55 protein-coding genes and 1 pseudogene are annotated in these 57,671 nt (G+C 55.7%); 27 read left to right on the plus strand and 29 right to left on the minus strand.

Annotation, left to right across the window (positions count from 1 at the left end):
• Positions 1-22 precede the first annotated feature (22 nt).
• Positions 23-1,012: a DUF4367 domain-containing protein gene (locus tag RJ53_RS09000; RefSeq protein ID WP_211531294.1), complete on the minus strand. Its 990-nt coding sequence runs from the start codon at positions 1,010-1,012 to the stop codon at positions 23-25.
• A gap of 202 nt (positions 1,013-1,214) precedes the next feature.
• Here RJ53_RS09000 and RJ53_RS09005 point away from each other — a divergent pair, with 202 nt between their 5' ends.
• The 4 genes from RJ53_RS09005 to RJ53_RS09020 all read left to right on the plus strand — a co-directional run bounded on the left by RJ53_RS09005 (position 1,215) and on the right by RJ53_RS09020 (position 4,019).
• A complete protein-coding gene (locus RJ53_RS09005) occupies positions 1,215-1,487 on the plus strand; it encodes a hypothetical protein (protein ID WP_343221873.1) in 273 nt (90 codons plus the stop codon).
• Positions 1,488-1,790: 303 nt separating this feature from the next.
• The gene (locus tag RJ53_RS09010; protein WP_211531295.1) at positions 1,791-2,231 is read left to right on the plus strand and encodes an ArsR family transcriptional regulator; all 441 of its coding nucleotides are present in this window, start codon (positions 1,791-1,793) and stop codon (positions 2,229-2,231) included.
• Positions 2,232-2,410: 179 nt separating this feature from the next.
• A complete protein-coding gene (locus RJ53_RS09015; RefSeq protein WP_211531296.1) occupies positions 2,411-3,382 on the plus strand; it encodes a Panacea domain-containing protein in 972 nt (323 codons plus the stop codon).
• An 82-nt stretch (positions 3,383-3,464) separates the two neighbouring features.
• Positions 3,465-4,019, plus strand: a complete 555-nt coding sequence (locus tag RJ53_RS09020) for a hypothetical protein (RefSeq protein WP_211531297.1) — start codon at positions 3,465-3,467, stop codon at positions 4,017-4,019.
• Between the two features lie 249 nt (positions 4,020-4,268).
• Here the strand turns inward: RJ53_RS09020 and RJ53_RS09025 are convergent, their stop codons facing one another.
• The 6 genes from RJ53_RS09025 to RJ53_RS09050 all read right to left on the minus strand — a co-directional run bounded on the left by RJ53_RS09025 (position 4,269) and on the right by RJ53_RS09050 (position 8,700).
• Complete coding sequence (locus RJ53_RS09025; RefSeq protein WP_211531298.1) at positions 4,269-6,074, minus strand: dipeptidase; 1,806 nt, start codon at positions 6,072-6,074, stop codon at positions 4,269-4,271.
• A 53-nt stretch (positions 6,075-6,127) separates the two neighbouring features.
• Positions 6,128-6,301 (minus strand): ISAzo13-like element transposase-related protein, encoded by a 174-nt coding sequence (locus RJ53_RS11925; protein ID WP_211531299.1) that lies wholly within the window; start codon positions 6,299-6,301, stop codon positions 6,128-6,130.
• A gap of 9 nt (positions 6,302-6,310) precedes the next feature.
• Complete coding sequence (locus RJ53_RS09035) at positions 6,311-6,685, minus strand: hypothetical protein (protein ID WP_211531300.1); 375 nt, start codon at positions 6,683-6,685, stop codon at positions 6,311-6,313.
• A gap of 2 nt (positions 6,686-6,687) precedes the next feature.
• Complete coding sequence (locus RJ53_RS09040) at positions 6,688-7,254, minus strand: hypothetical protein (RefSeq protein ID WP_211531301.1); 567 nt, start codon at positions 7,252-7,254, stop codon at positions 6,688-6,690.
• A 1-nt stretch (position 7,255) separates the two neighbouring features.
• A complete protein-coding gene (locus RJ53_RS09045; RefSeq protein WP_211531302.1) occupies positions 7,256-7,993 on the minus strand; it encodes a TIGR04255 family protein in 738 nt (245 codons plus the stop codon).
• 245 nt (positions 7,994-8,238) lie between these two features.
• Positions 8,239-8,700, minus strand: a complete 462-nt coding sequence (locus tag RJ53_RS09050) for a hypothetical protein (RefSeq protein WP_211531303.1) — start codon at positions 8,698-8,700, stop codon at positions 8,239-8,241.
• A gap of 136 nt (positions 8,701-8,836) precedes the next feature.
• On the opposite strand from RJ53_RS09050, the gene RJ53_RS09055 reads away from it, so the two are divergent.
• Positions 8,837-9,745, plus strand: coding sequence for a tetratricopeptide repeat protein (locus RJ53_RS09055; protein WP_211531304.1), 909 nt, complete (start codon positions 8,837-8,839; stop codon positions 9,743-9,745).
• A 2-nt stretch (positions 9,746-9,747) separates the two neighbouring features.
• Here RJ53_RS09055 and RJ53_RS09060 read toward each other — a convergent pair whose 3' ends face one another.
• Together RJ53_RS09060 and RJ53_RS09065 are read right to left on the minus strand one after the other, a co-directional pair.
• Complete coding sequence (locus tag RJ53_RS09060) at positions 9,748-10,161, minus strand: rhodanese-like domain-containing protein (protein WP_211531305.1); 414 nt, start codon at positions 10,159-10,161, stop codon at positions 9,748-9,750.
• Between the two features lie 6 nt (positions 10,162-10,167).
• Positions 10,168-10,854 (minus strand): glycerophosphodiester phosphodiesterase, encoded by a 687-nt coding sequence (locus RJ53_RS09065; RefSeq protein ID WP_211531306.1) that lies wholly within the window; start codon positions 10,852-10,854, stop codon positions 10,168-10,170.
• Between the two features lie 132 nt (positions 10,855-10,986).
• Here RJ53_RS09065 and RJ53_RS09070 point away from each other — a divergent pair, with 132 nt between their 5' ends.
• The gene (locus RJ53_RS09070; RefSeq protein ID WP_211531307.1) at positions 10,987-12,921 is read left to right on the plus strand and encodes a response regulator; all 1,935 of its coding nucleotides are present in this window, start codon (positions 10,987-10,989) and stop codon (positions 12,919-12,921) included.
• Here RJ53_RS09070 and RJ53_RS09075 read toward each other — a convergent pair.
• Positions 12,908-14,473, minus strand: coding sequence for a beta-ribofuranosylaminobenzene 5'-phosphate synthase (locus tag RJ53_RS09075; protein ID WP_211531308.1), 1,566 nt, complete (start codon positions 14,471-14,473; stop codon positions 12,908-12,910). The genes RJ53_RS09070 and RJ53_RS09075 overlap by 14 nt on opposite strands.
• 84 nt (positions 14,474-14,557) lie before the next feature.
• On the opposite strand from RJ53_RS09075, the gene RJ53_RS09080 reads away from it, so the two are divergent.
• The 10 genes from RJ53_RS09080 (at position 14,558) to RJ53_RS09125 (ending at position 22,574) form a co-directional block, all read left to right on the plus strand.
• On the plus strand, positions 14,558-15,007 hold the full coding sequence (locus RJ53_RS09080) for a PPC domain-containing DNA-binding protein (RefSeq protein ID WP_211531309.1): 450 nt from the start codon (positions 14,558-14,560) through the stop codon (positions 15,005-15,007).
• Positions 15,008-15,126: 119 nt separating this feature from the next.
• The gene (locus RJ53_RS09085; RefSeq protein WP_211531310.1) at positions 15,127-15,693 is read left to right on the plus strand and encodes an SAM-dependent methyltransferase; all 567 of its coding nucleotides are present in this window, start codon (positions 15,127-15,129) and stop codon (positions 15,691-15,693) included.
• Entirely contained in the window at positions 15,690-16,598 is a 909-nt protein-coding gene (locus RJ53_RS09090; RefSeq protein ID WP_211531311.1) for a FeoA domain-containing protein, read from the plus strand. Before RJ53_RS09085 ends, RJ53_RS09090 begins: the two co-directional genes overlap by 4 nt.
• Complete coding sequence (locus tag RJ53_RS09095; RefSeq protein WP_211531312.1) at positions 16,562-18,292, plus strand: FeoB small GTPase domain-containing protein; 1,731 nt, start codon at positions 16,562-16,564, stop codon at positions 18,290-18,292. The genes RJ53_RS09090 and RJ53_RS09095 overlap by 37 nt, the downstream gene beginning before the upstream one ends.
• On the plus strand, positions 18,292-19,293 hold the full coding sequence (locus tag RJ53_RS09100; protein ID WP_211531313.1) for a lysylphosphatidylglycerol synthase transmembrane domain-containing protein: 1,002 nt from the start codon (positions 18,292-18,294) through the stop codon (positions 19,291-19,293). Before RJ53_RS09095 ends, RJ53_RS09100 begins: the two co-directional genes overlap by 1 nt.
• 84 nt (positions 19,294-19,377) lie before the next feature.
• Positions 19,378-19,632 carry a FeoA family protein gene (locus RJ53_RS09105; RefSeq protein WP_211531314.1) on the plus strand — a complete coding sequence of 85 codons (255 nt, stop codon included), beginning with the start codon at positions 19,378-19,380 and terminating at the stop codon, positions 19,630-19,632.
• 1 nt (position 19,633) lies between these two features.
• Entirely contained in the window at positions 19,634-19,873 is a 240-nt protein-coding gene (locus tag RJ53_RS09110) for a FeoA family protein (protein WP_211531315.1), read from the plus strand.
• Complete coding sequence (feoB, locus tag RJ53_RS09115; protein ID WP_211531316.1) at positions 19,870-21,870, plus strand: ferrous iron transport protein B; 2,001 nt, start codon at positions 19,870-19,872, stop codon at positions 21,868-21,870. The genes RJ53_RS09110 and feoB overlap by 4 nt, the downstream gene beginning before the upstream one ends.
• Before the next feature lie 3 nt (positions 21,871-21,873).
• The gene (locus tag RJ53_RS09120) at positions 21,874-22,314 is read left to right on the plus strand and encodes a hypothetical protein (protein WP_211531317.1); all 441 of its coding nucleotides are present in this window, start codon (positions 21,874-21,876) and stop codon (positions 22,312-22,314) included.
• A gap of 2 nt (positions 22,315-22,316) precedes the next feature.
• Positions 22,317-22,574, plus strand: a complete 258-nt coding sequence (locus tag RJ53_RS09125) for a hypothetical protein (RefSeq protein WP_211531318.1) — start codon at positions 22,317-22,319, stop codon at positions 22,572-22,574.
• On the opposite strand, the gene RJ53_RS09130 is transcribed toward RJ53_RS09125, so the two are convergent.
• Both RJ53_RS09130 and RJ53_RS09135 read right to left on the minus strand, forming a co-directional pair.
• On the minus strand, positions 22,558-24,243 hold the full coding sequence (locus tag RJ53_RS09130) for a serine hydrolase domain-containing protein (RefSeq protein ID WP_211531319.1): 1,686 nt from the start codon (positions 24,241-24,243) through the stop codon (positions 22,558-22,560). The two genes, RJ53_RS09125 and RJ53_RS09130, sit on opposite strands and share 17 nt — an antisense overlap.
• Positions 24,240-24,932: a SagB/ThcOx family dehydrogenase gene (locus RJ53_RS09135; protein ID WP_211531320.1), complete on the minus strand. Its 693-nt coding sequence runs from the start codon at positions 24,930-24,932 to the stop codon at positions 24,240-24,242. The genes RJ53_RS09130 and RJ53_RS09135 overlap by 4 nt, the downstream gene beginning before the upstream one ends.
• Before the next feature lie 82 nt (positions 24,933-25,014).
• Here RJ53_RS09135 and RJ53_RS09140 point away from each other — a divergent pair, with 82 nt between their 5' ends.
• Positions 25,015-25,485: a peptidylprolyl isomerase gene (locus RJ53_RS09140; protein WP_211531321.1), complete on the plus strand. Its 471-nt coding sequence runs from the start codon at positions 25,015-25,017 to the stop codon at positions 25,483-25,485.
• Here the strand turns inward: RJ53_RS09140 and RJ53_RS09145 are convergent.
• Entirely contained in the window at positions 25,482-26,252 is a 771-nt protein-coding gene (locus tag RJ53_RS09145) for an ATP-binding protein (protein ID WP_211531322.1), read from the minus strand. The two genes, RJ53_RS09140 and RJ53_RS09145, sit on opposite strands and share 4 nt — an antisense overlap.
• Positions 26,242-28,209 carry an anaerobic carbon-monoxide dehydrogenase catalytic subunit gene (cooS, locus tag RJ53_RS09150; RefSeq protein WP_343221875.1) on the minus strand — a complete coding sequence of 656 codons (1,968 nt, stop codon included), beginning with the start codon at positions 28,207-28,209 and terminating at the stop codon, positions 26,242-26,244. Before cooS ends, RJ53_RS09145 begins: the two co-directional genes overlap by 11 nt.
• A gap of 192 nt (positions 28,210-28,401) precedes the next feature.
• On the opposite strand from cooS, the gene RJ53_RS09155 reads away from it, so the two are divergent.
• Positions 28,402-30,111 carry a histidine kinase N-terminal 7TM domain-containing protein gene (locus RJ53_RS09155; RefSeq protein ID WP_211531324.1) on the plus strand — a complete coding sequence of 570 codons (1,710 nt, stop codon included), beginning with the start codon at positions 28,402-28,404 and terminating at the stop codon, positions 30,109-30,111.
• 24 nt (positions 30,112-30,135) lie between these two features.
• Here RJ53_RS09155 and RJ53_RS09160 read toward each other — a convergent pair whose 3' ends face one another.
• A complete protein-coding gene (locus RJ53_RS09160; RefSeq protein ID WP_246496065.1) occupies positions 30,136-30,771 on the minus strand; it encodes a flavodoxin family protein in 636 nt (211 codons plus the stop codon).
• Positions 30,768-32,408: a sensor histidine kinase gene (locus RJ53_RS09165; protein WP_211531325.1), complete on the minus strand. Its 1,641-nt coding sequence runs from the start codon at positions 32,406-32,408 to the stop codon at positions 30,768-30,770. The genes RJ53_RS09160 and RJ53_RS09165 overlap by 4 nt, the downstream gene beginning before the upstream one ends.
• 62 nt (positions 32,409-32,470) lie before the next feature.
• Between RJ53_RS09165 and RJ53_RS09170 the strand changes: the two genes are divergently transcribed.
• On the plus strand, positions 32,471-32,941 hold the full coding sequence (locus RJ53_RS09170; protein WP_211531326.1) for a hypothetical protein: 471 nt from the start codon (positions 32,471-32,473) through the stop codon (positions 32,939-32,941).
• Here RJ53_RS09170 and RJ53_RS09175 read toward each other — a convergent pair.
• The 4 genes from RJ53_RS09175 to RJ53_RS09190 all read right to left on the minus strand — a co-directional run bounded on the left by RJ53_RS09175 (position 32,932) and on the right by RJ53_RS09190 (position 37,837).
• Positions 32,932-34,179 carry a hypothetical protein gene (locus RJ53_RS09175; protein ID WP_211531327.1) on the minus strand — a complete coding sequence of 416 codons (1,248 nt, stop codon included), beginning with the start codon at positions 34,177-34,179 and terminating at the stop codon, positions 32,932-32,934. The genes RJ53_RS09170 and RJ53_RS09175 overlap by 10 nt on opposite strands.
• 58 nt (positions 34,180-34,237) lie before the next feature.
• Positions 34,238-34,711 carry a redoxin domain-containing protein gene (locus RJ53_RS09180; protein ID WP_246496066.1) on the minus strand — a complete coding sequence of 158 codons (474 nt, stop codon included), beginning with the start codon at positions 34,709-34,711 and terminating at the stop codon, positions 34,238-34,240.
• A gap of 75 nt (positions 34,712-34,786) precedes the next feature.
• Positions 34,787-36,445 carry a thermosome subunit alpha gene (gene thsA / locus RJ53_RS09185; protein WP_211531328.1) on the minus strand — a complete coding sequence of 553 codons (1,659 nt, stop codon included), beginning with the start codon at positions 36,443-36,445 and terminating at the stop codon, positions 34,787-34,789.
• A 228-nt stretch (positions 36,446-36,673) separates the two neighbouring features.
• Positions 36,674-37,837 (minus strand): tubulin/FtsZ family protein, encoded by a 1,164-nt coding sequence (locus tag RJ53_RS09190; RefSeq protein WP_211531329.1) that lies wholly within the window; start codon positions 37,835-37,837, stop codon positions 36,674-36,676.
• 349 nt (positions 37,838-38,186) lie between these two features.
• Here RJ53_RS09190 and RJ53_RS09195 point away from each other — a divergent pair, with 349 nt between their 5' ends.
• From RJ53_RS09195 to RJ53_RS09205, 3 genes are all read left to right on the plus strand, one after another.
• Entirely contained in the window at positions 38,187-44,396 is a 6,210-nt protein-coding gene (locus RJ53_RS09195) for a PAS domain S-box protein (RefSeq protein ID WP_211531330.1), read from the plus strand.
• A 3-nt stretch (positions 44,397-44,399) separates the two neighbouring features.
• Positions 44,400-45,020, plus strand: a complete 621-nt coding sequence (locus tag RJ53_RS09200; RefSeq protein WP_211531331.1) for a 3'-5' exonuclease — start codon at positions 44,400-44,402, stop codon at positions 45,018-45,020.
• A 468-nt stretch (positions 45,021-45,488) separates the two neighbouring features.
• Positions 45,489-45,956 carry an AAA family ATPase gene (locus tag RJ53_RS09205; protein ID WP_211531332.1) on the plus strand — a complete coding sequence of 156 codons (468 nt, stop codon included), beginning with the start codon at positions 45,489-45,491 and terminating at the stop codon, positions 45,954-45,956.
• Between the two features lie 999 nt (positions 45,957-46,955).
• Here RJ53_RS09205 and RJ53_RS09210 read toward each other — a convergent pair.
• Positions 46,956-48,554: a B12-binding domain-containing radical SAM protein gene (locus tag RJ53_RS09210; protein ID WP_211531333.1), complete on the minus strand. Its 1,599-nt coding sequence runs from the start codon at positions 48,552-48,554 to the stop codon at positions 46,956-46,958.
• A 176-nt stretch (positions 48,555-48,730) separates the two neighbouring features.
• On the opposite strand from RJ53_RS09210, the gene RJ53_RS09215 reads away from it, so the two are divergent.
• Complete coding sequence (locus RJ53_RS09215; RefSeq protein WP_211531334.1) at positions 48,731-49,471, plus strand: YkgJ family cysteine cluster protein; 741 nt, start codon at positions 48,731-48,733, stop codon at positions 49,469-49,471.
• A 112-nt stretch (positions 49,472-49,583) separates the two neighbouring features.
• Here the strand turns inward: RJ53_RS09215 and RJ53_RS11795 are convergent, their stop codons facing one another.
• Entirely contained in the window at positions 49,584-49,709 is a 126-nt protein-coding gene (locus RJ53_RS11795) for a hypothetical protein (protein WP_281412443.1), read from the minus strand.
• A 126-nt stretch (positions 49,710-49,835) separates the two neighbouring features.
• Here RJ53_RS11795 and RJ53_RS09220 point away from each other — a divergent pair, with 126 nt between their 5' ends.
• The 4 genes from RJ53_RS09220 (at position 49,836) to RJ53_RS09235 (ending at position 52,238) form a co-directional block, all read left to right on the plus strand.
• Complete coding sequence (locus tag RJ53_RS09220; protein ID WP_211531335.1) at positions 49,836-50,621, plus strand: 4Fe-4S binding protein; 786 nt, start codon at positions 49,836-49,838, stop codon at positions 50,619-50,621.
• 6 nt (positions 50,622-50,627) lie between these two features.
• Positions 50,628-51,425: an esterase/lipase family protein gene (locus RJ53_RS09225; protein WP_211531336.1), complete on the plus strand. Its 798-nt coding sequence runs from the start codon at positions 50,628-50,630 to the stop codon at positions 51,423-51,425.
• 131 nt (positions 51,426-51,556) lie between these two features.
• Complete coding sequence (locus RJ53_RS09230) at positions 51,557-51,946, plus strand: DUF883 family protein (protein WP_211531337.1); 390 nt, start codon at positions 51,557-51,559, stop codon at positions 51,944-51,946.
• Positions 51,947-51,962: 16 nt separating this feature from the next.
• On the plus strand, positions 51,963-52,238 hold the full coding sequence (locus tag RJ53_RS09235; RefSeq protein ID WP_211531338.1) for a hypothetical protein: 276 nt from the start codon (positions 51,963-51,965) through the stop codon (positions 52,236-52,238).
• A 123-nt stretch (positions 52,239-52,361) separates the two neighbouring features.
• On the opposite strand, the gene RJ53_RS09240 is transcribed toward RJ53_RS09235, so the two are convergent.
• The 7 genes and pseudogenes from RJ53_RS09240 to RJ53_RS09265 form a co-directional block, all read right to left on the minus strand.
• Positions 52,362-54,005, minus strand: a complete 1,644-nt coding sequence (locus tag RJ53_RS09240; RefSeq protein ID WP_211531339.1) for a sensor histidine kinase — start codon at positions 54,003-54,005, stop codon at positions 52,362-52,364.
• Positions 54,002-55,033, minus strand: coding sequence for a uroporphyrinogen decarboxylase family protein (locus RJ53_RS09245; RefSeq protein ID WP_211531340.1), 1,032 nt, complete (start codon positions 55,031-55,033; stop codon positions 54,002-54,004). Before RJ53_RS09245 ends, RJ53_RS09240 begins: the two co-directional genes overlap by 4 nt.
• A complete protein-coding gene (locus RJ53_RS09250) occupies positions 55,030-55,671 on the minus strand; it encodes a cobalamin B12-binding domain-containing protein (protein ID WP_211531341.1) in 642 nt (213 codons plus the stop codon). The genes RJ53_RS09245 and RJ53_RS09250 overlap by 4 nt, the downstream gene beginning before the upstream one ends.
• 126 nt (positions 55,672-55,797) lie before the next feature.
• Positions 55,798-56,139, minus strand: a complete 342-nt coding sequence (locus RJ53_RS09255) for a hypothetical protein (protein ID WP_211531342.1) — start codon at positions 56,137-56,139, stop codon at positions 55,798-55,800.
• Between the two features lie 232 nt (positions 56,140-56,371).
• A complete protein-coding gene (locus RJ53_RS09260; RefSeq protein WP_246496067.1) occupies positions 56,372-56,845 on the minus strand; it encodes a Fic family protein in 474 nt (157 codons plus the stop codon).
• 54 nt (positions 56,846-56,899) lie between these two features.
• A pseudogene (locus RJ53_RS11930) lies at positions 56,900-57,058 on the minus strand (Fic family protein); the annotation flags it as partial.
• Positions 57,059-57,065: 7 nt separating this feature from the next.
• Entirely contained in the window at positions 57,066-57,584 is a 519-nt protein-coding gene (locus RJ53_RS09265; RefSeq protein ID WP_211531343.1) for a Fic family protein, read from the minus strand.
• Positions 57,585-57,671 lie beyond the last annotated feature (87 nt).

Below are 57,671 nucleotides of genomic sequence, written 5' to 3' on the forward strand. Positions count from 1 at the left end.
TTTCTACACCGCCATTGCCACCCTACAGGCTTACGGAAAACTCCCAGAGACCAATCTGATCCCTGAACTGCGTAAAGGTTGCATGAAATACCTTTGTGCCGGAGGGGATGGGATCGGTCCTCCAGAAGATGAGGGTCCCATCCCCCTCGGCACGGTAGCTGTATGATCCCGTTGTCCGGAGGGGAGTGCCGTTATCCACCCGGAACACGGCAACCGGATCAGGGGAGCGGGGCGGGCTGGTTCCACGGGGAGGCGGATCGATGGTGGGAGAGGCGACCAGATCCACCAGGAAGACCGCCTCGCACCCATCCGGGGTGCATTCCAGCGAGACGAAGGTGACGGTGCGGTTGTCTGCCGAGTGCGTCTGGCCGATCTCAAATCTCTTCTCCATGGGATTTGCCGGAGGCAGGTACTCGTAGGGAGGGGTTGTATCCGGATCATAGGGGGCAGGATGAACAGACTCTGCGATTCTGATCATCTCCTCTGCCGGGAGGGTTCCCGTCAGCCGGAGTGTCAGGTTATCCCTGCTCCAGAAGAGCTCAGTCACCTTTCCTACAACCAGGGTGGCCGGTTCGCCAGCGATTGTTGTATCAGCCGGAGCCATGGAAGCCACGGCGCTTCCAATCGGAAATGTTCCCTTATCAAGGTGCTGCTGGTACAGCACGACCCTCTCGCTGCCCCGCTGGTACCCCACGCTGCGCCAACCCGTCTCTGATGCAGGAGCATAGGAACCGTCAGTAAAGAGATATCCCTCCGGGAGATAGCCGGGGAGGGCAAGCGTCATGTCCGGGTGGAGGAGCTTTTGCATGGAATGCAGGGAGGTGAAATAGAGCGGTGTTGTCCGGAAGGCGGGGCCGGTGGGGGTGGGGGAGATGTCGGTAATGGTATCATTATCCGGATTGCTGGCCCCATCCGCAGGTGTGAGGAGGTCTGATGGCATGGTGCATCCCGCACAGAGGAGGCAGGCAGCTGTCAGGAGGAGGATGAATGGAGTGAGGAGATTTCGGATCATTTTCTTATGTATCGGGTTCTTCTCGCTTCTCTTTCAACTGATACCGGATGTTGGACTATTTATTCAGGATATGATAGTTCTTTCTGTGAAGAGGAGCCGAAAGAGGCAACTATCAGGACCGGCATCACCACGTTCCTATTCTCATGCAGAATGTCAGCTAATCGAGATGACCTTATCTATAGATTATACCCCATCATTGTCTGTGCTACCATACAATGCCTCGGAAGACCCCCTTCCACCTGATACGATACGCATGGTCGAGGAGTTTGTTCAGGAGCATAGTGGCGAATATCGACGGCGAGCCCTCTGGTCGTCTCTTCCTCTCAAAATGATGTATCAGACATACAAAGCAGTCATAGAGTATCTTTTAGAGTCGGGGAAGATCGCAATCGATGCCAACGGGAACGTCTGCTGGATCTTTGATCCCGACCGTGTCCGGCATTATATTGCACGTGAAGATCTGCGAATTCGATGAAAGCAACACTTTTCTATGCTGATGAAAAGGTTAGCAATGCTTACAATACATTGAAGATGTCTTCAAAAACCAGCGAGCAAGAGCTACTGGTTCTCCTTGAGCATGCATTTAATGCCTTATCTGAGCTATATCAAATATTAACGAGGTTTTTTTATTTTACGGAACCACGGCTGCTTCTCCGATGACGCCTTATTGCAACCTTTCGTGCGTGTGCAAAATATTTTTATCACATATGATAAAATTTATTATCACACCTCTCCAGTGTCCTAAATCAGGAGCAACAATTCAGAAAACGTGATGCATATGCCCCGTCCGTTTGAAGGAATCTTTGGAAATACCTGCGAATTACGACTTCTCGAATTCCTCCTACCGCTTGAGGGGATGGAATTCAATATCACCGAACTCTCGGAAGAAGTTGGTGTCAGCCGGGTGACGGTTGGCAGGGTGGCGAAGAAGTTTGTTGCATGGAAAATCCTCAATGTCAATAATCGGAAGATTCCCCGGTACTCGATCAACCCCTCCTCTTCGGTTGTCAAGGCACTTGAGACCATGAACAACGCATTGATCGCCCGGATTATCGGCGAGGAAAAGACGAAGGAGATCCAGGATCATCTTCGCAAGGATGCAATCAAATCTCATGCAGATGAACCAGAAGCATTCTATCCACCATCCCGGCAAGAGGATTCGATTATTGCAGAGATACCGGAGATGACAACAGGCCGGCATCGGAGTGCCAGCCGGTGATCCCCAAAAAAAGGACTCTTCTCCCCCTTACAACAACCCGATAATCAACTCAAACAGACTCCCCTTCGGGACCTCCACCGCACCCGTAGAAAGGGTTATCTTTTTGTATCCATCATATGAGTTCTATAGATACAATGCGAGTGGGAAACGAAGCGTTCATTAACAGTCCGGGTGAGGGTATGAAAAAACTCAAAAAAATCCATGCAATGCTCTATGCGATGGAGCAGAATCCCGCCATCATCAAGACAGTTCTGATGAAATATATCTTTTTCATCGATCTCATCCACTATAACCAGCAGGGCTGTCTGCTCTTTGACAGTACCTACATCAGGATGCCAAACGGTCCTGTTGACAGCGAAGCTCTGACTTTTACAAGTGAGACCAACCAACATTTCCATGTAGAGAAAACGAAGCAAAGGTATGGTTTCCGCTCAAAGACCTATAAACCGTCTACTTTTCGTGCAAAGATTCCCTGTGATCTCTCTTTGTTCTCTCCCTATGAGCGGACCTTAATGACCATGGTTTTGTCAGCCCTGAAAGGACGCCAGGCACGGAAAGTCAGCAGTCTTACTCACGAACTGAGACTCTGGAAAGAATTCTCGGATGGCGACACGATCCCACCTGATTACTTTGACGTAAATGGCAATGAAATCGCACTGCTGGAAAAGAACGGCTTCTATGTAGATGGATTTCAGCGGACTTTCTGCCGGACAATGAAGGAGGTCGCAGATGAGATTGCCAGCTCCATCTCTCCTCTGAATGCTGCACGGGTGGAAGCGGTGGAACAGATACTCGATGATCTGATCCGGTCGTTTCCTCTTCCTGCTCTCGAAGTATTCTATGACGCATACCTTGCATGGGACGATACGTTCCGTTCCGCCATCAGGAATGATCCCTCTCTGGCGCCTGCACTGACGAAAGCCTGTTGCGATGCCGTCTGTTATGTTTCCTTTGCAGTACATGCCAGCAAAGGTCAAAGCGCAGAGTTACTGGCATACTGCGCAAGGATTGAGGACGAATTCAATGCTGTGAGTGATGCTCCCGCCCGCAAACACTCCACTGAACCCACAACCACGACCAGCAGTCTCCTTGATCAGACAATGCACCTCTCCCGAACCCTGGCACTTGAGATGCCGCGAGGGAGGCGTTAAGCTGCCCTATTTTCATGACAGCAATGTCCTGATAGGCTACTATTTTCATTCCGCAGATAATTGGGGATGGGCAGCGACTTCTGTGTTTGACGATCCTGAACGGAATTATTCGAGCACGTTTGTCTGGGCAGAATGTTTCGGCATCGAGAAGGGCGGCCGGTGCGCCACGATCAGGAAAAATATCGTGCGAGAGTTTCGTCGGGCTATTGCCACCATAAAAAGAGTCCCTTCAGTTGATGTTCTGGAGGCTGAAGTGGTGAGGTGGAGAATCCGGGATGTTATAGTTGAAGCGGTCGATGAAGCCGGAAGGGATGCAATGGCGACAATCAGGTTGCTGGAGCAGGTAAAGACCTGCTATGAGCAGGAGTGCGGCCGGCGCCTTGCCCGACTGGAGAATCCGTTGGTGCTCTCCCTACACCACCGGCAGACTGCCTATACCGGACTCTATCATGGGTTAGATGCTATCGGGGACCCGGATGATATCGAGGTGGTACTCGACGCCCACGATCTTGCCCTCTCTGTGTCCGGGCTGGTGTTCTGGACCGGAGATGGTACCCATATCATGCAGAACCGGGACTTGGTGCTTACGATGACAGAGGTTGGTGATGTACGGTATCTGGGGGATGTCAGTAGGTGAGCATTTTTATTCCGCCACTTTTTGGCATGTTGATCCCGCCATTGACATTGGAGATGATCACCCGGTTATGCCCCCATGGGATCTGTGTCAACAGTGGCACAGCCTGTGCCACTTTTTGGTCTAAGGCAGCGGCAGGCAGAACACCCGGACAGGACAGATAGGGATGAAAGGATCCCCTTCCCTCAGGACCGGGTAGTTGACTGCCCGATATGACAACGCACAAAACAGATCAAAAAAAGAACATTCCCCTCACAGCAACCCGATAATCCACTCAAACAGACTCCCCTTCGGGACCTCCACCCGCTCGCCGGTATACGTCAGGCCCGGGGTATCCCGGAGCTCGCTGTACTGATAGATCCTCGGGCCGTACTGGTACCCGGTATCATTATACCACCAGTCCGGATAGCCCGGCTCCTCCACCGCACCCGTCGCCGGATCGGTCAGGATCCCGTTTGAATACTGCACAATCATCCTCGCCGTCAGGTTCTGCCAGCTTGCGATGATCGCATCGCCCCGCTCCACCGTGAAGGTCGTCATCACCGCCTCTGCACCGGCAGCATCACCGGCATCCAGGCGGGCGATCACCTCCTCATCAGCCAACGTCAGGAGCTGGTACGAATCTGCTTCAAGGGCCTGCTGCTCTCTTCGGATATCCTGACTCATCGCATCATACCAGAGCATCGCCCAGTTCGTCAGGAACCCAAACGTCCAGTACGCAGCATCCGGGTCATAGGTACCCCGGGTGCCGGTTGTGTAGGAGGGGGAGACATTTACCGCCCCTGCATAGATGGGAGCATAGACCGTCTCGTATGGCACTGCCGGGCCAAACCAGAGCACCCCTGCAGCCTCCTGCGGGAGATCCGGCCGTACCATGCCGACATAGCTGTAGCTGCAGAATATCTCCGAGATTGATCGCGGATAGGCACCGGCACGGATCTCAAGGGTGGTTGCATTCTGGAAGTTGGAATGTGAATCCTCGGGGCCGAGGTTCCGGTACGGGTTCCCAAACGGACCTGCCGCCGGCCCCTTCGTCATATCAAAAGGTGTCCCCTCGTAATGGTCCCGGAAGAGGTTGAGGACGGTGCTCAGGTTCACCGTCTCATCCGGGGCAATCGAGAAGGGATACTCCCGTGTAGAGGAGTCCTCGACATAAGGGCTCAGATTCAGGGATGGAGCAAGGGTGTCCTGGAGCCGCCAGACCCGCATCAGTGAGTAGTAGGGGTGTGCATATTCGCCATAACTGACCGTTGAAAGCCAGTCGAGCGGACCGTCGGACGGCGACCACCAGCCCATAGTCTCCGCAACAGAGAAGAGATTTGCCGAATGGTGCATATCCGGCGTCACCTCACGAATCCGGAAGGTATTTGCGGCAACAAAGATCTCGCCGTCCGGAACCTGGGCTGTAACCCAGAGCCCGCCATCACCCTCGGGGTTTCCGCACATCTCGATGACCCAGACCTCCTCTGCATCTGCAAAGATCAGGGTCTCCCCGGTACCATAGTACCCGTACCGATCGATCAGCTCACCGACGAGGATCACCGCCTCCTCGGCACCGGTGCATCGTTCAAGAGCCACATTGGAGAGTTCCGAGGAGTAGAAGATCCGCTTGTTCTCCTCGGCAGGCGGCTCGTATTTTGCATAATTTGTGCATTCGGCACTCATCAGGTTCTGATTATTTATCATCCCGTATGACCCGGTGTAATAACCATAGGTCGATGGGACCTGATCGATATAGCCGAGAACAGGGTTTTCAGACGGGTTTGCCGTACTCCGGGCAGCATCCGAGCCGCTGTTTGGATCAAAGAAGACCGGCCGCATATCACCGGGCTGATGGATCGCCGGGGGGATGTAGGTGATGACGATATCATCACGGTCACGCCAGTCCCGCCCGACACCATCGTTGGTATGGCCAAGATATGACGAGCCGTCATCCGAGGCGCCGGGGGTTATGCCAAAGATCGTACATCCCGAGACAGAGGCCGGGAGAATGAGAGAGAAGATAAGAAACAGAGAGAGGATCCGGAGAAATCCTCTGGGTGGAGATATACCCTTCATAAATGTAGATTCGGTCTGCCTCGTACTTAAGGATCTGTAAAGAAATAACCTAATCAAATACTGGGCGAGATGGAGTAGTTCCAATCCCCATGAAACGCATCTCGTGACAGGTTGATATTGGAGATCTCATCATCAGAAACTTTGATTCCTCGCAAATAAATATTCTCATCAAGAACAGCCAGCACCTTCAATCCCTCTTTTGGGCATGTTGATCCCGCCATTGACATGTTGGCGGATCATTTCAGGGAGGCGATGATGTCACGAGCTGTTGAGATTGAATTCTGTACGCACATTAATAAATTTGGTATGTTCTGGAAAGGTTCGTTATAATCGCATTCTTTCCGCCACTGGTGAAGGCGCCTGAGGCGACGGGAGATCGGCGTCATATTTTTGTCTTCAAACCATTCTCTCAACCGCACGTGGTCGGTGCCGTTGGTTTCCGGCATATAGCTCGATTCATCCTTTGCGTAGTTCTGGGCGTGGCGGTAGGCGCCGTAGTACGCCCGGCTCACCGAACAGCGGTATGCGGCTTCCTGCGGGATCTGGTTGTTATCGCCCTGTTCTTTGAGATATTCGGCAATCTCAACGAACTGCGACCAAGAAAAAATCATGGTTATGGGATGGGGGATTTAAAATCTGTGGTCAGGAGGAGCCATCCGGACTGACCCCTGAGGGCAGGTTCGTATTTGTCGCAAATTTTGTCCATTCTTGCAATGATGTCCTCATCATATCTCTCCTGCCGGACATAGATGGTTAGGTAATGATCGTCGCTTTCGGGATCGTGGTAGATGTCGAGGGTGATCTCAGAGGTGCGGCCGAACTCCTCTTCAGTCATTGAACAGGTGTACATGACGACATCATAGAGACCGGGGTTCTGGATGATATAATCGACGACCTCTCCGGGATGGGGGAATGCGAACCCGAGGACGTCTCTCAGTCCGAGGAGCGACGCTTCTATGGCGGGGTATATACTGGTGCTATCCTCCCAGTTTTCATTCAGAGCGGTCCTGTGCGCGACGAACTCACAATATTCCAGACTTATGCCTCCAAATAACTGATTGAGGAATTTTGCACAACTTTTTTGTGATGAAGGATATGAAACGGTTTCATCGAGGTAGGAGGCATAGTAGTAACTCTTCCGGGGTTCCTCAAAAGGGTTGATGAAGGCACGATATTCCATTTTAATCCTCCTGATTGAAGATCTCTTCCAACTTTTTCGTAATGCAGCCTTTGAAGAGGGATTTCACCGCGGCGTGCGCCTCTTCCACCCATGCGCATGCGTCATCGGGTTTCACCGTGTCCTTCCGTGCAAGGAAGTAGTCGGTGGTGAGGAGATACGCCGAGTTGCCCGGTTTCTCCGGCATTGCTCTCGTCAGCTTCAGCCGGCAGACGTCCCGATCCCTGTACGCAAAGTCACAACCAACCATGAAGTTCATGAGATCCTTCGGAAGCCCTTCTCCCAGGTGAGGATAGAAGGTGAAGTAATCTTCGAGCCTGATTTTTTCTCCCGGAATCTCGATCTTGTCGACATAAAGGATGCCGATGCGGTCAAGCCCACGTACGCTGGTGAGTGAGGATATTGTTTCGTAGGTCTGATGGATCAACGGCCTGAAACCTTCCCATGAGGGATATGGCCTGAGACAATTGATGGAGAGCCCCCGCGGGCCGAGCTGGATGAGCATCCGGCGATCTTGTGCGAGGAAGACCTGTATCTCGATCGTCTCCACCCTGTGCCCTTCGATGCCGGTATTGTCTGCCTTGATCTCCAGGCTCTGCCCTTTTTTGGACTCACGGATCGGGAATTGGTCTTTGACGGCGTCATAGAAGCGGTCGGGAAGGTCCTGTTCCCATGGCGTATCTGAAGAAAATCGGAACTCACAGACTGCCTCGACGATGGGTGGATTCCGATAATCGTTCATGTGAATTCTCGCTCCCTTGTATAATTGTTCAGAAGATAGTAATAGGTTCTTCTTTCCTGACGTGATGTCCTGTGGAATCATGGATAAAGATACCGATTAGTCCTGGAGGGGCGCAGGGCGTTGGAAGAAGGGTACGGAAAAAGAGATGGTTTCCACTTTTAGCTCCTTTGCACATAGAGTTCTGAATATCGGCAGATTAAGCACATAAATGTAGATTCGGTCTGCCTCGTACTTAAGAACACCCCTCAGAAGAGGAACCAGGCGGCTCCGGCCGCAAAGATGAGGCTGTAGAGGAGCATCTCGGACTGGAACTTCAGAAAGCCCGAACGGGAGAGGTACTTCCGCTTCATGTAGATGAGCCCCTCGATGTTGTCCGGGCAGGGTGCCGCCGAGCCGATATGGGTATAGATGAACATCAGGCCGAAGAAGAAGAGGAACCGCAGGATCGGATCCAGCTCTCCAAGCGGGATCAGGATCGGGTAGAGGACGACCGAGAGGAGGAGGCCCCGGAGGACGTTGCCGGGGAAGAACCACCGGGTGACATGGCCGGACTCCCGGGCATCCGACATATCATTGAGATAGTCCATCAGCCGGCCCTTCCCCTTGTAGATATCCGCACTGATGCGGTATATCAGGGCACCGGCTATGATATACGCCCCTAGATGGATCACCATGAAGAGAAGGCTGAATCTGAGATACTCGATCATACTTTCTTTTTTGGGTGGAAACTCCTCATTAAGATTTCCTTCACCAGAGGGGAGCGGCATCAGCCTTATCTCACCTGAATAAGAAACAGGAATCCATGGAGGCTGCATCATCAACCCAAAAGTTCTCAGCCAGAAGATGAAGCGGGGCGATACCGCCCTTCAGAGCGGAGAGTACGAAGAGGCCATCAGGCTGTACGGAGAGATCCTTGCAAAGAGACCGGATCACGCGGGATTGGGGCTGAAGAAGGCATCTGCCCTTGTCGCCCTGGACCGCTACGAGGAGGCGCTCGAAGCCTTTGAGCAGGCAGGGGCGATACACCCCCTTGATCCGGTGGTCTGGATCAGCAAGGCAATGATCCTTGACAGGATCGGCAGGCATGAGGAGGCGGCCGCATCGCTTGCCCGTGCAGAAGAGATCGATCCCGATCATCCCGCCCTTCAGCAGGCAAAGGAGATCTGCGGCGAATCGGAAGACAATCCCGAAACCCTGATCGAGGAGGGGATCGCGTACCATGGAGCAAAAGAGTACCAAAAAGCCATATCGGCCTTTGAACGATCGCTATCCCTTAAAAACAGCAGGAGAGCGGTTCTCCTCCTCGCCGACACCCTCATCAAGGTGCGGAGATATACCGAAGCCGTCGCCGCAGCAGACGAGGGGCGAAGAGTCTGGCCTGATGACCCGGAATTTCTCCATGTTGCCGGAGCGGCACTGACGGAGCTGGAGCGGTATGAAGAGGCGATCCCGCTCTTTGCAGATTCCATTGAACGGGAACCCCGGAGCGGGTATGCCTGGCACTACCAGGGGAGGGCACTGATGGGCACCGGAAAGCATGAAGAGGCGCTTGCATCCTTTGATACCGCCCTCAGCCTGACTCCGGAAAACCCGAACACCTGGTTCTACAGGAGCCTCGTCCTTCTGTCTCTTCAGAGGAATGAGGAGGCGGCCGCATCATTGGAGGAGGCGGAGAGGCTCGATCCCGATAATATCAGGCTGACCCTCTCACGGTATATGGCATTCCTGACAGAGATGGGGAAGCTGGTATAATCTCATATCACTGCACCGCCGGCCTTCTCCCATGCGGCGATGCCACCGCCGAGGTTATAGACCTCGGCAAACCCAGCCTCGCCCATCGCCCGGAGAGCCCGGCTTCCCCTCACCCCGGTTGCACAGTAGACGAGGTACGGCTGGTCCCGATCAAGCCCCGCGATCCCTTCATGGAAGGATGATGCAATCGGGATATGCACCGCCCCGGGGATATGCCCGGCCTCGTACTCCCGGACCGTCCTGACATCGATGATGGTGATCGCCGGTTTTGCTTCAATAAGGAGCATCGCCTCCTCAGCCGTGATCGTCTGTAGGACCGGCATCTCATCTCCTCCATCCGGAGCGGTGCATCCGGCGGCCGCGATGAGAAGGAGAAGAACGATGCAGGAGAAACCCATCACTCGTCGTCTGATCATACAGGATCATCTCATCCCTCCTCCATCATAATATTGCCTTGCACGGCAGGGATCATCGGACGCAACACCATCGATCCCAAGCAATACCGCACCTGCAAACTCCTCGTCCGTATTGAGCGTCCATCCGATGACCAGGAGTCCTGCTCCATGGGCTGCCGCGACCAGATCATCGGTCACCAGGTCAGACCGGGGGAGGATGGCGGCGGCCGGGATCGAGGACGCCACCCGGATCGGATCTCCCTCCATCGAGCCGAAGATATAGCCGATCCGTGCATCCGGGAGGAGGGGGGCGATCCGTCGGAGGCGGTCGGGATCAAAGGAGACGATCATCACCTTCGTATGACCGCTCTCCTGCACCATCCCGGCGATCAGATCCTCATACCCCCCCTCCTTCAGCTCAATGACAAGGCCGCAGTCCCCAAGATCCAGGGCGAGGACGGACGCAAGTGTCGGGATCACCTCCCCCTCCCCGGCATCAAGCAGCCGGAGTTCCGAAAGAGAATACGCAGAGACCAGGCCTGTCCCATCTGTCGTCCGGTCCAGTGTCAGATCATGGATGACGACCGGCACCCCGTCCCGGCTGATACGAACGTCAATCTCAACATACTCCGCACACCTGCCCCCTTCCTGAAGTGCTGCAATGGTATTCTCAGGCCGGATGGCACGGGCCCCGCGATGGCCGATGATGAACATATGCTACCAGTGCGGGGCTCCGGGTAATAGAGGTTCCGGAGGTGCATGAAAACTCAAAGATAACGGTTTCACCCACGATTCCGAGAGATCTTTGGAGAGGGACTATATCAATCAAACAAAGAATCTGCATGTGTGAAATCTATCGTTTATACCAGTCCGGAAGAAGGATGGGGCGACCGGCTCCTCCCAACCGGCGCAAAGAAGATGCATATCCTCCATGTCGATGATGATCCCCTCTTCCTTGAACTGACAGAGATCTACCTCAACAGGACCGGTGATATGACGGTCACCTGCTGCTCATCTGCCCATGATGCCCTCAGACTGCTTGAGACGGAGCAGTTTGACGCCATCATCTCCGATTACCAGATGCCGGAGATGGATGGGATCGAGCTCCTCTTCGAGCTGCGGAGTGCCGGATATACCCTCCCGTTCATCATCTTCACCGGCAGAAGCCGTCAGGAGGTCGTCATCGACGCATTGAACAAAGGAGCCGACTTCTATATCCAGAAGGGCGGGGATGCCGGTGCACAGTTTGCGGAACTTGAGAACGCCATCAGGCAGGCGGTCCATACATGCCGTTCCGGGAACCATCTTCGCCAGTCGAGGCGGCGTATCGCCGACATCTTCCATCACCTCCCGGATGCGACCTATGCCATTGACTGCTCAGGGATGGTGATCGCCTGGAACCGGGCGATGGAACTGATGACCGGGATCCATGCCGGGGAGATCATCGGGTCTGATGGCCATCCATATGCGATACCCCCGTATGAGGAGGCAACGACAGCACTCATCGACGCCATCCTTCACCCTGAAGCGGAGGTTCCACCGGCATACAGGCTTCTCGATCAGGAGCAGGGGATGATCATCGCCGAGACCGAGGGAATGCTCCCTGATGGAACGATTCAGACACTCTGGACAAAGGCGACCCTCCTGTATGATGAGAACGGGTCGATCGCCGGTGCCATCGAGTCGGTCCGTGATATCACCGCCAGCAGGAACGCTGAGAAGGAGCTGATAGCGGCCGGAGAGTACAGGCGATCCCTGATCGAGGCCCATATCGACCCACTCGTCACCATCGGCCCGGACGGAGAGGTACAGGACCTCAATGCCGCCACCGAAACGGTCACCGGGATTCCAAGGGAGAGATTGATCGGGAAGCCATTTGCCTCCCTCTTCACCGATCCCCTCTCTGCTGAGGCGGCATACCAGAAGACCGTCCGTTCAGGTGCCGAACGGGAGCTTCGCCTGACACTCCGGTCCCCGGATGGGAGTATCCGCCCGATCCTCTTCTATGGGACCGTCTACCGGAGCCGGGATGGGGAGATCCGGGGAGTCTTTGCCGAGCTTCATGAGCCCGTTCCCGGTTCGGATCCGATCCCGCAATCATGCAGATGCAGGGGAGGAAGGTGCGGCTGTGATGCAGAGAGCCTGCATGCCGATATTATCCTGCATGATCTCGGAAATAGCGTAACAGCTACACGCGGATACCTGGACCTCCTCGGACTTCCCTCAGATGACGAGATCTATGGGAAGCTGAAGCAGGCGATTATGAAGTCCGATGAGATCATCAGGACGCTCTCCCGGCACGCCGGTCATCAGAGGGGGGCCGGTGAACGGATCTCCCTTGATACGGTGATACGCCAGGAGATCACCCACTTTCCCGGGACAGATATCAGGTATGCGGGATCTGATGCAGAGGTGCTGGCCGATGATCTCCTCAGTGAGGTCGTCTGGAACCTGCTCTTCAACAGCGTCACCTATGGCGGTTCCGGGGTTACCATCACCATCGGGGTTGCGGAGGAAGATGACAGGGTCATCGTCACCATCACCGACTCGGGTCCGGGGATCCCCGAAGGGGTGGCAGTCCCGCCCCCGATCTCCCGGAAAGGGGATGGATTATGTATCGTCCGGGATCTCGTCTCCATCTATGGCGGGGAGGTATGGGCCGCATCCCCGGAGAGGGAGGGGGCATCCATCAGCTTCTCCCTCCGGAGAGCAGAGCAGCCCCTCTCTCCCGGGATAGGAGCTTCGGCCAGAAACATGGCAGACGGAATCAGACCTTCCTGATGATCGCACCGGTGTTCCTCGCGGCGACCTCCTCCACTGTCCCGCCGATCCCGGCAAGCGCCTGCCGGGCGGCATCGGCAACCCCGGTATCCCCTTTTTCGATGATCGCATAGACCGTCGGGCCGAAGGAGGAGAGACCCGCCCCGTACGCCCCGGCCTCACAGAGGATCCCGGGGAGTTGCCGGACGACCTCATGCTGCAGTGCCACCTCATGCCGCTTGAACCCGATCTCCTGGAGCCGGTTCACCGCAGCCCCGAACCGATGTATATCCTCTTCAATGAGTGCGGGGAGCATCTGCATCATCACGCGGTGGCAGATCTCCTGCACCTCCGAAAGCGGGACCGGGCAGCATGCAGAGAAGATATCGACCTCCCGCTCATCAGAGGCACCCGGCGGGGTATCCGGGGTGACAAGGAGGATCCCGAATTTCTCGGGGAAGGGATGCCGGAAGATGACCGGGGCGGGTTTGACACCCCGTGATGCCGAGGAGGGGCGAAACGAGGTCTTCTCCTCCCCTTCCCCGAACCGGTGGCCGCCGTCGATGATGAATCCGCCCGAATCGAAGGCGGCCGTCCCGATCCCGGATGTCCCGCCCCTCCCGGTGATCCCGGCGAGATCGAGTGCGGATAGATCCATCCCATAGAGTTCGGCGACCGCCCTCCCTGCTGCCAGGGCGATCTGGGTTCCGCTCCCAAGGCCGGCATGCCGGGGGAGATCCGAGTGGAGGATGATCCCCGCCCCACCGGCGAGCCCGAAGTGGTCTATCACCGCCCGGGCCGCCGCCTCTGCCCGATGCCTGCTCTCCTCATCGCCGCCGGTGACGGTGATCGTCCCGGCCACCCGAGCCTCGACGAGGAGATGAGGGCGGTCAAGGGTGATCCCGATCCCCCCGTCCACCCGGCCGATTCCGCCATGCAGATCGATGAGACCGAGGTGGAGCCGGGCCGGTGCATCCACGATGACCCGGCGGGTATCTGCAAAAGTGCCCGAGGGGAAGATCTCGGTGATCGCCATCAGTGGAGCATCCTTATGGATGATCCGGTACATCCGGGAGAGGAGCGGTTCACCCGGCAGGATCCCAAAGACCGATGCGAGATGATCATCAGCAGGATACGACCCGATCGAGAGGATCTCACGCCTCGACTCGACCCGGTGCTGTTTTAATATCCGGCCGATGGGGATATCCGCCTTCATCAGGTCAGATGCGATCTCCGGGGCAAGCCGTTCAAGCGGGGTATACGAGATGGCATAGATGAGCGGCCGGCCATCCTCCCCTTCACCGAGATCGACGATCCGGTGGTTGACGGGATCTCCTTCCCGGATCTTCAGTATGGCGGCAATCCTCCGGTCGGCGGCGACCACCTCCTGGAGACGGGTAACCACCCCGATATCGCGTTCCACCGCAAGCGAGAGGAGGTGGGTCACCGAGCCGTCCGTGCCAAGGAGTACTTTCTGAAAAGGGGAGAAGTACCCCGTCTTCGCCTCAATCTCCTTCATCCGGAAGGATATTGCAGAAGCGCTCAGCGGGTGGATCGTATCTGGAGCATCCATTCAGATCCGGTATCTGCACCCTCCTTCTTACCTCTGCCTATCTGAGATCCAAACCCTCTTCTTCCAATGATACCGAACTATTGTATGCAGTATGCAGAAGGGAGGATCGGGCGGGTCTTCTTCATCCGGATCGATGACGGCGAGGAGCTCATCACAACCCTCACCGGGTTTGCACGGGATCACGGGATCAGCCATGGGACCATCACCTTCTTTGGGGCACTGAAACGGGCAGGCCTCGTCACCGGCCCGGAGGAGGCGGTCATCCCGCCGGTCCCCCACCACGAAGAGATCGAGGGGGGCTGGGAATGCCTCGGGACCGCGACCATCTATCCGGGAGAGGATGGCCCCTCCCTCCACCTCCATGCAACCGCCGGCAGGGGCCGGGATGCGATCACCGGCTGCCTCAGGACCGACTGCCGCGTCTACCTCGTCGTCGAGGCGGTTCTGTACGAGGCGGTCGGGATCGACGGCAGCCGCCTCCCGGACCCGGTCATCGGTGCGGCACTCCCGGTACTCCGCCATCAGAACCCCTGATCACCCCCCTCTCTTCTTTCGTTTTTTCCCCGGGAACCGAAGATCATTCGTATCATCGGAATGGAACCGAAACATCTTCGGCTCGGGGTTATCTCTTCCGAACAAGAGAATCAACAGGGATGAAGCGGTACTCAATGGTCGCAAGGGTCACCAGTCTGGTCGAGATGATCGCATCCAGAAACAGTATTCTTTCAGAGATCTATGCCCTTCCATACCGTGAGGTCGTTGCACGGGAGATTGCGCTTGCCGGCATCTCTTCCGATGATCAGGTTCTGAGTGTCGGATGCGGACCGGTTCCATTCACGGCAATCCACCTGGCACGGCAGAGCCATGCCGAAGTGATCGCAATCGACTACCAGCCCGATGTCGTCGCTGCCGCGAAAGCCTGTATCCGGAGGCTGGGGCTCTCGGATCAGATCCGGGTGATCTGCATGGATGCCGCCCTGGATCTCCCCGAAGGATTCGATGCGGCCATCGTTGCACTCCAGGCACACCCGAAGGAGGAGATTCTGGAGATCCTGCAGAAGAGGGGGGCTCCGGAGGCACGGTTCATCTTCCGGGCTCCGAGCCCGCAGTTTACCAGCAGGTATGACGCCCTCCCCGGAAAAGAGGGGATCTCTGCATGGGTTGAACAGAGGATGAAGACCTTTGACCGCTCGATCCTCTATACGGGAGGCCAGCTATGAGATCGATGTACCGGAATGAACCATTCGGTTCGGAGAATACCAGGCTCCGGCTTCCGGATATCGGAAAGATAACAAAGAAGATCGAGGATATCGGGAGCAGGTGGCCTGCACTCGGCCATCTCTACAGCACGTTTCTGTACACGGATGTTGTCGATCGTGAGGTGGAGCTGGCAGGACTGAAGCCCGGCAGCTCCATCCTTCATATCGGGTGCGGCTCCCTCCCCTTCACCGCACTCGCCCTGGCAGAAAAAGGATATGCCGTGACCGGAGTCGATAATGACCCCGCCTCCATCGCGGCAGCCCGGAGGTTCACCGAGTATCAGGGGGCGGGAGGAGCTATCACCTTCATCGAGGATGATGGTGCGTCGGTCGATCCCTCCCGCTACGATGCGATCTGGGTCTCCCTCAATGTCGCACCAAAGGAGGAGGTCCTGAAGAACCTCCTTGCCGGAATGCGGGAGGGAGGTGCGATCATCTACCGCAACCCACGAAAGAAGAAGTTCACGGATCTCTATGAGCAGATCCTCCCCGAGACATTCGGTGAAGAGTACCATCACAGGAGAATACCGACAGACCGGGTGAAAGAGGCAGTTTGTATGAGAAGAGCACCGTTTCCTGAAGAGATCCCTGAGGGGTCCTGTCATATCTCCCTTGAGGATCTTGGAACAGACCGGCCGGCAAGGATCCGGCATATCCCTGACTACTCCCTCATCCCGCCCCTTGGGCTGAGACCGGGAAAAGAGGTGATCATCCATTGCCGCCACCCGATGGGGGGACCGATCGTCCTCTCCGTGGAAGGACGGAGGGTGGCGCTGGCACGTGAGTTTGCACGCCGGATTTTTGTTACCGAGGCGGAGGTGACCGAGGGGTGGATCAGCCGGAAGGCCGTAGCAGGCAGAGCCTGATCCTCCTCGTCGGCCCACCGAATGTCGGAAAGAGCGTCATCTTCAACAATCTGAGCGGGATGGCCGTCGAGATGGCCAACTATCCCGGCACGACCGTCGATTATACCGAAGGAAAGGCAGATCTCGGCACCATCCAGGCACGGATCATCGATACCCCCGGCACCTACACCCTCACCGGATCAAATGATGCCGAGGAGGTCGCAGGCAGAATGCTCGAGGGGAACCCGGACCTCGTCGTCCAGATCCTCGATGCCTGCAACCTCGAGTCGAGCATCTACCTTGCCCTGCAGGTCCTTGAGCTGCGGCTGCCGACGATCCTCGTCATCAACCGGATGGATCTCCTCTGTGAGAGGGGCGGGGCGATTGATACCGCTGCCCTCTCCCGCGAGCTCGGGGTCCCGGCCCTGACGACCACCGCCCTCTCCGGAGAAGGGCTTGATACACTCAGATCCACCATCATTGAGATCCTCTCGGGAAAGCTCAATGCAGAGCCGAAGAGAGAGGTACCTGCCGAATGGGAGGCTGCCGAGCGGATCCGTGAAGCCGTAACCGGCGTACCGGAGAGTCGGCCCCCCACCCGGCGTGAGATCATCGGGGATGCGGTCATGCGTCCATGGCCGGGCATCGCCGTAGCGTTCGTTGTGCTCCTCGGGGTCCTGGCAATCGTCGTCGGGATGGGGATGGGGCTGCGAAGATTCATCCTTCAGCCGATAGTTCTTGGATACATCATCCCCTGGATCGATACCCAGGTTGCAGGGATCGTCGCCCCGGGCCTCCTTCAGAATATCCTCATCGGGGAGTACGGGTTTTTGAATAAGGGTATCGAGTGGCCGTTTACGCTGATCCTCCCGTATATCCTCTCGTTCTACCTTGCGCTGAGCATCCTCGAGGACAGCGGCTATATGCCGAGGCTCGGCGTGATGCTTGACGGCCTCCTCGGCAAGATCGGGCTCACCGGCCCGTCGATCATCCCGATCCTCCTTGGCTATGGCTGCGGCATACCGGCGATCATATCGACACGGGCACTCCCGTCCCGGAAGAACCAGATGATGATCGCCCTGATGGTATCGCTGAGCGTCCCCTGTGTTGCCCAGACCGGGGCGTTCATCTCGCTCCTTGCGGCACGATCAGTCCCGGCACTCATCTTTGTCGCATTTCTCTCTGTCGCTACCCTCATCATCACCGGGGCGATCCTCAACCGGCTCCTCCCCGGAAGGCCGACCCCGATGGTGATGGAGATCCCCGATCTCCTCCTCCCGAAGGCATCGGTTCTGGCAAAGAAACTCTGGATGAGGATAAAACACTATCTTGTTGACGGGGTCCTTCCGGTCATCGGGGGGGTTGCGGTTGCTGCTATCCTCTATGAGACGGGGCTGATGGCCCGGCTTGGAACATTCATGAGCCCCCTCGTCCGGGGATGGCTCCATCTCCCCGAAGAGGCGGCCGTCCCGCTGCTGCTTGGGGTCTTTCGGAAGGAGCTGACGGTCCTCCCACTCCTTGAGATGGATCTCACAACCCTCCAGCTCGTCGTCGGGTCCGTCGTCGCCCTCTTCTATGTCCCCTGTGTGGCGATGCTTGCGATCCTGTACCGATACTTCGGGATGAGATTCACCCTTGGGGTGCTCATCCTGACCACAGGAGCGGCATTTCTGATCGGCGGGATCATCGCCCAGGTGGGAGCGGTGATCTTCTGATGATCCAACGATGGGAGGGGGCCGGAAGAATCTTCCAGGTAATCCTCGGTATCATCGTGATAGCCGGGATCATCGCCGCCATCGGGGTTGGGGAGATGATGGCCATCATGAGCGGGATCACCCTCCCCCGGCTGATCGCCCTGACCCTCCTCCAGCTTGGAACACTCTACCTCACATCGACCATCTGGTATCTCCTCCTCAGGGAGAAGAGTTCAACCATCACCCCCTCATCGGTATTCCTGATCACGATGGCAGGAACCTTCATCGAGAGCATCACCCCGTCCGTCAAGCTCGGTGGAGAGGCGATGAAGATCTACCTGATGAAAAAGAAGAGCGGCCTCTCGTACCAGGAGCTGACCGGGGTGGCAATCGCAAGCAAGATCTTCTACCTCGTCCCGTTCCTTCTCATCAGCCTCATCACCATTGTGGCAGCCTTCTTCATTCTTGATCTCCCGGCAGTTGTGTACTCAGCCTTTGCAGGGCTTCTTATCTGCTGCTGTCTCCTCTGTCTCCTCCTTTTCAGGACCGGAGAGAAAGAGCGGACAGGGAAGGATCATCCGATCATACAGAGGATACGGACCAGAACAGATGCTGCACGATCATTTCTCAGCAGGTCATCGGGGATGGCGGCGGAGATCGTCAGGGATCCAAAGAAGAGTGCAACCCTCTATCTCCTCGCCTTCATCGTCTGGGCATTCTATCCGGTGAAGGTATATCTTGTCGCATACCTGCTCGGCTTCCAGGTCAGCCCCATCGTCATCATCATCGCCACCTTCACCGCATATCTCGTCAGCATGATCCCCCTCCTCCCCGGCGGGCTCGTCACCTTCGAAGGAACGATGGTCCTGGTCCTCGTCTCAGGTGGGATGGCGCTCCCCGATGCGGCCGCAGTAGCCATCATGACACGGTGCATCACATTCTGGATACCCCTCCTCCTCTCTGCGGCAGTCACGCTCTTCTTTATCCAGGAGAGGAGAAGTGAGACGGTTTCTTCGATATAGATGCACCCTGATTTCGGTTTTCAAACAGAAACCAAACAATGTTCGGCACCGGCTTATCTCACCCAAACAACCAAAAGAGTAGTAATGAGTCCACCAGATCCATTACCTATACCCCTTGATACCGTCATCACCGGGGAGAAGGCCAGGGTCGTGAGCGTCCGGGCGAAAGGGCAGCTTCGAAAACGCCTCCTTGAGATGGGCATCATCCCGGGTGCCATCATCGAGTCAATACGGGTAGCGCCACTCGGCGATCCCGTCGAGTTCCGGGTAAAAGGATACAACCTCTCCATCAGGAAAGGAGATGCCTCCTGTATTGAAGTTGTGATGGAGGTGGAGTAAGATGGCATCATGTCCACTCTCCCTCATCGCCCCGGGAACGAACGCCACCGTCACCATGGTGAACGCCGGAGAAGGGCTCCGCCGCCGCCTCTATGAGCTTGGACTCGTCCCTGAGGCGAACGTGACGGTTGTTACGGCAGATCGCGGCTCGATCATCGTCTCTGTCGCCGGATGCCGGTATGCACTCTCCCGTGGCATGGCGATGAAGATTCTGGTTGCACCGGAGATGGTTGCTGTATGAAGAAGGCGATCACCGTTGCCCTTGCAGGCAACCCGAATGTCGGGAAGACGACCCTCTTCAATACCCTGACCGGATCACGGCAGCATGTCGGAAACTGGCCCGGCGTCACCGTTGAGAAGAAGGAGGGAATCCGTGAATATTCCGGCAGAACGATCGAGGTGACCGATCTCCCCGGCACCTACAGCCTGACGGCATACTCGGCTGATGAGGTCGTCGCCCGGAACTTCATCATCGAGGACCGCCCGGATGTCGTCGTCCAGGTGGTGGATGCCTCAAACCTGGAACGGAACCTCTACCTGACGATGCAGCTTGCCGAGCTTGGCAGGCCGGTCATCATCGCCCTGAATATGGTCGATGTTGCGGAGGGACGGGGCGACACCATCGATGAGAAACGCCTCGCCGAACTCCTTGCGATGCCGGTCATCCGGACGGTCGGGACATCCGGGGAGGGTCTTCTGGATCTCCTTGACGCAGTCGTTGCAATTGCGGCAAAAGGGGAGAAGCATACCCATACCATCGGATACGGGGATGATGCCGAGGCGCTCATCTCCGATCTCGTCGGGATCCTCGATGATGATCCTGATCTTGCTCCCCGTTACCCGCTCCGCTGGCTCGCCGTCCGCCTCATCGAAGGGGATGCGGATATCAGAAGGGTCGTCTCCGGGAGCAGTGTCGGCGATGCCGTCTCTGCACGGCTTGCCGATATCGATTTTGATGAGTACGAGGCGACCCTTGCAGACAAGCGGTACGAGGCGATCGGCGCCATCCTTCCGCAGGCCTGTACAATCTGTGTCCGGAAGATGACCGGGTCAGATATGATCGACCGGGTCGTCACCAACAAGTACCTCGGCATCCCGATCTTCCTCGCCCTGATGTGGGGGGCATTCCAGCTCACCTTCGCGGTTGCAGAGCCGTTCATGGCGGGGATCGAGTATATCTTCGGCTGGCTCGGTGAAGGGGTGGCCGCATCGGTCGGTCCCGAATGGCTCGCCTCCCTCCTCGGGGACGGCGTCATCGGGGGTGTCGGGGGTGTCCTCGTCTTCGTCCCGAATATCTTCATCCTCTTCCTGATCCTCTCGATCCTTGAGGGGAGCGGGTACCTTGCCCGTGGGGCATTCATCATGGACCGGCTGATGTACGCGATAGGTCTGCCGGGCAAATCCTTCATCCCGATGTTGATGGGCTTTGGCTGCAATGTTCCCGCCATCATGTCCACCCGGACGATCGAGGATGAACGGGACCGGCTCATCACCATCCTGGTCAATCCCTTCATCTCCTGTGGAGCACGCCTCCCGGTCTATATCCTCTTTGCAGGTGTCTTCTTCGGCCGGGATGCAGGGAATGTCATCTTCGGGATGTATATCCTCGGTATCCTCGTTGCCATCCTCTCGGCAAAACTCTTCAGGAGCACCGTCTTACCGGGCGAGTCCTCCCCGTTCATCATGGAGATGCCCCCCTACCGGATACCGACCCTGAAGAACGCACTCCTCAACATGTGGGAGAAGGGATCGACCTACCTGAAGAAGGCCGGAGGGATCATCCTCATCGGGTCGCTCATCGTCTGGTTCCTGGCATCATATCCGGCAGGTGTCGGATATGGGAGTGAAGAGAGCTTCGCCGGGATGATCGGAAAGTTCGTCGAGCCACTCGTCGCCCCCCTCGGCCTGGACTGGAAGATCGCGGTTGCACTCATCTTCGGGTTCGTTGCAAAGGAGATCGTCGTCAGTTCGCTTGGTGTCCTCTATGGGGCAGAGGAGGGGTCAGCCGCCCTCTCTGACGCACTCCTTGCAGACCCCGCCCTCTCGGCGGCGGGTGCCCTTGCGGTGATGGTCTTTGTCCTGCTGTATATGCCCTGTGTCGCAACACTTGCGGTCATCAAAAAAGAGACGGGGTCATGGCGCTGGGCAGGCTTCTCGGTCCTCTATGGACTGGTGGTTGCATGGTCACTGGCGTTTGTCACCTTCCATGTGGCCGGATTCTTCCTTGGAGGTGCATAAGCGATGTCAGAATATCAGAAACGGATCTTTGCGGCACTCCTTGGTGTCCTCTATCTCCTCGCAGGAGCGGCCACCATCATCGCAGTCGCCATCCCGGAGATCGGGATCTTTGAGGTCCTCGGGATCTCCGGCGATCCGGCAGGCGGGTTCATCCTCATCGTCATCGGAGGAACCCTCTTCTATGGGTACCTGGAGCTCTCAAAAGGGATCCATGAAGGGGTCGCGTTCCTGCATGTCGGGATCGCCCTCGCCCTCGTCTTCGGGATGATCCAGCTCCTCTCGACCGGGGCAGAGTTTGCCACAATGGCACTCTTTGAGGATGAGGCGATCACCCTCGGGATGCTGAGAGAGGAGATTGTACCGGTACTGTACCTTGCCCTCATCGCCCTTGCCGGGTTCATCGCATGGGGGAAGGAGTTCTCTGCCGGCCTGTTGCGGGGCTGAGCATGTTTGCAGATATCGCAGAGAAGATAGTGGCAGGGGGTGGTGCCCTCCCACTCCTTGCACTGGACCTTGGGATCACCCAGGACCAGCTCAGGGAGCGGCTCGCCATGATGGAGCATATGGGCTATCTTTCCCGCCCGGAGTGTTCCCCGGAAGAGCAGGCCACAACAGGCTGCGGCTGCTGCTCCGGGTGTTCGAAGGAGTCGGGGGACCGGTTCTTCCTCACCGAAAAAGGGATGAAGCTCATCCGAAAGGGATGAGCAGACCCCAGTACTGAAGCCATCCGAGATAGAGGATCAGAAGGGCGGCCAGAAGTCGCCCTTCCTTTTTTTTGAGCAGAGATCGTCCGGAGAAGAGCAGAAGCACTGCAATTGCCATCGGCATCCAGAGGATGATCCCAAAGAACGCCGGGGGACCGAAGAGGAGCCCTGACACCTCCATTGAACCGAAGAAGAGTATCGGGAAGAGGGCGGCAAGCCCGGAGAGGAGAATGATCACCCGGTACTCCTCTCCTTTGAGGGTCCGCAGGCCCCCGATCAGGGCAGCCGAGAGGAAGAGGCCGGAGAAGATGATGAGGAGTGCCAGATGAAGATCCGGCACCTCGTACCATACCGCCCTCCTCCAGGCTATCATCGGTGTCTCTCCCATGAAGAGCCAGTTGTCCCCCTCTCTCGTCTCAAAGACGAGCTGGCCGGGAGTATTGATGCCGAGGAAGTACCCCGGTTCCGCCTCGATGTACCTGCCATCCCCGATGATGAGGGAGTCGTCCTTTGCGGTGACGGTGATCACCTTCCGGGCGGGGGCAACCACCCGGATGAACGCCTCAAACCCGGTCTCCGGGCTCCGGGTGGAGAGATAGGTCCCGGCATACTCTTCCTTCGATCCCGGCACCGGATCGGTGATCGCCGCTCCCGGTGCAGCATCGCCGGTGAAGAGGCTGAGAAGATCATACCGCCTCGATGACCCCCCGGTTCCGGTATAGCAGATAAAGATCCCAAGATCTTCCTCGGGAATGATGGCAAGGAGGGACGAGGCGCCGGGAACATCCCCTGAATGCATCAGGATACGGGTATCTCCCCGGTACTGCTCCATATACCCCCCCTCGGTGATGCCGGGGAGGCGGGGATCATGGGTGAAGATCTGCTCGTATTCGTTATCGGACTCAAGCTCATGCATCATGAAGATCGCCATATCCTCAGCCGTTGCATACATCCCCCCTGCCGGGAGAGGGGCGGGATAGAGAGAGATCCCCCCGGTGAGGGCGGGCCCGGGATACCGTGCAGCAAGGAACGGGGGAAGGGGATCAAACCCGGTCGAGGACATCCCATACGGGGTGAGGATCGTCTCCCGGATGTACTGGCTGTACGTCATCCCGGATACCTCTTCTATGAGAGCCCCGGCGAGGAGTGCCCCGCTGTTTGAGTACGCGGCGACATGCCCGGCCGGCCGGACCCGTGGAGGCTGGTTCTTCAAAAAGGTCTCATATGGGGAGAGAAGCTCTGCGGGATCCCGGACGAAGAGGCCGGTGATCCGCTCATCAAGGCCGGAGGTATGGGTCATCAGGTGGATGGGGGTGATGGGGTCGGGGTAGGTCGGAGGAATGATCGGCTCAGGAAGATAGAGGTTGACGTCTCCGTTGAGGTCGAGCCGCCCCTCATCTGCAAGCTGTTCCATCGCTTTCCAGGTGAAGAGCTTCGTCACCGAACCGATAGGAAGGAGAGTCCCATTGGGGTCGAGGGGATAGTTCCCACCCCTGTCCGCAGTCCCGTACCCGTTCAGATGAATGATCTGCCCCTCATGGACAACGGCAAGGACCGCCCCGGTTATCCCGGGATCCTCGAGATCCGCTTCGATCCATGCATCGGGATCGATGGCGGCAACGGGTGTGACGAGGCTCGTACAAAGAAGAAAAAGGAGGAGCCGGATCATCCGATCCTACCCACCGGCATCAGGTAAAGCGGGACCTCGCCGGCAGGGAGACCCATAATCTCCTGTACCTCTCCTTCATCGAAAGCCCCGACCGCGACCGTTCCAAGGCCCCGGCTTGTTGCGATGAGGTAACAGTTCTGGGAGGCATGGCCTGCCTCAAGGAGGGTATATCGCTCTGCCCGGTCGCCATACCGGACCCGAAGCCGGTCATACACCCCGGAGATGACGAGGGTGGCCGGGGCATCGGCGATCGACTGCTGCCCCGTGGCGGCGACGGAGAGGGCGGCCCGGTGATCACCAACCGTAATCAGGGTGATCCGGTGGCCATCAGGGTAGTACCGGTATGTACCGGGGGCGATCCCCTCGACATCACCGATGGCAACCGTCACCTCAAGCGGGTAGTGGGCACCTGCAGACGGGGCGGCCCGGTAGCCCCGGTTTGCGTCGGTGATCCCCTGGGCCGCCCAGAGGAGGGAGGAGAGATCGGCGGTACTGAGCGGTTCGCCCGTATAGGAGCGGATCGAGCGGCGGGCTGCTATCGCCTCCTCAAGAGAGAGGGGGCCCTCCAAATCCGGGGGAGGGAGGGTGATCGCATCGGAGAGGGAGGCGACGGGAGCCGGATCATCGGCAACACCGGTACAGAGGGGGATACAGGCAAGGATAGCAAGGAGGAGAAACAGCCGGATCATATCTCTCACTCAGCATCCGGAATAAAAAGGATATGGGTTATCGGGAGAACCATTATTGTCTTCGTTTCACTAAGTACATACCATGGCAGAAGCAGAGAAACAGGGCTCCGTCCTCCTCCAGACGACGATGGGCGATATTACAATCGAACTCTTTGATGATATGCCGGTGACGGCAGGCAACTTTGCCAGCCTTGTGAAGAAGGGCTTCTATGATGGGATCATCTTCCACAGGGTCATCGCCGGATTCATGATCCAGGGCGGCGATCCGAAGGGAACCGGAACCGGGGGACCAGGATATACCATTAAGGACGAGTTCGCACCGGGCAGGAAGAATGTCAGGGGAACGATTGCAATGGCAAACGCAGGCCCGAACACCGGCGGAAGCCAGTTCTTTATCAATCTCGTTGATAATTCCCACCTCGACGGCAAGCACCCGGTCTTTGGGAAGGTCGTCAATGGGATCGATGTCGTCAACGCCATCGGCAAGACGAAGACCGGCAGGAACGACCGGCCCCAGACTGAAGTGAAGATCATCAAAGCATCGATGATCTAAGAACTATCCTTTTTTCCGCAGAGATCCGACAGTATCGTCAGCACAGACCCTGATCCGGGTCCATTTTCAGTATACGGTATCCGGTAGATGGCTGAGAAGGGGTGATCAGAACCGAGGATCGCAACCGCTGTTTCGTACTCCTCATCTGATCGAACCTTGTTGATGGCGAGCCGGAGATCCGAAATCCCGAGATCCGCTGCCAGTGCTGCCGTCCGGTATGCGGTCCGGATCGCCCGTTCCGTCGGTTCGGTGACGGCGATGAGATGAGAGAAGCCTTTCCCAAGACCACGGCCGAGATGCTCAAAGCCGGCCGGTGTATCCATCAGGACCGCTTCGTTCTCTTGTACTTTCACCTGCCTGACGATCCCCCGGATCAGGGAATTCTCCGGGCAGAGGCATCCGGTCCCTGCTGACTCGACCGTCCCCATCACTAAAAGCCGGATCCCGGATGGCGTCATGACACCGCACCGCGAGGCGACATCCGAGAGATCAGGGGTGAGGGAGATCACCCCGCCACCCCCGATCTTCTCGCTGATATACCGGCGGTTCCTGGTGACCGGGGTGATCATGGACTGACTGCATCCGAGGGCATAGGCGAGATCCTCCTGTGGATCGGCATCGACGGCGAGGACTGAGAAGCCCGCATCGGTAAAAGAGGTGGCAAGGAGGGCAGTTATGGTCGTCTTTCCGACCCCCCCTTTTCCACTGACGATCACCCGCAGCCCCGGCAGCGACCGTCTCCTCCGGATCCCCTGTTCAGATACCAAGCGCCTTCCTCTTCTCCTCGATATGGGCGATGATCAGTTCAGCCGCCTTCACCGGATCAGGCTCGACAGCAAACTTCGCCTTGACGATACCCTCAAGACCGTTCGTCAGGAGATCCACAACTGCCGGGCTGCCGCTGATATGCGGCATCGGGCCAAGGACGGTATAGACACCTGATGCAACGAAGTACGACCCGATAGCAACCGCCTTCTGCGAGTACCACTCAGGAGCTGCCCCGGCGACAGGGAGCTGGTGGATCCCGACACCGAGGGTGTTGCCGAGTGCGGCAAGGAGGACAAGGATCCGTGAACAGTCCACACAGGAGCCCATATGCAGGACCGGCGGGATACCAACCGCCTTACAGATCGATTTCAAGCCATCTCCTGCAAGGAACGCGGCATCCGGAGTGAGAAGTCCGGCTTTTCCGGAGGCGACGGCGGCACACCCGGTCTCAACGCAGAGAATATCATTTTTGATCAGTTCCTTTGAGAGGGTGACATGGCCGTAATCATGTTTGATCCTCGGGTTGTTGCAGCCGACGATCCCGACAGCCCCCCGGATCTTCCCGGCTGCTATCGCATCGACCAGCGGCTGAAGCGTTCCGCCGAGGGCGGCGGTGATCGCCTCAACCGAGAACCCGGCCTGAACGGCGACCGGTTTTCCGGGGATGAAGACCTTCTCGGGATCCCGGAGTTTGAAGTTATCAATCGCGGTCCTGACGATTGCTTCTGCAGTCTCCCGTGCAGTTGAGGGTTCAAACTCCATGTAGTAGGAGCCCGGAATCTTCGCCTTCGGGCTTGTCGAGATGATCTTTGTATGGAAGCAGCTCGCCGTCCTCGGAAGCGAAGGGAAGATACACTGGTAATCGACGACCATCGCCTCAAGGGCGCCTGTTGCGATGACCAGCTCCTGGTTGAAGTGGTTGCCGGCCATCGGGATTCCTTTTCGCATCAGGAGCTCGTTTCCGGTGCAGCAGAGGCCGACAAGGTTGATCCCGGCTGCTCCGGCATCCCGGGCACGTTTCTGCATCGCCTCATCCTCTGCAGCATTGACGATCATCTCCGAGAGCATCGGGTTGTGGCCATGGAGCGAGATGTTGACCATATCCTCCTTAACGACGGCGAGGTTGATCTGCGACTCGCAGGGAACCGGGGTGCCGAAGAGGACATCGGATACCTCGGTTGCCATCATCGACCCGCCCCAGCCGTCGGCAAGGGCTGTCCTGAGACCATGGAGGAGTATATTGCCATAATGAGCCCCGACACCCATCTGGATCCGATGCATCGCCTCGACGATCTCACGGTCGACACTCCGTGGCAGGATTCCGGTCTCCTCCCAGATGGCATGGGTGGCAGTCGGTGCCCGCCGGGTCAGTTCGATCTCACCTTTCACGGTGCCGAACTCTTCGAGGTACGCGAGTGCGAGATCATGGGCCACCTCGATCGCCTCACGGTTGGTGGGGATATTATACTCTTCTGCGAGTGCAAAGAGCTTCTTCCGATCGGTGATCATATAGTCGTTCGTCTCCCCTTTACCGACAAGGAGGAGGGTCTCGACGATCTCACGGCCATGATCTGAGTGGGAGGCCGCCCCGGTTGCAAGGGTATCCAGCAGGTTGCGTGCGACGATCAGGTCGGCATCTGCGCCGCAGACACCCCGGTCACGGTTGCGCTCAGGGATGATCCGGCAGGGCCCCATTGTGCACCTGCTGCAGGAGAGGCCGGATGAGCACCATTTACATCTTGGATCCTGCATCTCGTCCCTGTCCCAGACGGTCTCGATCCACTCCTTCAGACAGTGTTCGACCGCCTTCATGGCGGTCTCATCGATCGTCCTCTCCAGGACCTTCTCCCGGATCACCTTCGGGTTCATCAGCGACATCTTCGCCCTGTCAAGGTCGCATGTCTCCATACGCTCCCCGATCAGCTGCGGTCTGACTTTCTTCTCTTCACCTGACACTATCATCACCTCTTCAGAGTGGGGTACTCCACAGGAATCTCACTATCCTCGTATATTATAAAGATTCTCCTTAACCCCCAAAATTTATTCAATATTCTTCAATAATTCATCAATAATAAAATTTTTGTAATCCACAATACAAAACTGTATCAAAGATTGAGTGGAACAAGTAGATACTTCCGGGAGGTCTGCATGATCCTCGAAACACTCCTGATAGCCTCCTGCCTTGTATCCGCTTTCATCACCTTCGGTCTTGGGATCTATGTCTATGCAAAAATCCCGGGTACAAAGACCGCCATCATCTTTCTCGCTGCAATGGCAACTGCAACATACTGGGCACTCGGAGAGTTCTTCCTCTGGCAGGCCGCCAGTTATGAAGGGGTGCTCCTCTGGCTGAAGATCAGCTCGTTCTGGCCGGTCCTTGCTGTCCTTGCCGCCCACTTTATCCTGATATATACTGAACACCCCTTATCTGAGAGGAGAAAGATACCCCTCCTGCTTGCTCTCCTCTATCTCCCTGCCTCTGTTTTTTCCATACTGGGGAGCTTCACCGATACCATCTATACCGTTGTCTTCAATGGAGCACGGTGGATATACCAGCCGGTACTCTCCGGACCTTTGTACATCACCTCTGCACTTTTTGTTATCGTCGTGATGATCCTGGCGGTGTACCTGATCGCCTCAGCATGGCTGGGAGCACCAAATGAACGTATCCGGCGACAGAACCGCCTCGTCTGTCTCGGACTGCTCGCTGCAATCGGCTTTGGGATGATCTCCGGATTAATCCTTCCGGTACTCGGTATCACAACCCCGAACTTCATCTTTATCGGACTTGCAATCTTCTCATGCTGCATCACCATTGCGATTGTCCGATACGGCCTCTTCACCCTGAAACCGGAGACCGCAGGACCGGAGATCATCCAGACGATGCCGGACGGGCTGTTGCTGGTGGATCCACAAGGCCTGATCATCTCGGCGAATAGTGCAGCATACGGGATCTTCGGGTCAGTCCCAGGCAGCCTTCCGGGAAAGAGTATCCGGATGATCCTTCCTGAGGATGTCTGTGCAACGATACGAATGCACGGCGGGCAGGGAGAGACGATTACAGACCTTGAGGCATATCCGGAGAATATCGGGGGGAAAGCCATCAGCATCGCAGCATCCGGGGCACAGGCCCCTGATGGCGAACCGGCAGGCTGCATCCTCATTATCCGGGATATTTCAGCACGAAAGGCGGCTGAAAGGGCCCTTCGGATTGCCAGTGAGAAGATCAGCTGGCTCACACGCCTCACCCGGCACGATATCGCAAACGAGGTGACTGCCCTTGGCGGTTATCTTGAACTGCTCAAAGAAGAGGACGATTCAGAGAGACGCGAGTACTATCTCGGTCAGGCCGCCCGGAAAGTCGGAACCATCACCGGCCATCTCAGGTTCTCCCGTGAATACCAGGATATCGGGGCGTATGACCCGGAATGGCAGCCGGTTCAACCCCTGATCAAACGGGTTGCCGGAGATATCCGGATAGAGGGGATTGAGATGATAGAACATGTTGATCCGGTAACAATCTATGCAGATCGCCTCTTTATCAAAGTGATCCATACGTTGCTGGAAAATGCGATCCGCCATGGGGGTGCCATCACGACCATCACCATCTCAACCAGTGAACAGGAGGACGGGAGCCTCATCCTGGTAATCGAGGATGATGGCACCGGTATCCCGGATGAGGAGAAGGAGTTGATATTCCGGTACGGGTATGGGAAGAATACCGGGTTTGGGCTTGCATTTGCCCGTGACATCGCGGCGGTAACAGGGATCACCCTCATCGAAGACGGAGAGGAGGGGCGGGGAGCCCGCTTTGAGCTGATGATTCCAAAGCAGGGATGGAGACGAACACAACCCTGAACAGAGTCGTGCCGATACGCCGTTTCAGGGATGGGTGCGTCCGAGACGCCGGCCTGCCTCCATCGCCTGATCCAGGAGGTCCGGGTGGTGCTTCACACCGCCTGCATCAAAGATGGAGAAGACCGCAACCTCATCGACAATCTCATACCCGAGAGCTTCAAGCGGGAGGCGGAGGGCGTCAAGGGCAAATCCCATATCCTCCTTATGTTCCTGCTCGGCGATGGCGGCGATGACCGCCCGCCTTCCCTGCCCCGCAAGCCGACTCGACCATGGGCGTGGACGGGTATCACCGAAGTCATAGAAGCAGTAGAGCCGGTCGATGAAGGCCTTCATCAATGCGGTGATATTGTAGTTATGTGTCGGGGAGACGAGGACGAGTGCATCGGACTGCTGGATGGAGGGGTACAACGGAGTGAAGCCATCCTGAAGGCCTGTGCAGATCTTGTCCTTCCGGCACCGTTCACAGCCGGTACATGATGAGAAATCGATATCCCTGAGGTATACCGGTTGTGTCTCCATCCTCGCGGCCTCTGCACCTTTGAGGATATAATGGAGGAGGATATCGGAGTTGCCGCCCTTTCTCGGGCTTCCGGAGATGCCAAGGACGGTATTGGGGGAGGTATTCCGGTTCATCCCTCCCGGTTTCTCGTCAGCAGTCATCTCTTTACCGGTTGGACCCGGTATCTCCCTTCAGGAACCGTGATGACAAACCTCGCCCCCTCACCGTGGATGCCGTCCTCGATGATCGAGATCCCGGTGATCGCGAGGATCTCCCGGATCAGGAAGAGGCCAAGCCCGGTGTTCCCCCCAAACCCATGGTCGAAGATACGCTCCTTCTGCTCCTCCGGGATACCGATGCCGTCATCTGCAACGGTGATCAGAAGGTTTCCGTCGGTCTCCGCACAGGAGATGGAGATCCCGGTCACCTCTTTACCGTGCCGGATCGCGTTATCAAAGAGGTTCTCAAAGACCTTCGGGAGCATCGGATCGGCATAGACGATATACTCCCCGCAGGAGAGGGTGAGGGGGAGGCAGCAGGGGGGATAGATGATGGATGAGAGGGGCTGCCATACCGGTTCCTGGCTCCCGAGTTCCTGGTAGATCCGGGTAAACTCGATCTCGGAGTGGATCCGAAGAACCGCCGTCTCCATTGCAGCAAGATATCTCAGTATGGTCGGATCATCGGCCTCGAACCGTGCAAGCTCAATAGCGCTCTGTGCAACCGTGATCTGGTTGACGATATCATGGCGGGTGACACATGAGAGGAGGGAGAGCTTCCGGTTCGCCTCACGGAGATCCATCTCCGCCCTCCTCCGGTTCGTGATCTCGTGGATGATGATGCACTGATCATCGGCACCGGTTCCGGCGAGGAGATACCTCCTGATCTCAAGGAGACGGCCATCCGGCATCTCATGCTCACGTACCTCCTCCCCAGGAGGAAAGGAGGGGATAACCTCGGAGATATCCTTCCCAATGGCAGATCCTGATTCGAGATATGTTGCGGATGCCCTGTTCTGGTAGATGATCGCCCCGGTCTCATCTGCGATCAGAATGCCATCCGGGAGGATATCAGGGATACTGCACTGCGTCCGGGGGAGGATGGTAAAGAGCCTGTACTTTACGGAGGCGAAGGTCAGGATACCCGCGACGAGGAGGAAGATGACCGGGGTTATCTGGAGGCCGGGGGCCGGGCCGAGCTTGGCGACATAGACACTGCTTGTCAGGATCGGAAGGAGGATGGCAAGGATCAGAAGCCCTATCTGCGGCCGGTAGAAGGAAGGATAATCCAACCATGCCGCCAGAAGGAGGGAGAGGGAGAAACCGACGAGTGCCATCATATACAGAAAGGCGATCCAGAAGATCGGGCCGTATTCGTATATGAAGAGAACAAAACCCCCAAGAGAATACGGTGAGATCGACGTATAGTACAGGGAATGGAGCGGGTTTGTAATCATCGCGAGATAGAAGAGGATCAGGGGGAGGGCGATGACGAGGAGAGTGCTCCGGGTGAGATACCTGCTCCGGCCGGTATAGGAGAGGACGAAGAAGAGGAAGGAGGGGACGAGGATGAAGATCCCAAGATACTCAGCTGCGGTTGTAACGAGGTTTCCCCCGGCGGTTATGACCGCAAGTTCCAGTGCATACGCCAGCGCCCAGATCGATGCCCCGATGCAGATCCCCTGCAGAGGCAGGAGACCGGGGGTGTCAGGGAGGCGGCGGGTGAGAAGAAGGAGATAGAGGCCGAGGAGAAATGATCCCAGGTAGATGAGGATAAACGGGGAGTACTGGAGGATCATCGGAGGACACCGGAAAGTGGAACAATATTAACGTATGTAGACATAAATACAGTTCATTATTCATGGCAGATGATTTTCGCGAAACCCAGTACTTCCGCCACCCGCTGATCCTTGCGATCGTCGGGGGGACGGCTGCGGTAACATGGTATACCTTCATCACCGAAGTTCAGGAGCTCAAACCACTCCAGCTCTTCATCCTCGGAATGATCGGGATTATCGTTCCCCTTCTCTTTCTGACGCTCCGGCTTGAGACTCATGTCTCACCCGATGGGATCCGGTACCGGATGCCCCCGGTGGTCCGGAAGGAACGGACGATCACCTGGAGCGATCTCGAGGATGCTGACCTCACAACGGTCCGGCCGATCCGTGACTGCGGGGGATGGGGGGTACGGTTCTGCCGGGGGCAGGGGATCGCGTATCTCGTCAGCGGAACTGAGGTGCTCCGGTGTACGCTCCGGTCAGGCCAGAAGGTCCTCCTCGGAACAAAGAGGGGCGAAGAGATGATGGCGGCCGTGAAGGCGCATCAGAGATGAGGGAGATCGGGATCGACCGTCGGATCAATCTGATGGAGACGGTCGATGAGCGTCGCACAGGTACGCGGATACTCTTCCTCGATCCTTAAACGCTCCTCCTCAGCCTTTGCACTATCCTTTTTCAGGGTATCCTGCTTCCCGATAGCAACGGTACGCTCCCTGTTTAGCCGGATCTCCTCCTGTATCCCCGGATGGCTCGCCACCTCCTGCCGTACTGTAGCAAGTTTCTCTTCTGCCGCCCGGTACTCCTCATACACTTTCTTCATCGATTCTGCGAAGTGAACACCTGAGAAGAGCTGCTGCTCCTCCCGGTTCTTCAGCTGCAGCTCGCCGGACTGGATGAGGGACCGGATCGACGAGATGACCGGCGGGATCAGTTCCAGTGCCTCAGGCCGGGGGTGATCCTCTCTGCATATCCTCTGGAGTTCCTGGATATCACCGACCGGTGCCTTATGCCGTTTGAGGAGTTTTTCTGCTCTTCCGAGGACTGAGCCTGCCGGGGACCGGATCTGTGCAAGATGCCGGATCGCAGCCTCCCGTTCTGCCACCGCTGCATCGATCCGCTCTGTGGCGTCACCGGTATCGACCGCCTCGATCGCGGCGAGAAGTTCCGTCTTTGTACGATCGAGGTGGTCAACCTCCTCTTCTGCGGATCTGATCGTTTGGAGCGCCTGCTCATGCGTCCGGATCATCTCAAGAGCCATGTTGTGCATAGCACGAATATCCCTGATCCGTGCCTGTCGGGCATCATCCTCGCTGATCGCTTCTGTCATGTCGTTGACGGCACGGCCGATCTCCTTGATGGTCCGGCGAAACTCTGCCATCTCCTCATTGTAAGCGGCTGCAAGGTACTTCCCCGGCCCTTTTGCGACGGTGATACAGCCTTTGAGGATCTCTGCTGCGGTTCCATAGTACTCCCTCGGAGGGCCGGCCGGCTCCTTCTCAAGGATCAATGTAAGCGAACGGATCGCCTGGGGACGGGCAGTCTTCAGAACTGATTTCACCTTCGGGTGGAGCTCGTCGCTCTCGGGATCATGATCGATCGCAACGATGAGCTCCCGGATTTTCTTCAGTGCAATAGCAATCTCTGACTGCGGGGCCTCCAACCTGCTGGCAAGCTCTGCCTGGTATTCTTCTTCCTTCCGATCAAGCCAGCCGGGGAGGTCGGAAGAGCCGAGAACCAGGGTTTCCGGCTTCTCCTCCTTCCGGCCGAGGAGTGAACGCAGCTTTGAGAACATACTGAAGGTATCAGGTGCCGGAGATGAAAGCGTTTCTGTTAGAAGTATCCGAAGGATGTCACCGCATCTTCAGAAAACTGATGATCTCATGGATATCCGGGACGCTGTGGACGGGATAGACTTTCGAGAAGATGACATTCTGATCAGCATCGACGATGATATTTGCCCGTTCCGAAAAGCCGTTCGCCTCACGGAAGATGCCAAACTGCATGGCCACCTGCCCATGCGGCCAGAAGTCGCAGAGGAGCCGGGTGTGCCGGATACCGAGGCTCGCTGCCCATGCCTTCTTGCAGAGGAACGAATCGACACTTATCCCGACGCAGTAGGTCTCAAGCGATGCGAAGGTATCCCGGTTCTCTTCGAGGGAGAGCATCTGCTGTGCACAATAGTCAGTCCATGCAAGCGGGTGAAAGGAGAGGAGGACCCGGGTCTCTGCATGTTCAAGAAGGCTGAAGGTCTCATTATGCTGGTCTTTCAGGGAGAAGTTTCCGGCAGGATCTCCCGGCCGGGACATCCGGATTTGTGGTTGCATAGAATGGATTTCAACCAAGTAAGAAGATAATAGTATTGTTATAAAAAAGTGAGATCTCCGGTCAGGGGGAGAGATCTACATCATCGGCATGCCGCCGCCCATGCCACCCATCGCCTGCATGGCGGCCATCTCCTCTTCAGAGGGCATAGCGCCTGCTCCGGATGAAGCGATGATCTCATCGATTCTGAGAATCATGGCAGCGGCTTCTGCGGCAGAGGAGATCGCCTGGGACTTGATCCGGAGCGGCTCGATGACGCCTGCCGCCCGCATATCAACCGCCTCCTGCGTTTCGGGATTGAGGCCTGCCGTCGTCATGCCCTGCTCATGTGCAGTCCTGAGGCTGGCGAGCATATCGATGGGATCAAGGCCGGCGTTCTCCGCAAGGGTACGTGGAATCACCTCAAGGGCGGATGCAAACGCCTCGATGGCAAGCTGCTCGCGGCCGCCGACACCGGACCCATATGCAGAAAGGCGGCGGGAGAGTTCCATCTCGACAGCACCGCCCCCGGCGACCGCTTTTCCATCCTCAAGGGCGGCACCGACGCCACGGAGTCCGTCCTCGACAGCAAGACCGAGTTCATCCACGACATGGCTGGTTCCTCCCCTGACGACGAGAGTAACGGCATGGGGATTCCTGCATCCTGAGATGACGACCATCCGCTCACCGGAGAGCCGCTTCTCCTCGACCTTTCCTGCATATCCAAGCTCTTCTCCGGAGATGGCATCAAGGGAGGAGATGATCGGAGCACCGGTCGCCTCTGCAATCGTCTCCATATCAGACTTCTTCATCCGCCGTACGGCAAAGATACCCGCTTTGGCAAGGAGTTTCTCAGCAAACTCATCGATTCCTTTCTGGCAGAAGACGACATCCGCACCGGATGCGATGATCCGCCCGACCATCTCCCGCTGCATCTCCTCCTCCTTTGCCAGATAACCCTCCAGCTCCTCAGGGCGTGTGATGGTGATCTCGGCATCGACCTCGGTCTTCCTCATCTCGATGGCTGCGTTTAAGAGAAGGATCTCTGCATCAGTGACGGAACCGGGCATCGAGGGGTGGAGTCGCTCCTTATCGATGACGATCCCTTCGATGATCTCTGCATCATCAGCTGAGCCCCCGACCTTCTTCTCGACCCGGATATTCGTGACATCTGCATGCCCCTCCTCATCAGTGATCTGTGAGACCGCCTCGACGATGAGATCCGCAAGATGCTCTTTTGTCGTCTCTGCACCCTTCCCGGTCATCGCGGTTCCGGCAATTCTGGTCAGGATCTCCCTCTCTTCGGGGCCGACTGCAAAGGAGAGTTCTTCAAGGATTTTGCCTGCCTTCTCCTGTGCCATCCGGTATCCCTGCACAATGACGGTCGGATGAACGTCCTGATCAAGAAGGGTCTCTGCCGTCTTGAGGAGCTCCCCGGCAAGAACAACAGCGGTCGTGGTGCCATCCCCGGCCTCGTCGTCCTGCGTTTTTGCGATCCCGACCATCATCTTCGCGGCAGGATGCTCAATCGCCATCTCCTGCAGGATGGTGACACCATCATTTGTGATGACCACATCGCCGATCGAGTCGACGAGCATCTTATCCATCCCCTGAGGGCCAAGCGTCGTCCGGACGACGGCTGCAACGGCTTTTCCGGCTGCAATGTTATTGCTCAGGGCATCACGGCCGCCCGTCTTCTCAGTTCCTTCCCGATAGATACCTGCATTCATCTCTGGTCCTCCTCCGTACTGCTGCATATTCATCACCACTACAGTTGCGTGGTTTGGGGGGCTACATAAATGTAACCCAAAATTCAGCAGAATTACATCCCATTTATCGAATCTGACCATCCAAAGCCCGAAAAGAGATTCCATGCCCCGGCGGATTTTTCTAAGGAGGAAAAGAGCATAGAAAGGAGCGATGGGGCCGGATGCATGGATGCACCAGCGCATACGATGGAAAAGGAGGAGATGGTATCCGGTATATCACTCAAAGAGGGGATCAACCGCATCCTCAAACATCGTTGATCTCCGCTCCTGGGAGACGAGGACATCCTTCTTCGTCTCCTTGGCGATCTCAAGGAGTTCGGTGATCCGGGGTGCATTGCCGATGGACGCAAGGATGACGACACCGGCGATATACGACGATTCGACAGGATAGTCGCCGCCCCGGACCTCGACACCGGCGATATTCTCCTCGACCCATGACTTGGACTTCTCGACACCCTTCCGATCCAGTTCATTCGGAGGACCGGCAACGAGAACCAGTGCCCGCTCGGCTGTGGTATAGTCGCAGGGGAGTGTCAGGCGACCGAGCATTGCCCGCCGGATGACCCCGATGATCTTTGCAGACTTGTCCTCCCCGGTCAGGGAGCTCTCGGCCTCCTCCTTCTTCTTCCCAAATCCGGAGAAGAGACTCTTCTTCGGCTTACTTTTCGTGCTCACTTCAGAGACGGCATAGCCGACGGTTGAGATGCCGCCACCCCTGAGGGTATTGATGAACTCGGACGAATCGACGACCATCTCACCGACACCAAGCTTTCCAACCTCCCCTGCCCGGAAGAGGACGCCAAATCTCCGGACGAGCTCGTCATTGAGGGTATCATATCCCGCCTTGACACTCTCCCCCTCACTCTTCCATGCACTGTTATCAAAGATGAAGGTATTATCGGCCTCCTTGACGAGTGTTGCAAGGCTCCGTGCTGCATTATAGGAGTAGAGCTTCCCCTCCTCCGGAGCCGGGATCATCCCGAGGACATAGACCGGCTCCCGGTAGATACGCTTCAGGTGCCGGCAGAGGACCGGGGTCCCCCCTGATCCGGTTCCCCCACCGAGACCTGCAACCACGATGAATGCATCGATGTCATGAGTACCCCGCATATCGATTGCATTGATGATGGTATCGATCTCATCAGCGGCGATCTTTGCGCCGGTGACGTTGTCGGTCCCGACACCATGGCCCTTGACGACCGTCTGACCGATGAGGAGGCGATCCTTCATCTCGATGTGCTTGAGCCCCATCAGATCTGTTCGTGCGGTATTTACAGCAATACCCCGGAAGCTGTTCCCCTGGATCTTCTTATCCATCGCAAGGAACATATCAACGATCTTGCCCCCGGCCTGTCCATATCCAATAAAAAATACTCTCATCTCTAACCACCAGTGAAATGCAGATCATACGTCCCCGGCATCCCGGACTGGATGGAGGGACGTATCTACAAGGTCTTGTACGGTTGATACTCCTCCAACAAAGCGCTTCTGGTTTGATCTACAGGATCACCGGGGCCGGCCAGCCGGTGGGAAGGAGAGGATCCGGGGAAAATGGGGGTTCAGGCAGAGGGATTTGTCCGCGCCCCGGCTGGTGAGAGGAGGAGGAAGGAAGTCTTTCAGCCGTCGTGGCGCAGCGATGAGGAATCGGAGACAGATTTATTTAACATATAATATACATATACCATGGTTCGGAAGGATAAAGATGGTCGAAATGATATAAATATATCAGATGAGTCAGCCCTCTCCATTTCGGATCATCTATATCGATGATGAGCCTGCCCTCCTTGAGATAGGAAAGATCTTCCTCGAAAGGAACGGCCATTACTCTGTGGATGTTGAGGCGGATCCGGAGAGTGCCCTTGGCAGGGTGCTCACCGGGGAGTACGACGCCATCATCTCCGATTACCAGATGCCGGGCATGAATGGCATCCAGCTCTTACAAAAGATCCGAAACGCAGGGTGCAGGGCCCCGTTCATCATCTTCACCGGGAAGGGGCGGGAGGATGTTGTCATCGAGGCACTCAACAACGGTGCTGACTTTTATCTTCAGAAGGGCGGGGATCCGAAGTCACAATTTGCCGAACTTTCAAAGAAGCTTGAGCATGCCATCGGGAGGCGGCGGGCAGAGGAGGAGATCGAATACAGGCTCAGGTTTGAGCGGGTGGTGGCTGACATCTCCTCGCTCTTCCTGTATGCGGACTCATTTGATATCGCGGCAAACCAGGCCCTCTCCGAGATAGGATCCTTTACAAACGCTTCCCGTGCCTACCTCTTCCTCTTCAGCCATGAGCGGCAGGCGGCAGACAATACCCATGAGTGGTGTGCGGATGGCATCTCCCCGCAGAAGGAGCATCTCCAGGATCTCCCGATATCCAACTTTACCTGGTGGATGGAGAGGTTAAAGGGAGACGGGCACTTCGGGATCAATAGTGTCGCATCGCTCCAGGATGAGGCAGCAGCTGAACGGGAGATCCTCGCGGCGCAGGATATCGAATCTTTGATCGTCCATTCGATCATCATCGGGGGAGAGATAGCCGGATTCATCGGGCTTGACAATAACCTCTCGATACGGGAGTGGGGAGAAGAAGAGGGAGATCTCCTCAGGATCAGTGCAAGCCTCTTCTCAGGAGCCCTTGAGCAGAAGAGGGCACAGGAGGCTCTCCTCCAAAGGAACGAAGCACTTGCAGCTGCAGAGGAGGAGTTGCGATCCCAGCTTGAGGATCTCGTCTCGGTGCAGGGTGAGCTCCGCCAGTCCCGGGATCTCTTCCGGACCTTCATCGACCATTCATATGATGCGATCTTCATTCATGATCTGAAAGGTACGGTCCTTGATGTGAATGAGACGATGCTCTCGATGTATGGCGTCACCCGGGAGGAGGCATTCAGGTATACCATTGCAGGGTACAGCGGCCCGGAATGTACGATGAAGGAGGTTGCCGGGAAGTGGGAACAGGTCCTCGCTGGCGAGAATCTCCTCTTCCCCTGGAAGGCCAGGCGGCCGAAGGATGGATCGGTCTTTGATGCGGAGGTCTTCCTGACACGGGCTGAGATCGGAAAGGAGATCTATATTCTTGCCTATATCAGGGATATTACTGAAAAGATACGGGCAGAGAAGGAGCGCAAGCTGAACGAACTCCGGATGGCTGCCCTCCTTGAGCTTGCGGAGATTGCAGATCAACCGGAGACAACAATAATCGATACCGCAATTGAGCGTGCTGTCGCCATCACCGGAAGCCAGGTCGGGTATCTTGCGTTCCTCTCGTCAGATGAGTCATTGATGACGATGTACTCCTGGTCTGAAGCTGCGAATGAGGGTTGCGGGATACTGAATAAGCCGATCATCTATCCCGTCTCTGAGACAGGTCTCTGGGGAGAGGCGGTGCGGCAGAGGAAACCAGTCATAACAAATGACTACCAGGCAGAGAACCCCCTCAAGAGGGGATATCCGGAGGGGCATCTCCAGATCGAGAGGCATATGAATATCCCGATCGTCGATGATGGCCGTATTGTCCTTGTTGCTGGTGTTGGCAATAAAGAGGAGCTGTACACAGACGAGGATGTCCGGCAGCTCACCCTCCTGATGGACGGGCTCTACAAGACCATCCGTTCCCGGCGGGCAGGTGAGGAGCTTGCGGCAGCCGAAGAGGAGATGCGATCACAGATCGATGAACTCGTCTCGGTACAGAAGAGGCTTGCAGAATCGAATGAGTATCTCGGGAAGCTGATCACCCATGCCAGCACCCCGATCATCGTCTGGGATGACGAGTTCCGGATCACCCTCTTCAATAAGGCATTTGAAGCGCTCACCGGGATCACCGAGAGCGAGGCGATCGGATCCGATCTTACGATCCTCTTTGATCCTGAGGATCTGGAAACGGCGATGGAGTATGTCCGTACCGCAAGCGCTGGAGAAGGCTGGACAGACCGTGAGATCCCGATCCGTACACGGATGGGAGGAAAGAGGATCATTCGCTGGAACTCGGCAGCCATCACCGAAGACGACGGGATCATCGCCACGATCGCCCAGGGGCAGGACATCACCGACCAGCGGCTGCTTGAGGAGCAACTCAGTATCATCAGCGACACCATCCCGGACAGCATCATCTACCAGATTGAGACGAGCCCGTCCGGGGAACGCCGCTTCCTCTATATCAGCTCCGGGATTGAATCGATCTGCGGAATAACGGTTGAGGATGCCTGCCGGGATGCATCCCTCCTGTACAGCAGGATCATCCCCGATGATTATGAGCAGCTTGCCTGGCGTGAAGCGGCTTCGCTTGAAACAATGACCCCGATGACCACCGAATTCCGTATCAGGGACAGAAATGACGATATCAGGTGGATCTTGCTCAGGGCAGTGCCTGAAGTACGGTCGGATGGAAGCATCATCGGGTACGGGGTTGCAGTTGATATCACTGATCGGAAGCTGATGGAGGAGGATCTCAGGGAGAGGAATGAGGGGCTTACGGCAGCCGAAGAGGAGATCCGATCACAGCTTGAGGAGGTGCTCACCCTCCAGAGAGAGAATGAGGAGGTGAGAAACCAACTCGCACGGATCATTGATACGCTCCCTGATCCGACCCTTGTGGTGGATGCAGACGGGGTGGTGACCGCCTGGAACCAGGCGATGGAGGAGCTGACCGGTGTTCCTGCCGGGGATATGATCGGGGAAGGAGACTATGCATATGCGGTTCCGCTCTACGGGGAACGAAAACCCATCCTCATCGATCTCGCCCGGGGGGTGGCGGGTGATTATGATGCATACACATCCGTCCGTGGAGAGGGGGGTGTTATTGAGTCGGAGACGATCGATGCGTCTCCAGGGGGAAGGAGCGCCAGCCTCTGGATTCGTGCAGTCCCCCTCTATGACGACGCCGGACGGTGTATCGGCGGGATCGAGACGATCCGGGATATTACAATACAGAAGGAGCAGGAGCTGAAACTCCGGGAGAGTGACGCCCTCCAGCATGCGATCCTGACCGCGATTCCTGATCTTCTTATCCGCCTTGACAGCGGGGGAAGGTACCTTGATCTTCTCAGCCCTGATAACGATCGTCTGTTCCTGCCGAAGGAGATGATGATTGGACGGACAATTAGCGAGACGCTCTCTCCTGAGATAGGGATGCAGGCGACCAGGGCTATCAGCAGAGCACTTGCGACCGGGGAGGTGCAGCAGATCGAATATACGCTTGATCTCCCTGCCGGCACCCTCCACTTCGAGGCCCGGATCGCCCCGTATGCCGAGGGTGAGGTGGTTGCGATCATCCGGGATGTCACCAGCCGGAAGAAGGCAACCGCCGCACTCCATGAACGGGTGAAGGAGGCCGGATGCCTGTACCGGATCTCTTCCCTTCTCGGCCGGATGGGATTGGGCAGGGATCTGATCCTCAGAGGGGTCACGGAAACGATCCCGACCGGGTACCGGCATCCCGGAATCCTCTCTGTCCGGATCACCGTTGCTGATCAGATCTATTCGACCGAAGGCTTCCGGGAGACACCGTGGTCACTGAAGAGGGCGATCATCGCCTGGGAAGAGAAGATCGGAGATATCAGTCTCTTCTATCATGAGGATATTGCGTTTCTTGAAGAGGAAGAGGCGCTCCTTGATACGATTGCTGCACTGCTCGGGCGCTATCTTGAACAGATCAGATTCAGGGAGATGCTCCTTTACAAGAACGAGGAACTTGAGGCTGCGGAAGAGGAGATGCGGGCACAGCTGGATGAGCTCATCTCGATGCAGTCTGAGATTGCAGCCGGAAGGGAGCGGCTTCTCCAGATCATCGAATCACTCCCCGAGCCGACCTTCGTCGTCGATGCAGACGGGGTGGTGACAGCGTGGAACCTGGCGATGGAGGGGCTGACCGGGGTTCCTGCCGGAGATATCGTCGGGAAGGGGGATTGTGAATATTCGATCTCCCTCTATGGCGACAGACGACCTGTCCTCATCGATCTCGCACGTGGGATCGGGGATCCATGCATGTACCCGAGCCTCCGGCAGAAGGGGAATATCATTGAGGTGGAGACGGAGGGAGCACGCCCCCGTGGGAGAAGAGCGATCCTCTGGGCACGGGCAGTCCCCCTCTTCGATGATCAGGGGCGGTGTACAGGGGCGATCGAGACGATCCGGGATGTCACGGAGAACCGGAAGGCACAGGAGCGGCTCCGTGTCAATGAGGAGAAATACCGGGCACTCATCGAGAACCTGACCGAGGTCGTCTATACCCTTGATACCGACGGGAGGATCACCTACGTCTCCCCGAATGTCGAGGGGATTACCGGGTACAGACGAGATGAGCTGGTCGGTCGGAGTATTCGTGATTTCGTTCATCCCGACGAGGTTACCGGACAGTTTGAGAAGTTTGGACAGGTGGTTGCAGGCAATCCCGTTGTGACCGAATTTGGATTCCCAGGAAAGGATGGGAGTGTTACCTGGATGCGAACCTCAGCCCGGCCGGTGATCCGGGACGACAGGGTGCTTTCGGTCCAGGGGGTCATGACCGATATCACCGACAGAAAGGAGATAGAGGATGCCCTCCGGCTGAGTGAGGAGAAGTACCGCCAGCTTGTTGAGAATCTCAGCGAGATCATCTACACCCTTGACACCGAGGGGAGGATCACCTATATCTCCCCGAATGTCACGACGATCAGCGGGTATTCCCCCGAGGAGCTTTATGGGCGGCATTTTATTGAGTTCGTCCATCCCGAGGATACCGATGAACGGATCGATGAGTTCCGGAAGGCCCTCGCCGGGATGGCAGAGCCGACAGAGTACCGGTTCATAATAAAAGACGGCAGATCTGTCTGGATCCGGACCGCAGCCCGGTCGGTGATCCGGGATGGTACGCTGACAGGGATCCAGGGGATCCTCACCGATATCACCGAACGGAAGGAGGCTGAGGAGAAGATCCGGGAGAGTGAGGAACGGTTCCGTCGGCTCGCAGAGAACGCCGGGGATATCATCTACCGGGTCGATCTCCATCCCGCACAGCGGTTTACGTATGTGAACCCGGCTGTGACGCGGATCACAGGCTATACGCCCGAGGATCATTACCGCGACCCGACGCTTGGCTATACGATCATTCATCCCGAGGATCGCCATCTGCTCACTGATCTGGCGAAGGGAAGGAAGCTCAGTGAGCCGCTCATTCTCCGCTGGATACGAAAAGACGGAGAGATCATCTGGGTGGAGCAGAAGAATGTCCCCGTCTATGATGATGGCGGCCGGATGATCGCAATCGAGGGGATCGCCCGCGATATAACGGCTGCAAAACTGATCGATGATGAGCTTGCACGGAACGCTGCTGCCATCGCCGATGCAAACCGGAAGCTGAACCTGATGGCCGGGATCACCCGGCATGATATCGCCAACCAGCTGACGGTGCTTGGCGGCTACCTCTCGCTCTCACAGGAGATGGTAACTGATGAGACGCTGGCGACGTACCTCAGCCGGATGAACGAGGCAACCCGGTGGATCAAGCGCCAGATCGAGTTCACCCGCGAATACCAGGATCTCGGGGTGATAGCCCCGGCATGGCAGAAGGTTGGAGAACAGCTCGTCGGGATCGGATCGAAGGGGATCCCGATCGTCGATGAGACCGGAGATACTGCGATCTTTGCCGATCCCCTCCTCCCCCGCACCTTTGCGAACCTGATGGAGAATACGGAGCGGTATGCAACCGGGGCGACCCGGGTCAGGGTCTCCTGCGAGGAGGATGGCGGGGATCTCCTCATCGTCTGGGAGGATGACGGCCCCGGCATCCCGGATGGCGATAAAAAGAAGATCTTTGAACGGGGTATCGGGAAGAATACCGGCCTTGGCCTCTTCTTCATCCGGGAGATCCTCGGGATTACCGGGATCACGATCACCGAGGAGGGCATCGATGGTGAGGGGGCAAGGTTTGTGATGCGGGTGCCGGAAGGGGGATGGAGGAGGGGGTGACGGGTGATCCGTGGCGGCACCCGATATCTCATCTTCGACACCGAGACGACCGGGCTCCCCCTCTATCCCGGTGCACCGTATGCTGATCTGCACGCCTGGCCGCGTCTTGTTCAGGTCGGCTGGGTTGTTTGTTCTGCATCCGGGGAGCAGATTGCCGGGGAGAGCCTTATCATCAGGCCCGAGGGATTTGCGATCCCCGCAGGCGCTGAGAAGGTGCATGGGATATCAACCCGATCCGCAGAGGCCACAGGGGTCCCGGTTGCTGATGCTCTCCGAAGATTCCAGGAGGAGTGCGCCCGTTCTGATGCCGTTGTTGCCCATAATCTCGCTTTTGATGAGGGGGTGATCACCTCCGAATGTCTCCGTCTTGAAATGGATCCCCCGTTTTTGGACCTGATACGCATCTGCACAATGGAGGTCGCGGCCCCGGTCTGCAGGCTCCGGCGGCCGGGGGGATGGAAGTATCCCACATTGACTGAGGTGCATGGGTTTCTTTTCGGGGCAGGGTATGAGGGCTGTCATGATGCTCTGCATGATGCGAAGGCGACCGCCCGGTGTTTCTTTGAGCTGGTGGACAGGGGGTGTATCGTTATGGATGATGGTGAAGGCAGGGAAGCTGAATAATAGGAGGAGAGGGGGGAGGGGATACCGACCAGTCAAGAGAAAGCTACTTCTTTCCTGAGATGATATGATTGATGAGTGTTCCCCACGCATGTGGGGATGAACCGATGACACGATGGGTGCCGCCCATCTTGGAGTTGTGTTCCCCACACCTGTGGGGATTGAATTTTTTCTCAATAAAACCGCTAATGGAGCATGTGTTCTATGAGAGGTGCGGATTCCGAATTTTATTTCTTATAATGACAAAGTTGGGTTACTCCAATTTTGAACCCATCAGAACGATGATGATTCTTGTAATAGGAGTTACGCATACTGCATCGTGACTTAAATTTTTGGTAATTTCAATTGATTAATCAATCCTTCATATCAACTAAAAACAGATCACCATTTCGGATAAACAGCGTAACATCTATTGTAAACCATCAACTCTCAAAGTACAGTATCCCAATGAGATCCTAGAATAGTTAGATCATGGTAGTGGATACTGCGATCGGTGACTTCTCTCTCAGGCCGCTCCCCGAGAACGAGGATCTGATTAAACTTGAGTGGATGGAGCGAAACTCCGATTACCCGTTCCTCGCCTCGCATCTCTCAGACGGAACACTCCGCTTGATCTGCCTGGCGACAGTCCTCCTCCAGCCAAATCCTCCGGATCTGATCCTCATTGATGAACCTGAGCTCGGCCTCCATCCGTATGCATTGAATATCCTGGCTGATCTGATCAAGAGTGCGGCAACAAGGTCACAGATCATCACCTCGACAAAATCTGTCAGCCTGATAAACCAGTTCGAGGTGGAGGATATCCTTGTTGTTGATCGCTATAACGGAGAGACAACGATCAGACGGCTTGTTGAGGAAGAGCTGGTGGATTGGCTGAACGACTACTCGCTGGGTGAACTCTGGGAGATGAACATCCTCGGCGGGAAACCTTCACGGTAAATCAAACACTACCCCTCCCACCATGGGGATCTTCCCACCCTTTCTCCCCATTATTCCCGCCCTCTCATAACATGAACGACATCTTCTGAACCTGAGCGTGATATGATCCTCTCAGGGGGAGCCCTGCTCCCATTTGACAGGTGTGAACTAACCGACAACGAAGAAACAACCCGAAGCAGGAATCCACAAGCATAATGACAGATTTGAGGCATGAATGGAAACAGCTGTGAACTAACCGACAACGAAGAAACAACCCGAAGCAGGAATCCACAAGCATAATGACAGATTTGAAGCATGAATGGAAACAGCTGTGAACTAACCGACAACGAAGAAACAACCCGAAATAGGAATCAACAAGCATAATGACAGATTTGGCTTTTCATGTTGTAGCTATCAAATACCCATCAAATACAGAATGCCCCGGAATAGAAATCGGAGCCTGAAATGATGTTTGGCTCGATTTGGGTCGAACATCTGGAAAATACCAGGCAGACCCGTATTCCTGCCCACCTTGTTATGAGCGGTCGGCGAAGAGGGGTGAATCCACATTGGAGAACATTTCACCCCTGAAACAACCATCTCCCTCGAAATCCAGATTGAGCCAGGATATGACAATATTTATCAAAAAGTGAAACGACCCGGCAACCAGAGAACGCCACAGTCCCGGAAGCCAATGGCAAGCTATTTCCACCATTGCAACAACCATTTCTTCTGAAATCTAAATTAAGCCAAAATTTGGCAATATTTGCCTATAAGTGAAACTACCCGGCAACGAAACTAATCGCTATATCTGGAGCTAAAAAAGAGCTATTTGAACCCCTGCAACAACAATCTCCTCCGAAATCCAGATTAAGCCCGAATATGACAATATTTATCAAAAAGTGAAACTACCCGGCAACCAAAGAACGCCACAGTCCCGGAAGCCGATGACGAGTCCCCTCGCCCCCCCCATCACTCCTTCTTCTGATCATGCTCATCCACCGCAACCGGAACGGCGGATCAACTGTCAGACAGCAGATCCTTATGGAGATGCTCGTTCACTTTGGAGAATAATCCCCTGAATTCGGCTCTCCGCAGATATCCAAGGGCATGGAACGCATTCCGGATGAGCGGATGGACCCCGACACCATCAAGCCTTCCATAGAGGACCGATTTGATGTTCAGATACTGGAGCAGGAGGCCGGATGCGGGACTATCGGAGAGGACCGCCTGCCTGACGATCCGGTCATTCGCATGGTTCCAGACGACAAGCCAGATGATATTCTTCATCATCCGGAGCCGATTGAACGGGAAGAAGCGGGGACTGTAGATGAATGCCTTCTCGTCAAGGAAATCATGCTGAATCTCTTCGAGTAATACATCCCGTGTTCCATCCTCCGGTCTGATAAATCCATCCTCTATCGCACGGTCGGTTAAGGGATAATCAGGGAAATACTGGAGGGAGTAGAGATTAAAGGTGAGGGGTTTTGGCAGCTGGAGGAGGAGATCGATCGTCTCTTTCAGCTTATCCTCGGTATCATACGGACTCTCCATGATGAGATCATACCGGACCTTCACATTCCGCCGGGTAACTTCCTTTGCAAGGGCAACAATCTCAGCGGATGTTCCCGGCCGGTTATAGATTCTGTTTCTGACAGAATCCGACCCGGACTGAATCCCCACATCCACCTCCGCAAGTCCGGCTTCGACCAGCCGGTCGATGATAGCAAGGTTGAGTTGTTTTGGATGATAATAGACCGAGAACGGGAGGTCTGTTAGCTTCTGATATTTGGTTGCGAACTCATCGACCCATTTTTTATCAATGGCAAAGACCTCATCAATAAAAAAGATCGACCGTGTCATCCCCTTTGAACGCCCCAGGTACTCTGACAGCTCCGCGATGACGCTATCGACCGTTCGTCTCCGGACATAGGGTCCCAGATCCGTAAAGATATTCCGCAGAAGGCTGTTTACACAAAATGAGCATCTCCATGGACAGCCCCGTGCTGTCTGAACCAGATGCTCGGGTTCTGAAAAGACCGTATCAACCTGCGTTATAGAATTGGTATCGATAAAGAAGAAGGAGTCATCCCCGTATAAGGGAACCGGGAGCGAGTCCAGATCCTCAATCAGCGGTCTGAGAGGGTTTTTGTAGATCATCTCACCCTCCCGGACCCAGAGATTCGCAATCTGATCATACGGCAGACCATCCCGCATCGCTGTGAGGAGATCGGTGAGTGCACCCTCGCCCTCACCGATGCAGAGAATATCCACATCGGAAATACAGTCCTCGGGATAGAGGGTTGGATGGATGCCCCCCCAGATAACGACCGTATCAGGATGCTTCTCCTTGACCAGACGGCTTAATCTCCGTGCAACATCTGCAAACGGTGACAGAACCGTAAAAGAGACGATATCAGGCTGTAATTTGTCGATGAGATCAAGAAACAGTCGTTCTTCGTCCTCTGTGGGATACTCAAACCGGTTAATCGAGACATCCTTTAAAAAAACGGAATAAGGTACAACCCCCGGAATCTCCCTTATCAGAGGGTGTAATAACCGGATAGTGAAATTTCGATACCGAAATAACGATACAAAAAGAATAACCAAATCAGACACATGACGATTTATATTTTTCAATGTTGATAAAAATATCTATTTGCGTCTTTCACCATTTCCACCACTCTCCTTTCGTACCGGAAGTACCTGAAGAATACCCCCCACACCAACATGGGATCAATTCAGGGGTGTATCACCAGAACCCCTTTCCCCCCAGACACGCAACATCTATGCAGATGTCCGCCACCCCCCGCCTCACCCGGATGATCGAGCGCCTCAACCAGGAGCGGGAGGCTCTCCTCGCCTATCCATGGGATGAACTCGTCACCATCATTCAGGAGGTTGGTTTCTCCTGCACCTGCTGCGGCCGCTGTTGCACCCGCGAGTTCAACGGCCATCTCCTCCTGCTGGAAGAAGACACGGAACGGGTTTTAGAAATGGCACCCGGGGCACTCATCCCGGCGCCGTACTTCGAGTACTGCGACAATACCGGCATCCTTTACACCTCCGGGTACACCCTCCGGATGAAAGAGGACGGCAGCTGCCACTTCCTCGGCCCGGACCGGCGCTGCACCATCTATGCAGAGAGGATGGGGATCTGCAGGCTCTACCCGTACATGCTCCACCGTGAGCCCGGCGAGGACGGGAGCATCGACTGGCGGCAGATCGCGGGCCTCAACCAGCATGGCGAGTATCATGACGAGATCGAAAGAGTTGAAGCAGAGAAGATAGCGGCAGCAGTTCTGACATACGAGGAGGCATATCTTGCAGAGGAGATCGCCTTCCTCGAAGCCCTCAAGGCACACTTCCAAAAAGAGAAACTCCGGCATATCCCAAAGATCCTCGACCAGCAGATGGCCGCCTTCAGAAGGGGCGAGCCGGTTCCAGTGAAGATCTATTATAAAGGAGCCTTTGTAGACGGGATAGCCGACTGCCGGGAGAGCGGCATGGAGCCCCACCGGCCCGGGAAAAGGTAGCAGAGCACAAGATACGTCTCAGAAAACCAGCCTCAAAAAAAATCCAGAATTATGAGCCAGGCAGAACTACGAAAGCCGCAATCGGGTCTGCTGCCTGCCTCCTACAGATGCTTCAGTCTTCCTCCTCATCCTGAAAACCATGATGCATCACGGATTTCAGGATCAGGAGACCCGCCACAAGAGCGGCTGCCAGAAGAACGAAGACGCCTGCAATGATGAGAATGATCAGTCGCTTCATAAGGGGGACTAGGTACTGTTAATATATAAACATTGTTGTATATATGACAAGACATTAAAATTTCAAAACGACAATCCCCCCATCCCATCCAGAAGATTCTTCGTTCACCGGGGGAAAAAGAGATCAATGTTTGGTGCCGGCTTCAATCCCCTCCTCCTCATCGGGATCGTCTATGCGATCACCCTTGCAATCCTCTCCGCCATCCTCTGGATAACCGGGCGTTTCTCAAAGAAGGTACGATACACCCTCCTTCTGATCACCATACTCCTCGGCTTTGCCACCTTCTCGCCGATGATCCCCCACCAGTTCCAGGGCCTCATCGAACGTCTCGCCGATGGACGACAGATCGGAACCACCCTCTTCTCAGGCATAATCGGCCTTGGCATACTCAGCATCCTTGCGCTCCTCTTCGGCAGGCAGTTCTGCGGACACCTCTGTCCGATCGGAGCCGTTCAGGAAGTTGCATACATGATCAGGACGAAGAAGACCATCATCTCCCGGAAGGGCCTTCTGAGTGGCATCCGTGTGGCGTTCCTCATCGCCATGATAGCAGCAGCATTCCTCTTCGGCATCGAACTTCTCGATTACACCGGCTTCTCCGACTTCTTCCGGTTCAACCCGACTATCGGATCTCTCATCTTCCTGCTGATCCTCCTCCTCTCAATAGGCATCTATCGCCCGTTCTGCAGAAGTATCTGCCCGGTGGGAGCAATCTTTCAGGTCGCGGCATCTCCGGCAATCTATACAATCCGGAGAACTGATGCATGTATCCGATGCGGAAAGTGTGAGAGGGCCTGCCCGACAGATGAGGCAAAAGAAGGCGACCTCAAAAGTGAATGCTACCTCTGCCGCCGCTGTATTGAAGTATGCCCGCAGGAAGGGGCACTGGTGTACGAACGAAAGAAGCGTTGAGATACGATGAAACGTCAATATCTCCCGGTTCTCCTTGTGCATGGCTGGAAGAGCCGGCCCCGCATCTGGAGAGATCTCATCACCCGGCTCACCGACCATGGAATCCCGGCATGGGCATTTGCCTATACAGACGACCATCCCGAAACCGTCGCCACTGACCTCCGGAGATTCATCGCTGCAAAACGAAAAGAGTCCGGGTATAGCGGTGATATCGATATCATCACCCATTCGATGGGAACCCATATCACCCGGTACCTCCTTGAGGTCATCGATGGGAGTACGAAAGAGGAAACCGTTCGCAATCTGATCGGGATCGGGCCGCCAAACAACGGATCATCGATGGCCGAGCTCTTCTGCGATGCTGTTCACGGCGAAGAGATGATCAACAGGCTTGCAGGCGCCTTTGTCCCGAAAGGCTACATCCCCGACGGGGACGCACTCGTCCAGGAGGTCCGGCCACGGAGCCCGACGATGAAGAGGCTCAGAAGAACCGGTCTTCGGGATGATATCACCTACCGTTTCATCCTTGGAGAGAACCTTACCCGATCAGCAGCATTCTTTCCGGTCTTCGGAGGCAGAACCCCGGTCTATGGGGAGGACGGAGAGTGGAAGACGACCTGGGCTGGTGACGGGGTTATCCCGCATACGGACTCCATCATGGCAGGCGGAACATACGAGGTTCTGCCATCTGATCCGCTTCTTCTCACAGAGCGACCCTGGCTGTACTGCCACACCACCCTCCCGGGAAATCCCGAGGTCATCAGCCGGATTCTCCGCCACCTCACCGGGCCAGAGGGGAAATAGTCCCGAAAAACTGAAAGATCCATCCCGGTCTGGCGTGTGAGACATTTATATATAATAGATGATATAGGGGAGGATAGCCTCTGAGATTCGTGTATAATCATACCATAGACAGAGGCATGGAAGGTGAACCTATGGCAGACGACGTAATAAACGACATGAAAAAGAAGACGGCAGATGCACTCGAAGAAGCGGCAAGGAGGCTGAGGGAGTCGGAGGAGTCGATGAGCGGCGAGGAGATCTGGGATATCGTCCATGATGCCGAGGGAAAGCTGCAGGAGGTTGTTCCAAAGAAGATCGAAAAGGCAGAGGAGGCCACCGAAGAGGCGGGCGAGGATATCAGAAAGAAACTCCATGATGCAGAGGAGAAACTTCGCTCCTATGTGGAAGGAGAACATGCCGGGATCGAGAAGAAGGTCCGGTCGGTTGAGGGCTTCGTATCAGAAAACCCGATCCCGGCAGTCGCCATCGCCGCCGGTGCAGGCCTCCTCTTCGGACTGATCGCAGCAAAGCTCCGTGACTGACGCAGGGAGGAAAAGGATGAACGAGCAGATCGGGAAGAAGGAGATCCCACACAAAACCAGGAGTTGCATCAGGAATCATCCCATCGCCGCCATTGCATCTGCATTTGGCGCAGGAGCAGTGATAGGTCTGATGATCGGCGGAGGAGGGCGAACCCGTACCGGCACTGGTCAGAAAGGAGGGGGTCTCCTCTCATGGACGTTTGCCCGTGCAACCCCGCTCGTCATTTCATATATGACAAGCCTCATCATGCCATATCTCTTCTTTCTCCTCTTTAGGCGAAAAAGAGGCTGAAAAGCCACCACTTTTTTCTTCGGAGATTGGTCCACACCCGTACGTTGCGACACCTGATTCCCGTTCTTTTATCATCCCCCTGGCGACTGCACTGATCTCCGGCAGAGGGGGGAGAAAACGCTATCAGATCCGATCCGTTTCTTCCGTACCCGGCAGCGATCTCCGCCAGCGCCCCTCCGGAACGTGAATGAGAAACCTCGCCCCCTCACCATAGCGGCCATCCTCTTCGATAGTTATACCAGTGATGGCGAGTATCTCCTTTACGAGATAGAGCCCAAATCCATGGCTCCTCCCAAACGACGGTTTGAAGATGGATTTTTTCCTATTGTCGGGGACACCCGGACCATCATCCTCGATGGAGATGATCAGATCTGCTCCTGCCTCATATGCAGACCATCGCAGGTATGTCGCCCCTCTGGCGTGAAAGAGAGCGTTCTGTGTCAGGTTGTGGATGATCTTTGGAAGCATCGGATCGGTGAGGATCCCGACATCCGGGAGATCATTACGGAGGGAGAGGCTGCCCGCCTTCACTATCGGGGCTGAAACCGAGGTAACCAGGGATCGGACCATATGCCATGCAGGGGCCTGAAGACCCATATCCTGGTAGTCCTTGGTGAATTCAAGTTTTCTCTGGATTGAGACCATCTGTTCATTCAATTTCTGAAAAGTTGACTTCACCTCATCGGAGAGGGGGAGATCGCCTGCAAGACCAAGATACGCGACCACGACCGTCACGTCATTGAGGATATCATGCCGGGTGATTGCGGTGAGGAGGTTGATTTTTTTGTTTGCAAGGGCAAGTGCCTCCTGCATCTCCCTGAGTCGAAGTATCACCCCGTCCTTCTCCTCGTTTGCAACAAGAAGCTGCTGATAGATCCGTGCATTCATCATCGCAAGACCAAAGACGGGGAGGAGAAATTCGACAGTGTTCCGGTATCGCTCTGTATGCTCAGGTGTGGAAAAACCATCCATCCGGAACCATGCCATCAACTCAGGCCCGTTTCTGATCGGAAGAATGATTCCATCAGTACCTTCTGGAAACGGAGTATATTGATATTCGATGACTGAAGGAGAGAAGAGGAGGAGAAGAAGATTCTCTATCCTGACAGATATCTCATCCATCGTCGTTGCATTTGCAATATCACTGAGGAGATCGAAGGCCATGGTATAGTCTGCAACCTGTGATTCGAGATTCTGGCATTTTATACCATTATTCAACCTCTCTGCCTTAAGATTGGCTGAGAGGAGTTCCATCCTGAGCCTGAGAGAGAAGATGGAGAGATCAACCGGATACGTCTCAGGTTCTGCACCAATCTCCGCTGCTATCATCGCTGCACCGGTATCAGCATCAGGATCATTTCGAGTACGAAGATGAACAAAACGGGTAATCCCGGCATCTTTCAGCTGAATTATTTCAGGGGAGAAAGGCGTCATAAACCCTGAGGTGACCATATAGACACCGGATCCGGAGAGACGCCCTAACTCTGCATCAGAGAGAAAAGCCTCAGGGGATCTGAGATGCACCACTTCCCGGCCTGCAGGTATCGGATGTGAGCAGCCACAGCTTACAAGAATCAGGGATGACCCCTGGATTTCACGAAACGATCTCAGATATTCTCTTTTCCATTCTGTGGGATGCAAAGAGGTATGAGACGGGAAGGTGGTGACAGGAACACGCTCATAATCGGTCCCCCTCAGTGCGGCAATAACCTCATCCCTGAGATTTCTGCAGACAAGGATTCCGACAACCGTTTCCTGTTGGTTCATGGCACCGGATATCTCCCATACAGATCTGCTGCATCCGCGATCGCCCTGATGACCGGGTCCTGAACCTGCCAGGGAATCTCGCCATGATTATCAGAGAGGATAAAGCCGCCACCAGGAGCCGCCATCTCGATCGCTTCCCTCACCTTCTGCGTGGCCGTGTCCATTGACCAGCGATGCATTGAAACCCCGTCAAGGTTTCCGATGATGGCAATCTCCCCTTTGAATGCTTCCTTCAGGTCGGCAAGGCTCTCAAGTGCAGAGACACCAACGGCGACCGCCCCGGACCCGATCAGATCCTTGGCAATAGGAAGGGCTCTTCCAGAGGCAAGATGGTACGCAACAGGACCAGGAATCTCCCGGATAATCTCTTTTGCAATGGCAAGACCGGTCTTTCGGGCAAGTTCCGGAGGAATGATCGTCGGTGAAGAGACCGGATCGAAGTAGACGATGGCAGTAGCACCTGCCTCAATCTGGAGCGAGGCCCAGGTGATGCAAAACTCCCGGTTCACCTCCATCAGGCGCCAGAAGAGTGGATCTTCTGCAAGAAGGAGATCGAGATATCGTCCGAACCCAAGCTGCATTACGGGAAGAGAGAATGGTGAGATGGCAACTCCGGCGATCGGAACGGTATCGCCGTACCGATCGGCGAGGATCCGGGTCGTTGTCAGCATCCGGAGAAGTGCCGGAGAGGTGGCAGGATCAGGAGCCTCAAGAGATTCAATATCCCGGATCGGGGGGGCTCCCGCGTTTGGAGGACCATCGTCAAAGAAGATGGTCTCCCCACCAAAAGCCTCTGCCTCTGCGGCACCATAGCAGAATCCGGTCATAATATCCCCTCCGTATCGTTTTCTGAGCCTTTCCTGCCCAAGGACAACGTTGGCGGGATCGCTATAGTACTCCCGGATGGAAAGCCCGGTCTCCCGTGCACCATGCATGGTGAGATTGAGGATGAGAGGGACCCGATCCGCCTCGGTAAGGGAGAGGGCAGCCTCTGTTCGTTCAAGAGAGGTCATCTCACCATCCCTCATGAAGAGGCACCCCCGACTAGTGAAACGGCCTCTGCTGCATCATGGGCAAAGGCATCTGCATCAACCTCCTCCCAGAGATGCTCATCAAAAAGAAAAGGAGCTCCCCCGACGATCACCCTGACAGAGAGGCCTGCCTCTTTCAAAGAAGCAGTGAGCTCCCGTACTTTCAGGGCTGCCCGAAGCATCAGTGCCGAGATGAAGATAACCTCAATTCCATCATCTTTGATCTTTTCCAGAAGATCCGAAACAGTAAGACCGGCACCATAGTCGATGACCCGGTACCCTGAAGCATGAAGGGCGGTCATGACCGTCTCTTTTCCAAGAGTATGGTAATCCTCGAGGACTCCAATACCGATCACCGGCTGATCAGGCCGGATCCCGGAGGATGGAACCGGGAGAGAGCGGATAAATTCCTCGCATATCCTCCCGCTGACATATACCTGAGAGAGAGACGCCTCCCCGTCAGCCCATTTCACCCCGATCGATCTGAGTGCCGGCTCGACGACATCACTGATGCACTGATATGGCTCATCCATGCTGCAGGAATCCTTGAGGATCTTCCGGGCACCGACACGGTCAGATGAAAGAAGGGCCATCTCAAGTACAACTGCAGGAGGTGCAGCTTTCCCACTCTTCATACTTTTTCATCGCTGCTTTCATAGATAAACATTTGGAGGAGCCTTTGTACTCTTCCATTGATGATCATGATTTTATCCGATACAATCCCCAGGAATAGATGGATACCAGGGGAAGACCCCGGAATATCATCTCCTGACAACCTTCAGAAGACCCCCGATAACCAGACAGATGAAAGCAGGCCCTGCATATCCGAATATCGAAAGAAGAATAATAAAACCCGAGATGATCATCAGCCACCCACCGAGGAAGTTATCACGGGTACTCCCCCCGATGATACCCCCCATCGAGAAGACAAAGGCAATAAGTCCGGTTAGAACGACATCCGAAAATCCTACCGCTGAGAATCCCCCTATACCCCCTGCACCCATCTCAAAGAAAAACCCGATGAGATGGTAAAATGCAGCCCCGATACCAAGGAAGCCCCCGATCAGTCCAAGCCAGAACGACGGGGCATAGGGTTTGGTCATAGCAGTAGAGGGGGTGGAGAGGAGATAGCAGTATCTGTCTCTCGTTTCTCTCTTCTACGTACTGGTTGAGTAGCAGGCACAGGGTTTCCCCAGGATGTACGTGATCTCAGGACAATTTTTGTCCCATCGCCCGCTGCTGTGTAAGCCACTCTCTTGCACAGCCTTCCTCGCAATAATATCGATCTTTTATGATGCAGTCTTGATTTACTGAAAAGGGAGCTATGTGAGGATATTATTCCCTATAGATGGAAAAGTTTGGATTGGATGATTGCCGGTAGAAGAAGAGAAACTCTTTCCCGACCTTTCTCTTCAATAGATATCCTGCATCGACAAGGTCAAGGAGATCAGTTCGTGCTGTTGCATAGGCGACATTGTGCATCCCAGAGACTGCCTTAATCGTCATCGGGCGATCCCGATCTTTCATCATCAGTTCGAGAATCGCAACCTGGCGGAGATTCAGATCATCTGATGATTCAGGAGGGGTGATCATATTCGGCAACTCCTTCGGTTTTACATCCATATATTGGCGGAGATCAGCGATCGACTCATCGATCACCCTGATAACATATCTGATGAAATACGTCAGATCAAAGGTATCAGTCCTGGTGTAGAGGTATGCCCGTTTATACTGCCCCCGTGTATCATAGATCCTCCGCGAGATTGGCATATATTCAAAGATCCGGTAGTCATTCTTCAGGACATACAAGTAGAATACCGTCCGGGCCGTCCTCCCATTCCCATCATTGAAAGGGTAAATATACCCGATGAGAAAATGAAGGATGATCCCTTTTACGAGCGGATGAATGAAGCGATCACCTTGTGTATTGGCAAAACGGCAGAGTGCATCAAGGAGATCAGGAATTTGGGCATATGGGGGGGGGGTGTGGAGTATGGTGCCGGAACTGTCACTGACGATGATCTCATCATTATCCCGGAAGCGACCGAATCTCCTTCATTGTCCGGTATCCATTGGAGATCATCTGCTCGTCACGGTTTTTTGGCTTTCTCTCTTCCTCAAGCATCCTGCGGGCACCCAGTCGTGGCGTTGCTGCACCCTCAAGCTGGTTGGAGGAGATCGCCTCCTCCATCAGTGACCTGATGATATGGCGCTCCCTGTCATGATCGGCTGAATCGACAATCGCAGAGAGATTCCCCCCGGCAGTCTTGTCAATCTGATGAAGAACCTCCAGACAGCGATCAGGAAGTGTATAGCGAAAAGAGAGACCCGGGAGTGTCAGCGATCCCGTACCTTCACGTCGGAAGAGTTTCATCAGCGTCCAGATATCATGTGGGTCGGCCGGGAGATCACGGTATCGGATCGCATCCCAGTGGAGATACCGGTAGTTTGCTTCATGCACAACCTCGATCACCGTCGGATCTGAGAGATGAGTCATTGCCCGTATCATATCATTATCAGTTATCCGGGGAAGAACAGGGACCTTCATATGATTGACTCACTACAGCGATACCGGTATTTATTGGACGGGGAAAATATATCATTTACTATGAATTTGTAGGGAGTTGATAGATAT

The sequence above is a fragment of the Methanocalculus chunghsingensis genome (assembly GCF_018132105.1).
Lineage (GTDB): Archaea > Halobacteriota > Methanomicrobia > Methanomicrobiales > Methanocorpusculaceae > Methanocalculus > Methanocalculus chunghsingensis.

Bases quoted from the DNA above. Each gene is read 5' to 3' on its own strand.
- RJ53_RS09000 (WP_211531294.1), bottom strand. From the start codon at position 1,012: ATGATCCGAAATCTCCTCACTCCATTCATCCTCCTCCTGACAGCTGCC.
- RJ53_RS09010 (WP_211531295.1), top strand. From the start codon at position 1,791: ATGCCCCGTCCGTTTGAAGGAATCTTTGGAAATACCTGCGAATTACGA.
- RJ53_RS09015 (WP_211531296.1), top strand. From the start codon at position 2,411: ATGAAAAAACTCAAAAAAATCCATGCAATGCTCTATGCGATGGAGCAG.
- RJ53_RS09025 (WP_211531298.1), bottom strand. From the start codon at position 6,074: ATGAAGGGTATATCTCCACCCAGAGGATTTCTCCGGATCCTCTCTCTG.
- RJ53_RS11925 (WP_211531299.1), bottom strand. From the start codon at position 6,301: ATGTCAATGGCGGGATCAACATGCCCAAAAGAGGGATTGAAGGTGCTG.
- RJ53_RS09035 (WP_211531300.1), bottom strand. From the start codon at position 6,685: ATGATTTTTTCTTGGTCGCAGTTCGTTGAGATTGCCGAATATCTCAAA.
- RJ53_RS09040 (WP_211531301.1), bottom strand. From the start codon at position 7,254: ATGGAATATCGTGCCTTCATCAACCCTTTTGAGGAACCCCGGAAGAGT.
- RJ53_RS09045 (WP_211531302.1), bottom strand. From the start codon at position 7,993: ATGAACGATTATCGGAATCCACCCATCGTCGAGGCAGTCTGTGAGTTC.
- RJ53_RS09050 (WP_211531303.1), bottom strand. From the start codon at position 8,700: ATGATCGAGTATCTCAGATTCAGCCTTCTCTTCATGGTGATCCATCTA.
- RJ53_RS09055 (WP_211531304.1), top strand. From the start codon at position 8,837: ATGAAGCGGGGCGATACCGCCCTTCAGAGCGGAGAGTACGAAGAGGCC.
- RJ53_RS09060 (WP_211531305.1), bottom strand. From the start codon at position 10,161: ATGATCAGACGACGAGTGATGGGTTTCTCCTGCATCGTTCTTCTCCTT.
- RJ53_RS09065 (WP_211531306.1), bottom strand. From the start codon at position 10,854: ATGTTCATCATCGGCCATCGCGGGGCCCGTGCCATCCGGCCTGAGAAT.
- RJ53_RS09075 (WP_211531308.1), bottom strand. From the start codon at position 14,473: ATGGATGCTCCAGATACGATCCACCCGCTGAGCGCTTCTGCAATATCC.
- RJ53_RS09080 (WP_211531309.1), top strand. From the start codon at position 14,558: ATGCAGTATGCAGAAGGGAGGATCGGGCGGGTCTTCTTCATCCGGATC.
- RJ53_RS09085 (WP_211531310.1), top strand. From the start codon at position 15,127: ATGAAGCGGTACTCAATGGTCGCAAGGGTCACCAGTCTGGTCGAGATG.
- RJ53_RS09090 (WP_211531311.1), top strand. From the start codon at position 15,690: ATGAGATCGATGTACCGGAATGAACCATTCGGTTCGGAGAATACCAGG.
- RJ53_RS09100 (WP_211531313.1), top strand. From the start codon at position 18,292: ATGATCCAACGATGGGAGGGGGCCGGAAGAATCTTCCAGGTAATCCTC.
- RJ53_RS09105 (WP_211531314.1), top strand. From the start codon at position 19,378: ATGAGTCCACCAGATCCATTACCTATACCCCTTGATACCGTCATCACC.
- RJ53_RS09110 (WP_211531315.1), top strand. From the start codon at position 19,634: ATGGCATCATGTCCACTCTCCCTCATCGCCCCGGGAACGAACGCCACC.
- feoB (WP_211531316.1), top strand. From the start codon at position 19,870: ATGAAGAAGGCGATCACCGTTGCCCTTGCAGGCAACCCGAATGTCGGG.
- RJ53_RS09120 (WP_211531317.1), top strand. From the start codon at position 21,874: ATGTCAGAATATCAGAAACGGATCTTTGCGGCACTCCTTGGTGTCCTC.
- RJ53_RS09125 (WP_211531318.1), top strand. From the start codon at position 22,317: ATGTTTGCAGATATCGCAGAGAAGATAGTGGCAGGGGGTGGTGCCCTC.
- RJ53_RS09130 (WP_211531319.1), bottom strand. From the start codon at position 24,243: ATGATCCGGCTCCTCCTTTTTCTTCTTTGTACGAGCCTCGTCACACCC.
- RJ53_RS09135 (WP_211531320.1), bottom strand. From the start codon at position 24,932: ATGATCCGGCTGTTTCTCCTCCTTGCTATCCTTGCCTGTATCCCCCTC.
- RJ53_RS09140 (WP_211531321.1), top strand. From the start codon at position 25,015: ATGGCAGAAGCAGAGAAACAGGGCTCCGTCCTCCTCCAGACGACGATG.
- RJ53_RS09155 (WP_211531324.1), top strand. From the start codon at position 28,402: ATGATCCTCGAAACACTCCTGATAGCCTCCTGCCTTGTATCCGCTTTC.
- RJ53_RS09160 (WP_246496065.1), bottom strand. From the start codon at position 30,771: ATGACTGCTGACGAGAAACCGGGAGGGATGAACCGGAATACCTCCCCC.
- RJ53_RS09165 (WP_211531325.1), bottom strand. From the start codon at position 32,408: ATGATCCTCCAGTACTCCCCGTTTATCCTCATCTACCTGGGATCATTT.
- RJ53_RS09170 (WP_211531326.1), top strand. From the start codon at position 32,471: ATGGCAGATGATTTTCGCGAAACCCAGTACTTCCGCCACCCGCTGATC.
- RJ53_RS09175 (WP_211531327.1), bottom strand. From the start codon at position 34,179: ATGTTCTCAAAGCTGCGTTCACTCCTCGGCCGGAAGGAGGAGAAGCCG.
- RJ53_RS09180 (WP_246496066.1), bottom strand. From the start codon at position 34,711: ATGCAACCACAAATCCGGATGTCCCGGCCGGGAGATCCTGCCGGAAAC.
- thsA (WP_211531328.1), bottom strand. From the start codon at position 36,445: ATGCAGCAGTACGGAGGAGGACCAGAGATGAATGCAGGTATCTATCGG.
- RJ53_RS09190 (WP_211531329.1), bottom strand. From the start codon at position 37,837: ATGAGAGTATTTTTTATTGGATATGGACAGGCCGGGGGCAAGATCGTT.
- RJ53_RS09195 (WP_211531330.1), top strand. From the start codon at position 38,187: ATGAGTCAGCCCTCTCCATTTCGGATCATCTATATCGATGATGAGCCT.
- RJ53_RS09205 (WP_211531332.1), top strand. From the start codon at position 45,489: ATGGTAGTGGATACTGCGATCGGTGACTTCTCTCTCAGGCCGCTCCCC.
- RJ53_RS09215 (WP_211531334.1), top strand. From the start codon at position 48,731: ATGTCCGCCACCCCCCGCCTCACCCGGATGATCGAGCGCCTCAACCAG.
- RJ53_RS11795 (WP_281412443.1), bottom strand. From the start codon at position 49,709: ATGAAGCGACTGATCATTCTCATCATTGCAGGCGTCTTCGTTCTTCTG.
- RJ53_RS09220 (WP_211531335.1), top strand. From the start codon at position 49,836: ATGTTTGGTGCCGGCTTCAATCCCCTCCTCCTCATCGGGATCGTCTAT.
- RJ53_RS09225 (WP_211531336.1), top strand. From the start codon at position 50,628: ATGAAACGTCAATATCTCCCGGTTCTCCTTGTGCATGGCTGGAAGAGC.
- RJ53_RS09230 (WP_211531337.1), top strand. From the start codon at position 51,557: ATGGCAGACGACGTAATAAACGACATGAAAAAGAAGACGGCAGATGCA.
- RJ53_RS09235 (WP_211531338.1), top strand. From the start codon at position 51,963: ATGAACGAGCAGATCGGGAAGAAGGAGATCCCACACAAAACCAGGAGT.
- RJ53_RS09240 (WP_211531339.1), bottom strand. From the start codon at position 54,005: ATGAACCAACAGGAAACGGTTGTCGGAATCCTTGTCTGCAGAAATCTC.
- RJ53_RS09245 (WP_211531340.1), bottom strand. From the start codon at position 55,033: ATGAGGGATGGTGAGATGACCTCTCTTGAACGAACAGAGGCTGCCCTC.
- RJ53_RS09250 (WP_211531341.1), bottom strand. From the start codon at position 55,671: ATGAAGAGTGGGAAAGCTGCACCTCCTGCAGTTGTACTTGAGATGGCC.
- RJ53_RS09255 (WP_211531342.1), bottom strand. From the start codon at position 56,139: ATGACCAAACCCTATGCCCCGTCGTTCTGGCTTGGACTGATCGGGGGC.
- RJ53_RS09265 (WP_211531343.1), bottom strand. From the start codon at position 57,584: ATGAAGGTCCCTGTTCTTCCCCGGATAACTGATAATGATATGATACGG.